This is a genomic window from Pseudomonas sp. AC532 (genome assembly GCF_979258965.1).
The window spans coordinates 3,092,040-3,149,284 of the sequence record NZ_OZ409888.1 but is presented as its reverse complement, the minus strand read 5'-3'; the positions used below and the strand labels follow the sequence as shown (position 1 = coordinate 3,149,284).

Sequence of the window (57,245 nt, the reverse complement as noted above, 5' to 3'; positions counted from 1 at the left end):
CCTCCTGGGAGATGACCGTCTTGCCGCCGCTCTTGCGGTAGTAATCGGAGTGGCTCTCGTCCGCTGCCGAGGAAATGGTCATGTCGCCGCCAGCATCGAGGTCGATGTTTCCACCAGCCTTGGCGGTGCTGCCGACGACCAGCAGGTCGCGACCGGCAACCGCTTGCAGATCACGGCCAACCTGCACATCGCTGCCGTACTGGGTGATGCTGTTCTGGTAGGAGTGACCTTTGCGGTCCCAGCTGTTCTGGCGGTTTTCGGCTTCGGCCGAGCCGAGGATCAGATCATTACCGGCTTCGAGCGCCGCATCGCCGCCCGCGCTGATGGCACCTCCAATGTTGCGAATGTCCTTGCCAGCCCTGATCAGCAGATCATTATCCGCCTCGATGCGCGCGGCGCTGTCGACGAAACTCTGCTGACGATCTGTGTTGCCTGTTGCACTTTGGTGCTCGGTGACAGAGCGCTCGTTTTCGATATCACCTGTCAGCGCAACCAGGCTGACGTCCTGGCCTTTAAGAATGCCGCCACGGGCATTACGGATACTGTCCTTGGCCAATAGCTGCAGACGCCCATTCGTCTGCATCAGCCCGGTGTTGCCGATATTCTCACCGCTAGCCTGCAAGTTCTCTGTCGCGCGCAAAGTGCCTGCGTTATTGAGCGCTCCGCCACTGATCAGCGAGAGTTCCCGCCCCTGTATCAGCGCCCCATTCGGCGCCAGGCGGCCTTCAGCCTGGGCCAGATAGACCACGGGTGCCAGCACCTTCTGGCCACTCACCTCACGCTCTTCCATCCACACGATGTCGTGTGTCAGGGCCGCGACCTGCTCGGCCGACAGGCCAACGCCCACGGACAGCTGCAGCGCATCCTTGCTGGCGATGGCGTTATCCATGAGGTAGCGGAACTGCGCTTCGTCACTGGTCAGGCCCGCAAGGAAACGCTGCCCGGTGCGCGCCACGATGGCATCGCGGATCAGGCGTTGTTCATAGAGGCCATCGCCGAGCAGTTTCTGCGCGTGATCCGGGTTGTAGTCGAGCTGGTCGAGTAGATAGCTGGAATTGAGGAAGTTGCCCAGGTCGGCGAACGCCGAGTTGGTCTCGATCAGGTAAGGATGAGCGGGATTGGTGCTCAGGCTGAACAGGCCGTTTTGTCCACTCGGCAGATTGAAGGTAGGCAACGCCAGCGGGTCGACAGCCTGCTGGGCCAAATCAGCCGGCAGTTGAGGATTGAGGGTTACATAGGTGGCAATACCATTGCCGACCCCGGTTTCCCCTACTCGGTTGCCGCCGGAGGTGTAGGCGAAGCCGGGGCGGATCACATCGCTGTTAAGTTCTTTGTTCGCTCGAATATCTACATTGCCGGCGGCCTGAAGAATGCCGGAATAATCGACCCGGTTGCTGTAGATCGGCTCACCATTGACCTTGATCTTGTATGCATGGCGAGCCAGAAAGCTATTGACCTCAGCCGTGATGTCGCCGGGGTTGTAGCTGGGGCTTTCAATCCAGTTACGGGCGGTGAAGGCGTTTGCTTCGGCTCGACGCGCACGCACGTACTTCATTCGAATCCGATGGGCATGCACCTCTCGGCTGGTCAGTACGTCTGCACCCTGGGCGCCGAGATTGGACAGGCTATCGGTATCGATCAGCAAATTACCGGCAGTGGCGATCAGGCTGTAGCGGTTATCCAGCGTATCGCTGTACAGGCTCATGTCCTTGCCGGCCAGTAATTGGCCCTGCGGGTTGTTATTGGAACCGCGGGTGCGGTCTATTTCTTCCAATGTGAAGTTGGATGACTCTTTGGTGCCACCGCAATCACCGCAACTCAGGTAGATCAGGCGAGCAGACACCTTCTCTCTGACGATATCGAAATCTTCGCGCAGGTTTTCCAGCAGGCCAGCGGCAATGGTCAGCGTGCCCGCGCTTTCGACGGTACCGGATGCGTTACTGAAACGCGCTGCCTTGTCGCCCGCCTCGTTTTGGGAGAAGGACAGATTGCCCAGGCTGTAGATATCCCCCTGGCGGTTGGTCAGTTCGTCGCCAAGCAAGGTCATGTCCGTGCCGCTGAAAATCAAACCACCGTCGTTATGCACTTTCGGGGTCTGCACCAGCAGCTCGCCCGCTGCACCAAGCGCGCCACGGTTGTTGAGCTCACCCGCGGCCAGCTTGAGCCAGGTGCCAGCCGTCAGCTGGCCCGCGTTGGCAAGCTCGCCCAATACGCTGACGGTGACTGAACCCGCGCCGCGAACACGGGCGCTTTCGCCCAGCTCAACACGCTTGGCATCGAGTAGCAGATTGCCTTGGCTGAGCAGGCTGCCGTTGCCACGGTAATCACCGCTCAGGCGCAGGTCGAGGCTGCCATTGGTTTCGATGCGCCCATCGTTGATCCAGCTTTCGCCCGTGGTGCTGAGGCTGTTGACCGCCAGCAGGCCGCCGCCAGCGGTCTGGGTCAGGCGGTCGATGTCCAGGATGATGGAGGCGGCCTGCAGCAGACTGTTGTTGACCCATTCCCCGGCACTCAGGCTCACCGCGCTGTTGGTGATGAACTCACCACCGGCCTGGCCGAGTAGATCCATGCCGAGATTCAGCCCGGCGCTGCCAAGGTGACGCACCACACCGTCCCGGTTGCTCAGGGCCGGGGTGTCGAAAGTCAATGCCGCGCTGGCCACCTCCAGCACGCCGCTGTCGTTATTCAACGCGCTGCCGATGGTAAAGCGGCTTTCACCGCCGCTGCCCAGGGCACGCAGGCGGCCACCGGCATTGCTCAGGCTGTCGGCCTCTACATCGAGATGACCGCCGGCCTCCACCAGGCCGCCGTCGTTGTTCAGTGCGTTGCTGACCTTCGCGGTGATGGTGCCACCGGCGGCCAGGGTGCCGGCTTGGTTATCCACAGCCTCGGCCTTGATGGCCAAAGCCTGGCCCGCCAGGGCGCTGCCTTGGCGATTGTCCAGCGTATCGGTGTCGAGGGTCAGGTTGCCCTGGGCGACAACCTGGCCCTTCTGGTTGTCGAGTTCCTTGGCCTTGAGCGTGGCGCTACCTGCCGCGGCGACCTTGCCGCCGGCATTGTCGAGTGTCTGCAGGTCGGTGTTCAGGGAACCATGGCTGGTAAGCTGGCCAGCGTTGCGCACGCTGCCGCCGCTCAGTTGCAGGTGACCGGCGCTGTTGGTGCTACCGTCGGCGCGCACGCCGGCTTCGATGGTGCCGGCGTTGTTCAGGCGCTCGGCCTGCACCCTGACCTGTTCACCGGCGGCGAGGCTCTCGCGCACGTCCACCTGCTTGGCCTCGACACGGGCGGTGCCGCCCGCATAGGTATCGCCCTTGAGGTCGACGCTCTCGGCCACCAGGGTGGTATTGCCGCTGGCTGCGCTGCGGTTCATGGTCAGCTGGCCGCCGGCATCGATCTGGATATCACCGGCAGTGGCCGCCATGTCGCCGGCCAGCTTCACGCCCACGCCCGCTTCGGTGCCAACCAGGCGGATCGCCCCGGCATACATGCCGCCCAGGGCCGAGCTGTCGATGGCCACCTGGGGCTTTTCACTGCCGTCGTCGGCCTTGGCGGTGGCTTGCAGGGTGGCAACGTCCACTTCGTTGCGGCCGGCGATGACGTTCAGGCGCTTGGCGTGGATCTCGGCATTGATCTGCGCGCTGCGGGTGATCAGGTCGAACTGGTCGACGTTGCTGGCATTGAGGCCGGCGCCCTCGATGGCGATGTCGCCGCCGTCGACGTCGAAGCCCTTGAGGCGGCCATCCTGAATCTGCGGTGCACCGGTGCTCAGGGTCGCGCGCGGGGTGTTGATGAAACCGCAGCCATCGCAGGTGATGCCATGGGGGTTGGCGACGATGACATGGGCGCCCTGCCCGGCCACCTCGGTATAGCCCTTGAGCTGGCTACGGTTGCTACCAGTCACCTCGTTGAGGATGACGCCTGCGGCACCGCCCTTGAGATTCGGGTTGCCGTTGATGTAGCCGCCCAACTGGCTCGGTACGAAAGCCTGGGCGCCATTGTTGAGGATCAGCCCCTGCTGGCCGACGTTGTAGTCGGTGAACTTGTTGTGCGACAGGCCACTGCCATTGGGCGTGGCGATATTCACCACCGGCACCCCATTGCCGGCCTGGCCGATGCTGGTGTTGCCACCGGCAGCGGCGTCGACTGCCAGCTCGGCAGCGACGGCGCGCACCGGGTCGAACAGCATGACGCCGATGAGGATACGGGCGATGGCACGGTTCAGGGGGCTGCGAACGTCCATGTGGATAACTCCGTTACGCGTTGAAATCAAAAGAACACATCGAGGCGGAAGTACACCGGCCGCTCACCCTCGGTGAAGGCGGCGGGGCGTTCCAGGGAATGGGCGAAGGTCACGCTGGCAGCCAGGTGTTCGCCACGGGCGCTGAGCTCCAGGGCATGACCGCTCAGGCGGCCGCTGGCGCCGCTGTTGTGGCTGTCATGGCTGATCACGCCAAGGTCATAGGCCAGGGCGGCCCCGTACTGCTGCACGAAGGGTTGCAGCGGCGCCCAGGTCACCGGCCGCGTCCAGCGCAGTTGGTTGCGCCAGTAGCCGCCGCTATTGCCGGACAGCGACTGGTCCTTGTAGGCGCGCACCGAATTCAAACCACCAACGCTGATGCGCGCCGGGCTGAACAGCTGGTCTTCGCTCTTCTGGCCGGTAGCCAAACTCTCGAAACTGAAGCGCTCGCTGCCCAGGTTGAAGGGCTGCAGGTAGCTGAGGGTCAGGGTGTACTTGTTGTAACGGGCGACCGGATTTTGGCCACGGGGATGGCCATTGCCCTGAGCGTCGAAGGCACCGATACCGCGCTGCCAGCCGATATCGGCGTTGACGAAGGCGCTACCCACGCGACGGCCATGATTGAAGCCCAGTTGCCACTCGCTAAGGCGGTTGCTGGAGATACCTATGTGGTTGTCTTCGATGAAGTTATTGGTGCGAACGTGGCTCAGGCCGGTGCTGAAGGCGGTCTTGCTGACGCTGTCGCGGTGCAGCACGCGCTCTGCCAACAGGTTATGGCTCTGGTAGTCGCCATCGGTCTCTGCCAGGAAGCCGTTGAAATCTGTCTTGGTGCGGTAGTAGGACTGGCCGTAGTTGTAGCTGAAGGTCCACCACCCGTAGGGCAGGCTGTAGTAGAGGCTCTGGCTGTGCGAATGACGGTAGCTGTCGCTGACCGCATCACGGCTGGCGCGCAGGCTCAGCTGGTCGGCCAGGCCCAGCGGGCTGTCCCAGTCCAGGCCGACGCCCCATTGCTGCTCGCCGGTGCTGAGCTGGCCATCGTTGTGACGCGACAGGCTGGCGCGCCACGGCTTGCTGCGCTCGCCCTGCAATTGCACGCGGCTGCCACCCACCTGCTCGCCGGGCACCAGCTCCAGCTTGGCGAAGCGCGATGGCAGGCGATTGAGGTTTTCGACCAGTTGCTCCAGTTCGCGCAGGTCGAGCACCCCGCCGGTCTTGCCGGGAAAGCTCATCGCCAGTTCGCGGTCGCTGGCCAGGGCGGAACTGTCGAGGCCTTCGAGGCGGCCTTCGACCACGGTTATCTTCAGGGTGCGGGCAGACAGATCCTGCTGCGGCAGGTAGGCGCGGGTGGTGACATAGCCGCGGTCGATGTAGTGATTGGTGATGGCCTTGAGCAGCGCGTTGAGCTGGCTGACGCCCAGGCAATCGTCAGCAAATGGCGCGAGGATGGCGGCGCGGTCGGCCTCGGACAGCAGGCTGGCACCGCTGATCTCGATGTCGTCGATGGCGAAGCAGCGTTCGTCATCCGCTGCAGGCGCGGCAGGCTGCTGTGCCTCGCGCCCCGGGAGCCGTTGCAGCTCCTGCAAACGCTGCTGCTGCTCCTGCAGGATACGCTCCTGGCGATCACGCTGCAGCTCACGCTCACCGGGTGTCTGGGCGTTCACCCACACAGGAAAAACAGCCAGACACAACCCTACAACTGCAGCTCCATTGCGCACCGCCATGCATCCCGCCTGTCGTAAAAACTGATTCGTCGCTACGACGGCTTGATACCGGTCGAGTTCAAAAATGTTCCTAAAAGCTGCTGAACGGTCGATTCTTATGGCACTTTTATGGCAAAAAGCTGGCACTTTGCTTGCTCCAGCAACGGCTACAAGAAATGTTCAGCGCCCACCGACGAATCACTTCACAACAGCTTGGAACGCCCGACCGAAGCCCAGGCGCACAAGTTAAACCCGTAACCTCCCTAACCGGCCGACAGCTGGGTCACGTCGCCGTCAGCAGCGTTTGCCCAACCTGCGCCAGCCACCTAGAATGCCGCGATGCAAAATGACCTCGATCAGCGACTCACTTCCCTTAATCCAGCCCAGCACCATGCGGTCACCACGCCGCCTGGTCACCAGTTGGTGCTGGCCGGTGCCGGCTCCGGCAAGACCCGCGTGCTGGTGCACCGCATCGCCTTTCTGATCCAGCGCCTGGACGTCTCGCCGCACAGCATTCTGTCGGTGACCTTCACCAACAAGGCGGCGGCCGAGATGCGTCATCGCATCGAAGACGTACTCGGGCAGAGCCCGGCTGGCATGTGGGTGGGCACCTTTCACGGCCTGGCGCACCGCCTGCTGCGCGCGCACTGGCGCGAGGCCAATCTGGCCGAGAACTTCCAGATTCTCGACTCCGACGACCAGCAGCGGCTGGTCAAGCGGGTGATTCGCGAGCTGGGCCTGGATGAGCAGCGCTGGCCGGCCAAACAGGCGCAGTGGTTCATCAACGGGCAGAAGGACGAAGGCGTGCGCCCGGCCGGCATCCAGGCCAGCGGCGATCTGTTCCTGGCGACCATGCGCAGCATCTACGAAGCCTACGAGGCCGCCTGTGCGCGTGCCGGGGTCATCGATTTCGCCGAGCTGCTGCTGCGCGCCCTCGACCTGTGGCGCAACAATGCCGGCCTGCTGGAGCACTATCAGCGCCGCTTCCGGCACATTCTGGTGGACGAATTCCAGGACACCAACGCCGTGCAGTACGCCTGGCTGCGCTTTCTTGCCAAGGGCGGCGAAAGCCTCATGGTGGTGGGCGACGACGACCAGTCGATCTACGGCTGGCGTGGCGCGAAGATCGAGAACATCCAGCAGTTCGACAGCGACTTCGCCGATGCGGAGATCATTCGTCTGGAGCAGAACTACCGCTCCACGGCGAACATCCTCAATGCCGCCAACGCGCTGATCGCCAACAACCAGGGGCGCCTGGGCAAGGAACTGCGCACCGATGTCGGCGATGGTGAGCTGATCAGCCTGTACGCCGCCTTCAACGAGCACGACGAAGCGCGCTACGTGGTGGAAACCATCGAGGATGCGCTGCGCAAGGACGGCCTCAAGCGCAGCGAAATCGCCATTCTGTATCGCTCCAACGCCCAGTCGCGGGTGCTGGAAGAAGCGCTGCTGCGCGAGAAGATTCCCTACCGCATCTACGGCGGCCAGCGCTTCTTCGAGCGTGCCGAGATCAAGAACGCCATGGCCTACCTGCGCCTGATCCACCAGCGCGGCAACGACGCGGCGCTGGAGCGGGTGATCAACGTGCCGGCACGCGGCATTGGCGAGAAGACGGTGGAAACCCTGCGCCAGTTCGCCCGGGCCAACGAGCTGTCGATGTGGGCGGCGCTGCACGAAGCGGTCGGCACCAAGGTCGTCAGTGGGCGTGCCGCCAGCGCTCTGAATGCCTTCGTCGAGCTGGTCGACACGCTGGCCCTGAAGGTCGAAGGCATGCAGTTGCACAACATGGCGCAGCTGGTCATCGAGCAGTCCGGCCTGCTGGCCTATCACCGCGACGAAAAGGGCGAGAAGGCCCAGGCTCGGGTGGAAAACCTCGAGGAACTGGTGTCCGCCGCACGCGCCTTCGACTCCTACGAAGGCGAAGACGGTGACGAAGAGCAGACGCCGCTGGCGGCGTTTCTCGGCCACGCCTCGCTGGAGGCCGGCGACACCCAGGCCGCCGAGAACGAAGACAGCATCCAGCTGATGACCCTGCACAGCGCCAAGGGCCTCGAATTTCCGCGGGTGTTCCTGGTGGGCATGGAAGAAGGCCTGTTCCCCCACAAGATGAGCCTGGAAGAGCCCGGCCGCCTGGAAGAGGAACGCCGCCTGGCTTATGTCGGTATCACCCGCGCCATGCACAACCTGGTGATCAGCTACGCGGAAACTCGCCGCCTGTATGGCAACGAGACCTACAACAAGGTGTCGCGTTTCGTACGCGAGGTGCCGCCGCATCTGCTGCAGGAAGTGCGCCTGTCGAACAGCGTCAGCCGGCCCTACGGCAGTGGCAATCGCAGCATGAGTGGCAGCAGCCTGTTCGCCGGCAGCGCCGTACCGGACACCCCCTTCAACCTCGGCCAGCGCGTGCAACACTCGCTGTTCGGCGAAGGCACCATCCTCAATTTCGAAGGCTCGGGCCCACAGGCACGGGTGCAGGTGAATTTCGAGAGTGAGGGCAGCAAGTGGCTGATGCTGGCCTACGCCAAGCTCGAGGCTATCTAAGGAGTCAGCGCAAAGACAGCTGCGCGTCGGCCCTGCTGCGTTGAAATCAGGCTCGGAAAGCCGCTTGCGGCTAACGCACTTTAGTGCGGCCCGAACGGGCGAGCGAAGCGAGTAATGCTCATGTACAACAGTACACTCCGCTTCCTCGCCTGATTTCGCCTTGCATGGCTCTAGCTCGCAAGCCTTTGAGAAGACTCACTGAAATTCGTGGCGCAAATCTTTTAATAAAAACGGGCACGCTGCTCGACACCTCAAGGGAGAACACCATGAACCGCCGCAATCTGTTCGGCGCCGCTGTGGCGCTGCTCGCCGCCATCGGCCTGGCCGGCTGCAAGGAAGAAACACCTGCAGCCCAACAAAGCGCCCCGGCTGCAAAAGCCGAAACCTTCCACTGGAAGATGGTCACGTCCTGGCCGAAGAACTACCCGGGCCTGGGCACCGCTGCCGAACGCCTGGCGGAACGCATCAACGCCATGAGCGCCGGGCGCCTGACCGTCAAGGTCTACGCCGCCGGCGAGCTGGTTCCGGCGCTGGAAGTGTTCGATGCCGTGTCCCGTGGTACTGCCGAAATGGGCCATGGCACGCCGTATTACTGGAAGGGCAAGGTGCCGGCTGCTCAGTTCTTCTCCTCGGTACCGTTCGGCCTGTCGACCCTGGAAATGAACGCCTGGCTGAGCAAGGGTGGCGGTCAGGCCCTGTGGGACGAAACCTACGCTCCGTATGGCGTGAAGCCGCTGTCGGCGGGTAACACCACCATGCAGATGGGGGGTTGGTACAACAAGGAGATCAACTCGCTGGAGGACATCAAGGGCCTGAAGATCCGCATGCCCGGCCTGGGGGGTGAAGTCTGGACCAAACTCGGCGCGATCACCGTAAACCTGCCCGGCGGTGAGATCTTCACTTCCCTGCAAACCCGCGTGATCGATGCCACCGACTGGGTCAGTCCCTACAATGACCTGGCCTTCGGCCTGCACAAGGCAGCCAAGTACTACTACTTCCCGGGCTGGCAGGAGCCCCAGGCGGTCGTCGAGTCGATGGTCAACCAGAAGGCGTTCGACAGCCTGCCGGCCGACCTGCAGGCCATCGTGGTGGAAGCGGCCCGCGCCGCGACCCTGGACATGATGGACGACTACGTTTTCCACAACGCCCAGTCGCTGGCCCAGCTGAAGGAACAGGGCGTGCCGATCAAGCGCTTCCCTGACGATGTGCTCAACGCCATGAAGCGCGAATCGCAGGTGGTGCTCGAAGAACTCGCGGGCCAGAACGACCTGAACGGCCGCATCTGGAAGTCGATGAAGACCTTCCAGGATCAGGTCACGCCGATGAGCGCGGTGACCGAGCAGCAGTTGTACAACTGGCGCTGAGCTGCCAGAGCAGCGGCCCGGCGACCTGAACAGGGCGCTGGGCCGCCACCACTCGGACGTGTCATGCGCTGATGCCGCCATTGCGATGGAACCTGTGGGTTGCCTTTCGCGTCCACCCTTATGATTGCCCGACGCGCTGCCAAGCGCTGCGCTGGGCAAAAGCTCGAAACATTCTGTTGCTGGTCATGTCGGCCAGCCACGGGCAAGATGCCGTCAGTGTTTCAACAACCAAGAGAAAACCGATAATGCAGCGTTTCCTCAGCATCGCCCTGGTAATTTGCCTGGGCCTGTCCTTCAGTTTGACTGCCGACGCCAAGCGTATGGGCGGCGGCAAATCTTTTGGCTCCGCGCCGAGTCACCAGACTCGCCAGGCCACGCCACCTTCGCAACCTAACGCCAATGCTGCTGCGCCAGGCCGTACCCCGGCTGCTGCCAGCGGTGCGTCGCGCTGGCTCGGCCCGCTCGCCGGCCTGGCCGCTGGTGGCCTGCTGGCTTCGATGTTCATGGGTGACGGCTTCGAAGGCCTGCAAATCATGGACATGCTGATCTTCGGCCTGATCGCCTTCCTGCTGTTCCGCTTCCTGGCCGCTCGTCGCCAGAAGCAGCAGCCGAATGTTGCTGCTGCCGGTGGTGCTCCGTTCCAGCGTGAGGCCCACGGCCAGCCGCAGCCGGCTCAGCCGTCGATCTTCGGTGGCAGCAGTGCCGCGGCGATCAAGCCGGTGATCAACGCTCCGGCCTGGTTCAACGAGCAGAGCTTCATCAACGCGGGTCGTGAGCACTTCCTGAGCCTGCAACAGCACTGGGACGCGAACGAGATGGACAAGATCGCCGAGTTCGTGACCCCGCAGCTGCTTGAGTTCCTCAAGCGCGAGCGCGCCGATCTGGGTGACGGCTTCCAGTCCACCTATATCGACAACCTCGATGTGCAGCTGGACGGCGTCGACGATCATGCAGACAAGACCATCGCCACCCTGACCTTCAGCGGCGTGTCGAAGACCTCGCGCTTCGACCAGGGTGAAGTCTTCAGCGAAAGCTGGCGCCTGGAGCGTGCGGTTGGTGACAACCAGCCTTGGCTGGTCGCCGGTATCCGCCAGAACGGCTGATCCCACGCGTGACGAAAAAACCCGGGCTTGCCCGGGTTTTTGTTTTTCCGGCCGGCGCCGGGTCCGGCATTCGGCGCCACACCGGTCGAGCACGCCCATCGGACGGATATGGCATTTGGCCTTTTTCCGACTTGTGAGTATTTTCCATTCAGCGTAAAACGCTGCGTTATTACAGGAATAATCCAAACAGACGACGGCTGACCGAGCGCTCGTCTGTCTTGTGCATCCTGATCACCGGAATCACCGACCGCTGCTGGAGCCGCCTGTGGAAGAAGTCATCGAACAACTGCGTGAACTGAACGAGCCCGTGCCGGTACCACTCGAGCTGCCGGATGAAGAGCTGCTGGTGGAGATCGAGGAACAGATCCTCATCAACCTGCCGTTCGAGCTGCGCGAATTCCTGCTCAAGGTCAGCGACGTGGTCTACGGCCGCCTGGAGCCGGTGACCGTTACCGACCCGCAATCGCATACCTACCTGCCGGAAGTGGCTTCGGTGGCCTGGTCGCTGGGCGTGCCGCGCGAGCTGGTGCCGATCTGCGAAGACCAGGGCAACTACTACTGCGTCGAGCAGGACGGCACCGTGTTGCTGTGGGATGGTGAAGAGGAAGACCTGACCGACGACAGCTGGGATTCGGTGTGGCACTGGGTTCGCGAAGTCTGGCTGGAGGAGTAATCCCGGACGCTTGTCGGCCGCGGCATCGCTCCGTTCACCATCAGGCTACAGCCACTAATGACAAGGGCGCCTCTCGGCGCCCTTGTCATTTCAGTGATGCCCCGGTGTATCGGGCTTGTCGAGCGTTTCGAACAGGGCGATCTGCAGGCGCGTGTGCACACGGATGAACCAGCGCCACAGCACGGCCACCACCCCGGCAGCCACTACGCCAACCAGCATCAGCATGTCGTTGGACGGCAGGATGCTCGACGACAGCGCCGTCAGCAGCAGCATGATGCCGACCAGCGACAGCAGCGGAATCACCTCGGAAATCACCTTGCGTACCCGCGCCGTATGCCGGCCGGCCTTTTCCTGGCGCACGCCCATCTCGGCGAGCAGCATGGAGAGTGCCTTTATCTTGCGATACGCGGCGATCAGGCACGGCAGCGACAGGATCAGGGCCGCGCCCCAGACCACCGCCTTGCGCAGGTTTTCCTGGGCCAGCCACTCGGACAGCCAGGTACCGATCTGCGTGGCGAAGAAGGCGATGCCCAGGAAGATCGCCACCACGAAGGCCAGGTTGACCAGCACCTGCAGGACGATCTTGCGGATCATCCCGGCCAGTATGGCGCCCTGGCCTTGGGGCTGGATGCTGCGCAGCCACTCGCCGTACAGCGAAAACACCCGTGAAATACGCTGCGGCATGGCGTTGCCCAGGCTCACTGCCAGAGGGTCCGCGGCGCGGATCAGGTACGGTGTGGTCAGGGTGGTGATCACCGACACGGCCACCGCAACCGGGTAGAGGAAATCGCTGGTCACCTGCAGGGTCATGCCCAGGGTAGCGATGATGAAGGAGAACTCGCCAATCTGTGACAGGCCCATGCCGACGCGCAGCGAGGTGCGCCCGTCGTTGCCGGCGATGAACGAGCCGATGCTGCAGGAGAACACCTTGCCGACGATCACCGCCACGGTGATCACGGCGATCGGCCAGGCGTATTCGACCAGCACGTGGGGGTCGAGCAACAGGCCGATGGCGACGAAGAAAATCGCGCTGAACATGTCCCGCACCGGCTCGACCAGGCGTTCGATCTGCGCCAGCTGGCGCGATTCGGCCATGATCGCACCGATCAGGAAGGCGCCGAGCACCATGCTGTACTCCAGCTTGACCACCAGCAGGCAGAAGCCGAAGCACATGCCCAGCACCGCGACCAGGAGCATCTCGTTGCTTTCGAACCTGGCCACGTAGGCGAGGATGCGTGGCACCAGAATGATGCCGATGACCAGGGCGACGATCATGAACAGCGACAGCTTGCCAACGGTGGCGAACACCTCGCCGGTTTCCACGCTGCCGCTCAGGGCGATGCCGGAAAGCAGCGCGATGATGCCGATGCCAAGGATGTCCTCGACGATCAGCACGCCAAAGATCAGCTGCGCGAAGCGCTCGTTCTTCATCTTCAGGTCGCCGAGCGCCTTGATGATGATGGTGGTCGAGGAAATCGCCAGGATCGCGCCGAGGAACAGCGAATCCATGGTGCTCCAGCCGAAGTAGCGGCCGATCTCGAAACCGATCCAGATCATCAGGATGATTTCCAGAAACGCCGCGATAAAGGCCGTCGCCCCGACGTTGAACAGCTTGCGCAGGCTGAATTCCAGGCCCAGGCAGAACATCAGGAAGATCACCCCCAGCTCGGCCAGGGTACGGATGGTTTCTTCATCGTGGATCAGGCCGAACGGCGGGGTGTGCGGGCCAATCAGGAAACCGGCGAGGATGTAACCGAGCACCACCGGCTGCTTGAAGCGGTGGAACAGCACGGTGACCATACCGGCCACCAGCATGATCACCGCAAGATCCTGGATGAAGCTGATGGCATGCATGGTCAGATTGCTCCTTTTTTAAGCAGACAGGCACGCACTCGGGCGGCTGCTCGATGGCTCACGGGAGCCGGACGAAAGAGGGGAATTGGCCAACTGCCGGGCCACATTGGCCGCAGGTTAACACCCACCAACAAGTGCCGCGATATGGCAATATTCAGAAACATTCAACCGCATACGCCTCGTACGGCGTCTGCAAAGGACTCGCCGAAAGACGCCCCGGGCCGTTTCCAGGTCACTCGTTTCCGTCCGCCTTCACATGACGGCCGGGGCCTCGATCACCGCCCACACCTGTAGAGGATCCGTCCATGACTGCCAGCGGCATTTCCGATTCCGCCATAGCCGTGTTCAACCAGCGCGAACGGCAGCGATTCAGCGAGCGCAATCCGCAGTCACTGGCGTTGGCCGAGCGCGCCCGGCATTCCTTGTACGGCGGCGTGCCGATGCACTGGATGAGCGACTGGTCGACGCCCTCTCCGCTGTTCGTCAGCCACGCCAAGGGCTCGCGCTTCCACGATGTCGACGGCCATGAATATGTCGACTTCTGCCTGGGCGACACCGGCAGCATGTTCGGGCACTCTCCCGAGCCCATTGCCCGCGCCATCGTCGAGCAGGCGAACAATGGACTGACCACCATGTTGCCGGGCGAGGATGCCGTGGTGGCTGGCGAACTGCTCGCCGAGCGATTCGGCCTGCCCTTCTGGCAGGTGGCGACCACCGCAACCGATGCCAACCGCTTCGTGATTCGCTGGGCGCGGGCGATCACTGGGCGCAAAGTGCTGCTGGTATTCGACGGCTGCTACCACGGCACCGTCGACGATGTGATGGTGCGCTACCAGGACGGCCGAACCGTACACCGCGGCGGGCTGCTCGGCCAGGCGCGCAACCTCGCCAAGACCAGCCGTGCCGTGCCCTTCAACGACCTTGCTGCCCTGGAGGCGGCACTGGCGCAGAACGACGTGGCCGCCGTGCTGTGCGAACCGGCGATGACCAATATCGGCATGGTCCTGCCGGCCCCCGGCTACATGGAGCGCCTGCGCGAGCTGACGCGCCGATACGGCAGCCTGTTGATCATCGACGAAACCCATACCATCTCCACCGGGCCCGGCGGTTGTACCCGGGCCTGGGACCTGCAGCCGGATTTCATCACCCTGGGTAAACCCATCGCCGGCGGAGTGCCCTGTTCGGTGTACGGTTGCAGCCACGAGATGGCCCAGGCCATGCGCCTGGCCCAGCAGCGTGCCAGCGAGACCAGCAGCGGCCACGGGCACAGTGGCATGGGTACCACGCTGTCAGCCAATGCCCTGGCCATGCACTGCATGCGCGCCAACCTGGAGCAGGTGATGACCCCGGCGGCCTACGCCCACATGCTGCCCCTGGCGCAACGACTGGCGGCCGGCTTGCGGCGCATCATCAGCGAGCGCGGCCTGGCCTGGTCGGTCACCGAGCTCGGCGCGCGCAGCGAATTCCAGTTCTGCGCCACGCCGCCATCGAACGGCGCAGAGGCCGAGGCAGCCTTCCACGACCGCTTGCAGATGGCCCTGCACCTGTACCTGATCAACCGTGGCATCCTGATCACGCCGTTCCACAACATGACCCTCTGCTGCCCGGACACCAGCGCCGAGGATGTCGATCGCCTGATCGGTACGCTGGCCCAGGGGCTGGACGAGCTGCTCGCCATACCGGGCGCGCGACTCGCCTAGCAGAGCGCCGGGCTCTAGCTGGCCGGCGTGAAAATACGCTCTAATCGAGGTATCCCCACAGAGCGATCGACCATGCAATTCGCCGACATCCAGGAAGCCGAAACCTTTCTCGCCGCCAACCCGCAGGTGCGCAGCATCGAGCTGTTCCTCATCGATGCCAACGGCGTGCCGCGCGGCAAGCTGCTGCACCGCGAGGAGCTGCTGGCCATGTACCGCAACGGCCGGCCGCTGCCGAGCACCATCCTCGGCCTGACCATCAACGGCGACGATGTGGAGGACACCGGCCTGGTCTGGGAGGTGGGCGATGCCGATTGCTGGACCTACCCGCTGCCAGGCAGCCTCACCCTGCAACCCTGGCGTAGCCACCCCACGGGCCAGGTGCAGGTAAGCATGCATCCGGTACAGGGCCTGCCGGCGGCGCCAGCCGATCCGCGCCACGTGCTGATTCGCTGCATCGATGCGCTCAAGGCCGACGGCCTGCATCCGGTGATGGCGGTAGAGCTGGAGTTCTACCTGCTCGATCGCGAACGCGGCGAGCATGGCCGGCCACTGCCGGCGCGCCAGATGAATGGCCAACGCCCGCAGGCGACTCAGGTCTATGGCGTCTACGAACTCGAACAGTTGCAGCCGTTTCTCGATGACCTCTACGCCGCTTGCGAAGCCCAGGGACTACCGGCGCGCACGGCGATTTCCGAGTACGCGCCAGGGCAGGTCGAGATCACCCTTGAGCACCGTTTCGATGCGTTGCAGGCGATCGACGAAGGTGTGCGCTACAAGCGCCTGGTCAAGGGCGTCGCCAACCGTCATGGGCTGCAGGCCTGCTTCATGGCCAAGCCGTTCGGCGACCTGGCCGGGTGCGGCATGCACCTGCACGTCAGCCTGGCCGACGCCGAGGGCAACAACCTGATGGCTTCGCAGGACCCCCAGGGCACACCTCTGCTGCGCCACGCCATCGGCGGCATGATGGCCACCCTGCTCGACTCGCTGGCGCTGTTCTGCCCCAACGCCAACTCGTTTCGTCGTTTCCAGGCCAACAGTTACGCACCGTTGGCCAAGAGTTGGGGGGTGAACAACCGTACCGTGTCGTTTCGTGTCCCGGGCGGCCCGCCAGCCAGCCGGCATATCGAGCACCGCATCTGCGGCGCCGACGCCAATCCGTACGTGGCTGCAGCGGCAATCCTGGCCGCTATCCACCACGGGATCCGTCAGCAGCTCGACCCGGGAACGCCCATCGTCGGCAACGGCTATGCCCAGGCCACCGACGTGCTGCCCACCGATTGGCTTGGCGCCCTGCGCGCGCTGGAGCAATCGGTATGGGCGCACGAGGCCCTGGGCGCGGATTTCCTCAAGGTCTTCCTGGCGATCAAGCACACCGAATATCGCCAGTTCATGGCCGAGGTTGGCGAACAGGACTGGCGCTGGTTCCTCAATCAGGCCTGACCCCACACGGCAGTGCCAACTCGCCGCACAGCGCCAGCCAGCGCTGCGCGGCGTTGGTGCATCAACGCGCCTGCTGTTGGGGCGCCGTGCTGACCTTCAGGTAGCTGCCGGCCACGCTGATGCCGGCGCCGCCGTATTGCTGGCACTGCGGGTCGAAGACCTCCAGCACGCGAATATCCAGGCCCTCACGGAACAACTCGACCGCGCAGCCTTTGGGCAGGTCGGCGGCGGTCAGCTGGAAGTAGGCGTTCTTGCCCGCCAACAACCCCTGCAGCTCGCCAATGGCGGCCGGGCCGTAATCCTCGACCTTGGCACCGGCACGCAGCGGCGAGAACTGCGCGCGGTAACTGCCGTCCGGCTGGCGGCTGATGTCCAGGCTGCTCCACACCGCCGCCCCCGAATAACGCAGGTAGCGACCCTCGAGGCTGGCGCCCAGGGCCTGATAATTCACCGCTGCGGACACCGAGCGCAGGTTGTGCCGCGTGGCAGTGCCCTGCATGCCGGCGGCCAGCGCCAGGTTCAACCAGGCACGTGCCTGGCCCGGCTGCTCGAGGCGCAGGCTGGTGACCACCAGGTTGTTGAGCGCCAGCTCACGGGCGGCGCTGTCGCCGTCCTGTTGCTCGGCGCGCCGCAACTGGCGCTCGAAGGCCTCTGCAGCCTCTTGGTAACGTCCCGCCTGGTAGGCTGCGGTACCGGCCGCATTGCACAGGCTGACACTGTCGCAGGGCTGCGGCGCAGCCTGGGCAATACCGATCACGGCCGGCAACAGGGCGCAGGCCAGGGCGGTGCGTTTCATGGGGCTTCCTTGAGATCCGTGAATGACAGGGCTTTGGAGTGAAATGCCAGTGCATACATTGCAGCAATCGCGTACATAGACACAATCGACAGCCACTGCCGCGCAGACGGCAGACAATCCAGGCCGTGTGAAAACGTAGCGAGCGAAGGTCAGGCAAGGCAAAACCGGCGAAAAGCGCAGTTTACGGGTTGTAAATGAGCATTTTGACTGGGCTGGCATTCCAGCCTGTTTTTAACGCCGCATGACCGAGTGCAGTAGTTTTCACACAGCTGAATCGCGCCCCCTCAACCTGATGAGCGAAACACATGGAACCCGGAAACGCCCAACTGACGATGACCGTACTGATGACCCCGGACATGGCCAACTTCTCCGGCAATGTCCACGGTGGCACCCTGCTCAAGTATCTCGACGAAGTGGCCTATGCCTGCGCCAGCCGTTATGCCGGGCGCTACGTGGTGACCTTGTCGGTGGATCAGGTGACCTTTCGCGAGCCCGTCCATGTCGGCGAACTGGTGACTTTCCTGGCCTCGGTCAACTACACCGGTCGCACATCCATGGAAGTGGGCATCAAGGTGATCACCGAAAACATTCGCGAGCGCTCGGTGCGCCATACCAACAGCTGCTTCTTCACCATGGTCGCGGTCGATGAAAACGGCAAATCCACCGAAGTGCCGCCTCGTCAACCAGAGAGTCCAGAGGAGCAAAGACGTTTCGAGCAAGGGCGGCAGCGCCGCGAGATTCGCCAGGAGCTGGAAACCCGCTACCTTGCCCTGAAGGCTGCGCATGACGCGGCCCACGGCGCGCCATGAGGATTCCGACACATCCTGCACAAATACCATTTAGTTATAAGTAATATTTTGATATAAAATATCGGTCTTTGAAGCCGGCCAATCCGGCCTGACCGCTACGCTGTTCTGCGCTGTATCGCTGCAGTGCAGGCATGCCTGGCCCTCTGTTCATAGGGATACCGCATGCCTCACCACACCCCCTTGATTGCGACCATCGCCGCCGGTTTCGTGCTGGCCTACCTGTTCGGCAGCCTGGCCAACCGCCTGCGCCTGTCGCCACTGGTGGGCTACCTGCTCGCCGGGGTGATCGTCGGGCCGTTCACGCCCGGTTTCGTTGCCGACAAGGAACTTTCCCACGAAATTTCCGAGATCGGCGTGATCCTGCTGATGTTCGGCGTGGGGCTGCACTTCTCCCTCAAGGACCTGATGTCGGTCAAGCACATCGCCATTCCCGGCGCCGTGGTGCAGATCGCCGTGGCCACCCTGATGGGCATGGGCCTGGCCTGGGCCATGGGTTGGGGCTGGGGGGCCGGCCTGGTGTTCGGCCTGGCGCTGTCGGTGGCCAGTACCGTGGTGCTGCTGCGCGCCCTCGAAGAACGCCAGCTGATCGACAGCCGCCGCGGCAAGATCGCCGTCGGCTGGCTGATCGTCGAGGACCTGGTAATGGTCCTGGCCCTGGTGTTGTTGCCAGCGCTGTCCGGTGTGCTGGGGGGCATCCCCCAGGGCGACGGCTCCAGCAGCATCGGCATGCAGCTGCTGATTACCTTCGGCAAGGTTGCCGCCTTCATCGTACTGATGATCGTGGTCGGTCGCCGGGCCATCCCCTGGCTGCTGGAACGCAGCGCCGGCACTGGTTCCCGTGAGCTGTTCACTCTCGCCGTACTGGCCATCGCCATGGGCATCGCCTACGGCTCGGCGCAGCTGTTCGGCGTCTCCTTCGCCCTGGGCGCGTTCTTCGCCGGGATGATCCTCAACGAGTCGGAATACAGCCACAAGGCCGCCGAGGACTCGCTGCCGCTGCGCGACGCCTTCGCGGTGCTGTTCTTCGTGTCGGTGGGCATGCTGTTCAACCCGGCGATCCTGCTCGAGCAGCCGCTGCTCGTACTGGGCACCTTCCTGGTCATCGTGTTCGGCAAATCCGTGGCAGCGATGCTGATCGTGCTGGCGTTCCGCAAGCCGCTGAGCACCGCCCTGACCATCTCGGTGAGCCTGGCGCAGATCGGCGAGTTCTCGTTCATCCTCATCGGCCTGGGCATTGGCCTGAACCTGGTGCCGGAAGCCGGCCGCGACCTGGTGCTGGCCGGCGCGATCCTGTCGATCCTCTGCAACCCGCTGCTGTTTCTGCTCATCGACCGCCTGCAGCCCTGGCTGGATCGCCGCGAGCACACCACACCGGCCGGTCAGGTCAGCGTGGAAGACAGCGAAGACAACGACCTGCACCCGATCAGCGAAGTCGGCCACGCCATCCTCATCGGCCACGGCCGTGTCGGCAGCCGGATCAGCAAGCGCCTGCGCGGCGAAGGCGTGCCGCTGGTGATCATCGACGACAATCGCACTCGGGCCCAGGAGCTGCGCGAGGAAGGCTTCAGCGTGGTACTCGGCAACGCCGCCAGCACCCACGTGCTGGAGCTGGCCAATGTCGCCCAGGCCCGCTGGCTGATGATCGCCATCCCCAATAGCCTGGAAGCCGGGCAGATCGCCCTGCATGGGCGGCAGGCCAATGCCGGGCTGGACATCATCGCCCGCGCGCATTTCGACGATGAAGTCGACTACCTGCGCGAGCACAACGCCGACCTGGTGGTGATGGGCGAGCGGGAAATCGCCCGGGTGATGTTCGAGCGCCTGGGGCTGCAGGCACCGGCGCCGGTCGCCCAGTAAGGCGCACACGGCCATGGCCGGCCCGCAAGCGTTACGGCGCCCGCCTTGGCCCCGGGGAGCCCATCGAGGTTCGGCGACCCGGGGCGGCAACTGTCACCGTGGATCGGGTAAGCTGAGCGTCCTTCATCGCGAGTTTGTCTGCCATGCTGACCCTCGGCAACCTGCTGATCCTCATGTTGCTGGCCGCTGCCGCCACCTGGCTGTGGCACGGCCACGGCATCCGCGAACACGCCCTGAAACGGGTCAAGCAGCACTGCGCCAAGCTGGATATCGAACTGCTCGACGGCAACGTGGCGTTCCAGCGTTTCGGCCTCGTGCGTGACGGTCGCGGCAACCGCCGCTTCGCGCGGGTCTACGGCTTCGAATTCACCGTGACCGGCGAGCAACGTCACGCCGGGCGGATCGTGATGTTCGGGGCGCATCTCGGCACTATCGAGCTCGATCCCTACCCGTTCCGTGAGCCGGCCGCTGCCCTGCCACCAACGCCCGCACCTGGGCCGGCACCTGCCCAGCGGCCGTCCGGGCAAGTGATCGAGCTGCAACAATGGCGTCGCGACCACCCGCCTTCCGGGGACTGATGGGCCGGACCGGCGCTGTGCTATCGTCGCCTGCTCACCCGTCTGGCTGATCGGCATTCATGTCATCCCGCTCCCTGCGCATCGTCCTGCTGACCGCCCTGTTGCTCGCAGGCCTGTGCCTGGCGGTCTACCTGGCCGAACGCCAGGCCGAGCACCAGCGCCTCGCGCAGGCCGGGCAGCAGGCGCAGGAACAGCTGGCAGCCTACGCCGGTACGCTGCAGACGCTGATCGACCGCTACCGCGCGCTGCCCGCCGTGCTGGCGCTCGACCCGGAACTCGAGCAAGCCCTGCAGCAACCCCTCACGCCGATACTGCAACACCGCCTGAACCTCAAGCTGGAGGCGATCAACACGGCGGCCCATTCCTCGACGCTGCAGGTGATGAATGCCGATGGGCTAAGCATCGCGGCCAGCAACTGGCGCCTGCCGACCAGCTACGTGGGTCACGACTACAGTTTTCGCCCGTACTTCATCGAGGCGCGCAACCAGAACACCGGGCGTTTCTATGCGGTGGGCGTGACCAGCGGCATTCCCGGCTACTTCCTGTCCCACGCGGTTCGCGATGGCAGTGGGCGGTTTCTCGGCGCCGTGGTGGTCAAGCTGGAATTTCCCAGCATCGAGCAGGCATGGAGCCAGAGCCCGCACGTGCTGCTGGTCAGCGACCGGGAAGGCATCATCTTCATCGCCAACCGCCCGGCCTGGCGATACCGCGAGCTGCTGCCGCTTTCCGCTGCGTTGCGCGACACGCTCGCCGCCACGCGACAGTACGACAGGAAGCCCCTGGCGCCGCTGAGCTACCGCGAGCTGCGGGCCATCGATGACGCAGGCCGCCTGGTGCGCATCGACAGCCCCGGCCTTGCCGGTAACTACCTGTGGGAAAGCCGTGCCCTGGCAAGCGAGGGCTGGACCCTGCACCTGCTGCACGACACCCGCAGCGTCGCCAACACCACCCATGCCGCCAGCCTGGCTGCGGCCGGTGCCTGGCTGGCGCTGTTTCTGCTCGCTCTGGTGCTGCACCAGCGCTGGCGCATCGCCCGCCTGCGCCAGCGCACCAGCGAGGAGCTGCAGGCGCTGGTCGAGCAGCGCACCGCAGCCCTGCGTACCGCCCAGGACGGGCTGGTGCAGGCCGCCAAGCTGGCCGCCCTCGGACAGATGTCCGCGGCCCTGGCCCACGAGATCAACCAGCCACTGACCGCCCTGCAGGTGCACCTCGGAACCCTGCGCATGATCCTCGCCGACGGTGAACTGGAAGAGGCTCGCCAGTCCCTGGTGCGCCACGAGGAACTGCTGCAGCGCATGGCCGCCCTCGCCGGCCACTTGAAAACCTACGCCCGCAAGAGCCCCGGTGGCCTGCGCGAAACACTCGAACTGGGCGCCGTGCTCGACAAGGCGCTGCAACTGCTCGAGCCCCGTCTGCGTGATGTCCAGGTACAGATCCGCCGCATCCCGGAGCAACCGGCCTGGGTCGCCGGTGATGCGATTCGCCTGGAGCAGGTGCTGGTCAACCTGATTCGCAACGCCCTCGATGCGATGCAGGGCCATGCCGCGCCGCGCCTGGCGTTCAGCCTGCTGCTCATCGACAACCACTGGTTGCTGCATCTCGATGACAGCGGCCCGGGCATCAGTGCCGAGGCGCTGCCGCACCTGTTCGACCCGTTCTTCACCACCAAACCGGTGGGCGATGGCCTGGGCCTCGGCCTGGCGGTTTCCTATGCCATCGTCCGGGAGCTGGACGGCGACCTGCAGGCCGCCAACCGCCCCGAGGGTGGCGCACGCTTTACCCTGCGCCTGCCCGCTGCCTTCGCCCCACAGGAGTTCGCATGAAACCCCGCGTGATTTTCGTCGACGACGAGGCGCCGATCCGCGACGCCGTACGCCAATGGCTGGAGCGCTCCGGCTTCGAGGTGCACCTGTGCGCCAGCGCCCGGGAATGCCTGGACCTGCTACCCGATGATTTTCCCGGCGTGGTGATCAGTGACCTGCGCATGCCGGGCATGGACGGCATGGCGTTGCTGGAGCAGGTACAGGCGCGCGACGCCGAGCTGCCATTCCTGCTGGTGTCGGCCCACGGCGATGTGCCCCAGGCCGTGGAAGCCATGCGCCTGGGCGCCTATGACTTCATCGAGAAACCTTTCACCCCGGAGCGTCTGCTCGGCAGCCTGCGGCGCGCCCTGGAAAAGCGCCGGCTGACCCGGGAAAACCGCCAGCTGCGCCAGCAGGTCGAGCACAAGGATGAGCTGGCCGGCCGGCTGCTCGGCTTCTCCACTGCGATGGTTCAGCTGCGCCGCCAGGTGCTCGAGTTGGCGCATACGCCGGCCAATGTGCTGATGCGTGGCGAAACCGGCAGCGGCAAGGAACTGGTCGCCCGTTGCCTGCACGACTTTGGCCCCCGTGCCAACGGGCCCTTCGTGGCCCTCAACTGTGCGGCGATTCCGGAAAACCTCTTCGAGAGCGAACTGTTCGGCCACGAGAGCGGCGCCTTCACTGGCGCCCAGGGCAAGCGTATTGGCAAGATCGAACATGCCAATGGCGGCACCCTGTTTCTCGACGAGATCGAGAGCATGCCGCTGGGCCAGCAGGTCAAGCTGCTGCGCGTATTGCAGGAGCGCCAGCTGGAGCGGCTCGGCTCCAATCAGGTGATCACCCTCGATCTGCGCGTGGTGACGGCCACCAAGCCAGACCTGCATCAACGCGTGCGCGAGGGCACGTTCCGCCAGGACCTGCTGTACCGCCTCAACGTCGCCGAGCTGCAGTTGCCGGCGTTGCGCGAGCGCCGCGAGGACGTGCCATTGCTCTTCGAGCACCATGCCCGGCAGATCGCCGCACGCTTCGAGCGCCCGCTGCCGCCGGTCACCCCGGCGCTGCTTGCCCACTTGCTGGCCCATGACTGGCCAGGCAACGTGCGTGAGTTGGTGAATGCCGCCGAGCGCCACGTGCTGGCATTGTCCGGCTCCGCCAGCCAAACGGCCGCCGTGGACAATTCCCTCGCCGCGCGCATGGAAGCCTTCGAAGCACAGTGCCTGCGCGAAGCGCTGGCCAGCTGCCACGGCGACATGAAGCTGGTTACCGAACTGCTGCAACTGCCGCGCCGCACGTTGAACGAAAAGATGCAGCGCCACGGCCTGCTGCGCACCGACTTCCTCGACAGCGACGGCCCGGGCCCCGGCTGAACCGCCTGGCAAGATTCCGCTAGCCTGCGTACCACGCTGGCGGCTTTTTGCTAGGAACCCTCTCTCACATTTCGTCACAACGCCCACGGGGCGGGCCTTCCGGCTGCTGGCACAGCTCCTGCAATGGTCCAGCCAGCGCCCGCAACGGCGTACAAGAATAATGACGAAATAGAGGTTCCCCCTGATGGAAAGCACCAGCACGCTGTCTGCCTCCGCGCCAACGCGCACCACTCCCCAACGCATCAAATCGATTTTCAGCGGTTCGATCGGCAACCTGGTCGAATGGTACGACTGGTATGTCTATGCGGCCTTCTCGCTGTATTTCGCCAAGGCCTTCTTCCCCCAGGGCGACCTGACCGCCCAGTTGCTCAACACCGCTGCGATCTTCGCCGTGGGCTTTTTGATGCGCCCGATCGGCGGCTGGCTGATGGGCATCTATGCCGACCGCAAGGGCCGCAAGGCGGCGTTGATGGCCTCGGTACTGCTGATGTGCTTCGGCTCGCTGATCATCGCCCTGACCCCCAGTTACCAAACCATCGGCGTCGCCGCACCCGTGCTGCTGGTGGTCGCGCGCCTGCTGCAGGGCCTGTCGGTCGGTGGCGAATACGGCACATCGGCTACTTACCTGTCGGAGATGGCGACCAAGGAACGCCGCGGCTTCTTCTCCAGCTTCCAGTACGTGACACTGATCTCCGGCCAGCTCATCGCCCTGGCGGTGCTGATCGTGCTGCAGCAGACGCTGACCGTCGAACAGCTGGAAACCTGGGGCTGGCGCGTGCCGTTCGTGATCGGTGCGCTGTGCGCCGTGGTAGCCATGTACCTGCGCCGTGGCATGGAAGAAACCGACTCGTTCAAGAAGACCGAGGCGCCGAAGGAAAACATCATGCGCACGCTGATGCGCCATCCCAAGGAACTGCTCACCGTGGTTGGCCTGACCATGGGCGGTACCCTGGCCTTCTACACCTACACCACCTACATGCAGAAGTACCTGGTCAACACCGTGGGCATGAGCAAGAACGACTCGACCATGATCTCGGCGGCCACGCTGTTCCTGTTCATGCTGCTGCAGCCACTGGTCGGCGCATTGTCCGACAAGATCGGTCGGCGGCCGATCCTGATCGCTTTCGGGGTCCTGGGCACGCTGTTCACCTACCCGATCCTGACCACCCTGCACACCGTGCAGAGCTGGTGGGGCGCGTTTTTCCTGATCATGGCGGCGCTGATCATCGTCAGCGGCTACACCTCGATCAACGCGGTGGTGAAAGCCGAGCTGTTCCCCACCGAGATCCGCGCCCTGGGCGTGGGCCTGCCGTACGCGCTGACCGTGTCGATCTTCGGCGGCACCGCCGAGTACGTCGCACTGTGGTTCAAAAGCGTGGGCATGGAGAGCGGCTTCTACTGGTACGTGACCGGCTGCATCGCCTGTTCGCTGCTGGTGTACATCACCATGAAGGACACCCGCACCCACTCGCGCATCACCAGCGACTGACCCTGCCAGGCCGGGCGCCCTAAGCGGCGCCCCTCTTGGAGCCTGTTCACGATCTTTCGGCTCGACTTCAGCGCTTTGACTGTGAAGTGGCGAGAGCGGACTTTCGGTGATTCATTGTGGGAACGGGCCATGCCCGTGATTATTCGCGGGCATGGCCCGCTCCCACGGTCGCAGGGTGGACGACGCCTCACCTACGCGGCCCGACCTGTCCACCGCTCTGTGATCGCAATGGTGGATGAAAAGAGCGTCATCCACCCTACGTCTGCTTTTGCGCCAACAGGTTCTTACAGCCTGCAGGCCGCCATGCCGGCCTGCAGCGCCGCCTCGTCCTGGGCGCCGGCGAAGATCAATTCCAGTCGCGAATCCTTGCGCCACTCGCTGTTCTGCCAGTCGCAGGGTGGACGACGCCTCACCTACGCGGCCCGACCTGTCCACCGCTCTGTGATCGCAATGGTGGATGAAAAGAGCGTCATCCACCCTACGTCTGCTTTTGCGCCAACAGGTTCTTACAGCCTGCAGGCCGCCATGCCGGCCTGCAGCGCCGCCTCGTCCTGAGCACCGGCGAAGATCAATTCCAGTCGCGAATCCTTGCGCCACTCGCTGTTCTGCCAGTGCAGCGGCTGGCCATCCAGGGCATTGGCCGACAGCCAGCCGGCGCTGGTCTGCACCACCAGCTTGGCACGCCGCCAGGGCAGCATCGCCAGCCACTGCTGGATGGCCAGCAGGTCGAAACGCTGGCTGGGGTGCCAGCGCCAGCCGATGCTCCAGCCCTCGGGCTGATCCTGAACCAGACAGATCGGCTGTTCAGCGCTGCGCCAGACCATCGCTGCGGCCGCCGGCCCTTCTGGCAGCGCGCCGCGGCGCGTCGCTCCCGGCGTGCCGGTGGCCTGCGGCAAGCGGTCGAAGGGCAGCACACCCTGGCTGGTCCAGCACACCTCGGCGGGCAGGCTGCCGGCGATGCGCATGCGGGTGGCATCGTCGACATCCTCGCTCTTGTTCAGAACCAGCAGCCGCGCGTGGGTCAGCGCATCACGCTGACTGTCGGCGAGCGGCAAGCCACCGGCCAGTGCGGCGGCGTCGAGCACCATCAACAGCGGTTGCACCGCCAGCACGCCGTCCCAGGGCGCCGCGCCGAGCTGCTCCAGCAGGCTCAGCGGATGCCCGAGCCCGGAAGGTTCGATGAACAACCGGTCCGGCCGGGCCTTGCGCAGCAACCGACCCAGGCCGACCTGAAAGGGCACGCCATTGACGCAACACAGGCACCCACCCGCGACCTCGCTGAAACTCAGGCCCTCTTCGTCACGGGCCAGCAAGGCGGCGTCCAGACCGATCTGGCCGAATTCGTTGATCAGCACCGCCCAGCGCTCGTCCGCAGGCCGTTGCGTCAGCAACTGGCGGATCAGGCTGGTCTTGCCGGCGCCCAGGGGGCCGGCGATCAGGTGGGTGGGTATCTGTTTCAACATGGCGCTATGGTGCAGGTTTGGCGGCGGAGGGAAAAGCTCGGCTTGCGAGAACCTCGCCACAGCCCCTACAGTTCCGCATCATTTTCTGGAGTTGGATCGATGCGCCGTTTGCTGCCTCTCGCGTTGTGTAGTCTGTCCGGCCTGGCCTGGGGTGAAGCCTGTGTGGTGCACAGCCAGGCCGAGCGGCTGGACGTGAAGGTCTGCCAGCAGAACCGCAGCATTCCACCAAACCTGTTTCGCACCGGCTTCTGCCAGCCGCAGCTCAAGGGCCAGAAGGTCGACGTCAGCTTTGTCGAGCAATGCCCGGTCGGCGCCTTCGGTGTGTGCCGCAATGCCCGAGTCGGTGGCACGCCCTACCAGCAGGACATTCACTATTACGGCATGGCGCAGGATGCCACCTACCTGAAGCCGTTCTGTGAAAGCCAGAGCAAGGGCGTGTGGATGGCCTACTGAGAGCCTGTTCATAATCTTTCAGCCCAGGTTCGTCGAGTTTGGCAGCTAAGTGGCGCAAGCGGTCATTCCCCCTATCCTGTGGGAACGGGCCATGCCCGTGATTTTTCGCGGGCATGGCCCGCTCCCACAATGGACCAGCGACGGCTGCTAGCTGCCGCTTCTGCACATGCAGATCGTGAACAGGTTCTAAACCGTCACTCAATCGTCATCTCTTTCGGCGTTAATACACTCTCTCTTGGCTGCCGGACAGGCCCGGTGGCGATGTTGCTGCGCTCAGGCGCAGCATTTTTTTTGCCCGCCGTTCAGACCAGCCAGTCCAGCGTCAGTAGCAGGCGACGCTCACCGGCAGGCAAGGCGGGCGAGCGATGGATCAGGCCACGCCCCTCATTACCCACCCAGCGCTCGCCCTTGACCAGCGCTACGTGGCCACAACCGATCTGCTCGACCACCGCCCCCTCTCTGGGCAACGCCTGCTCTGCGCCCAACAGCTGGCGCGACAGCGCCCCTTCGCGCAGCCACTGGCTACCGGCGCCGGCATAGCTGGTGATCAGCCGCAGCGGCACGTGATCGACGTGAAAACGCGGGCACATGGCGCCATCCAGCGCGCGCAGGCGCAAGCCGATGCGCCGGGCATCGAGCAGGCAGGCGTAGGCGCGCACCAGCCAGGCCACGTCGGCGAGGAATGCTGCCTGGCCGGGCAGGTCGCTGTAGCCGCTCAGCAAACCGTGCAGCGCCGGCTCCGCATCCGTGTCGGCCACCTCGATGCTCAGCGACTCGGCCAGCGGCTCGCCCTGCGCCAGCAGGGTGCTGGCGAAGCCTGCGAGGTGCGCGGGCAGGCTGCGCTGCCAGACCGCCAGGTTGACATCATCACGCAAGGCCTCGCCGAGTATCTCGATGCGCTCGCCGCTGACCTGTAACGGTTGCGGCTGTGTTTTGCGTGCCAGCATCAGGCGGCCTCCTGCCAGGGTCCGAAGGGGTCGGGTAACCGTTGCCAGGCGTCGATGCCTGCGGCCATTTCGGCATCGCTGAGCAGACAGGCGTCCAACTCGGCATGCAGCCGGGCAAAGTCGATATGCTGGCCGATGAACACCAGCTCCTGGCGACAGTCGCCGCTGGTCTCATCCCATTGCCGCAGAATGCCCTTGAGGTCGTCGTCATCCTGGGGCCACTGGCTCTTGGGTACGAAGCGCCACCAGCGCCCGGCCAGGCCATGGCGCATCAGGCCGCCGGCCTGGGACCAGCTGCCGGCTTCCTGGTGCTTGCTGGCCAGCCAGAAAAACCCCTTGGAACGCAGCAGCCGGCCATTGACCCACTCGCGGTTGAGAAAATCGAAGAAGCGCTGCGGATGAAACGGCCGCCGCGCCCGATAGGCACTGGAGGCAATGCCGTACTCCTCGGTTTCCGGGGCGTGCTCGCCGCGCATTTCCTTCAGCCAGCCCGGCGACTCGGCCGCACGCTCGAAGTCGAACCGGCCGGTGTCGAGAATCGCCTGCAGCGGCACCGCGCCCATGCTCATTGGCAGAATCTCGGCGCGGGTATTGAGGCGTCGCAGGATGGCCGTCAGTTCGTCGCGCTCGGCCTGGCTGATCAGGTCGATCTTGCTGATCAACAGCACATCGGCAAATTCGATCTGCTCAATCAACAGGTCGCTGATCGAGCGCTCGTCTTCCTCGCCCAGGGTTTCGCCGCGGCTGGCCAGGCTCTCGGCGGCCTGAAAATCAGGCAGAAAATTCACCCCGTCGACCACCGTCACCAGGGTATCCAGGCGCGCCAGGTCGGCCAGGCTCTGGCCCTGCTCATCACGAAAGGTGAAGGTCTCGGCGATCGGCAGTGGTTCGGAAATACCGGTGGACTCGATCAGCAGGTAATCGAAACGACCCTCGCGAGCCAGCTTGCTGACTTCCTCGAGCAGGTCCTCGCGCAGGGTGCAGCAAATACAGCCGTTGCTCATCTCGACCAGTTTTTCGTCGGCGCGGTTGAGGCTGACGTCACGCTGCACCTCGCTGCCGTCGATATTGATTTCGCTCATGTCGTTGACGATCACCGCCACGCGCAGGCCGTCGCGGTTCTTCAACACATGGTTGAGCAGGGTGCTCTTGCCGGCGCCGAGAAAGCCGGACAACACGGTTACGGGGAGACGATTGGGCATCACGGTTTCCTCATCAGGGCTCAGGCATTGCCGGAGCGTTGGTGGCGTTCGCGCTGTTCTTCGCGCTCTTTCGCCTCGATACACAGGGTGGCGGTGGGCCGCAGCAGCAGGCGCCGCAGGCCGATCGGCTCAGCGGTTTCGCGGCACCAGCCATATTCGCCATGGGCCAGGCGCTCGAGGGCCTCATCAATCTTGTCGAGCAGCTTCTTTTCCCGTTCGAGCAGGCGCAGCTGCCACTGGCGCTGCTCTTCACGGCTGGCCATGTCGGCCTCGTCGGCGGGGCGATCCTGTTCGCGCAGCGCGCCGAACTCGTCGTCGATACGCTGCTGCAACTCGCCGCGCTGGCGCAGCAACAGGTCACGGAAGAAGCCCTGCTGGGCTTCGTTCATGTAGGCCGGGGGCGGCAGGGCAAGCAGTTCATCGGCGGTCATGGCGGGCTCACTGGGCTAACTATAATTGTTATAACATAACATTTAAAGCCACACAGCAAGACTGCTTACAGGCAGAACCCGATGTTCTGCGAGAACGCTGCATGCTCACGACGCCATGGCCAGCGCCAGCCAGGGTTGGCGCTGAGGTACTCGGCGAGCGGACCAGAGGTTATGCGGGCACGCCCAGGCGAGGCGTTGCAGGTGCGGGTGAGATAACCGCTGCCGGCACCCAGCGCGGGTTCCGGCCGCGTGGGATGAGCCAGGCTTCCACCCTTGCGCCTGTCACTTAAAACAATTGATTTTGCCCTGCCGGCGTCGCTTTCGATTGCCGCCCAGGCAGCGTCGCGCCTGCGTTTCGGAGAAGCTTGCATAATGCGTATTCTGGTATACCATAATACTCAACACCATCCAGCCAAAGGAGCTGCCATGAGTTTCGAGATTCGCAAGATCGTCAGCTATATAGAAGAGACCCTGATCGAGGGCGGCAAGGCGACCGACAAGCCAGTCACCATGGTCGGTCTGGCCGTCGTGATCAAGAACCCGTGGGTTGGCAACGGCTTCGTCGAAGACCTCAAGCCGGTGATCAAGGCCAACTGTTCGGCACTTGGCGAGCTGATGGTCGCGCGCCTGACCGCTGCCATCGGCGGCGCCGACAAGATCGAAGCCTATGGCAAGGCCGCGGTGGTAGGCGCCGATGGTGAAATCGAGCACGCTTCCGCGGTTATCCACACCCTGCGTTTCGGCAACCACTACCGTGAGGCGGTGCAGGCCAAGAGCTACCTGAGCTTCACCAACAAGCGCGGCGGCCCGGGCACCTCGATTCAGATCCCGATGATGCACAAGGATGACGAAGGCCTGCGTTCGCATTACATCACCCTGGAAATGCAGATCGAAGACGCGCCGCGTGCCGACGAAATCGTCGTGGTACTGGGTGCTGCCAATGGCGGCCGCCTGCATCCGCGTATCGGTAACCGTTACATCGATCTGGAAGAACTGGCCGCCGAGAAGGCGCAGTGATCGGGAGCAGGCCATGATTCGGCACCTCGCTGAACGTACCCCTGCCGGCACCAGTTACCGGGTGACCGGCCAGGGCCAACCCGTGGTATTGATCCACGGCGTGGGCCTGACCAAGGACATGTGGGGCGGCCAGGTGGTGGGCCTGGCACAGCACTTCCAGGTCATCGTCTACGACATGCTCGGCCACGGCGACAGCCCGCGGCCGGCAGCGGACACCGACCTCGCCGGTTACGCCGACCAGTTGCGCGAGCTCCTCGACCACCTCGGCCTGGCGCAGGCCATGGTGATCGGCTTCTCCATGGGCGGCCTGGTAGCGCGCGCCTTCGCACTGCACCATGCGCAGCGCATCGCCGCCCTGGTGGTGCTCAACAGCGTGTTCAACCGCAGCCCCGAGCAGCGCGCCGGTGTCATCGAGCGCACCGCGCAGGCCGCCGAACATGGCCCGGACGCCAACGCGGAGGCGGCGCTGTCGCGCTGGTTCAGCCGGGAATACCAGGCCGCCAACCCGGCGCAGATCGCCGCCATCCGCCAGACCCTGGCCGGCAACGACGCCCAGGGTTACCTGACCACCTACACGCTGTTCGCCACCCAGGACATGTACCGCGTCGACGACCTGGCCGACATCCGCGTACCGACGCTGATCGCCACCGGCGAGCTCGACCCCGGTTCGACACCGCAGATGGCCGAGCAGTTGGCGCAGTGCATTCCGGGCGCCAGGGCCGTGGTGCTGGCCGAGCAACGGCATATGATGCCGGTAGAATCGCCGCGCCTGGTCAACCAGATGCTGCTGGCGTTTCTCGACGAAGCCAGCCAGTTGCAGCACACCGTAAAGGGGATCGTCGCATGACACTCGTACGCTATCAGATGTGCATTGACGGCCAGTGGGTCGATGCCCAGTCCGGCAACACCTTCGAGAGCCTCGATCCGGCTCGCGCCCAGGCCTGGGCGGTGCTGCCCGATGCCGCCAGCGAAGACGTCGAACGCGCCGTGCAGGCCGCCCAGGCAGCGTTCGAGAACCCGGCGTGGCGTGGCCTCAGCGCCACCGCGCGAGGCAAGCTGCTGCGCCGCCTCGGTGACCTGATCGCCGAGAACAGGGAAACCCTGGCCCAGCTCGAAAGTCGGGACAACGGCAAGCTGATCCGCGAAACCCGCGGCCAGGTTGGCTACCTGCCGGAGTTCTTCCACTACACCGCAGGCCTGGCCGACAAGCTCGAAGGCGGCACCCTGCCCCTCGACAAGCCGGACATGTTCGCCTACACCACCCACGAGCCGATTGGCGTGGTGGCCGGGATCATCCCGTGGAACAGCCCGCTGTACCTGACCGCGATCAAGCTCGCCCCGGCCCTGGCCGCCGGCAACACCATCGTGCTCAAGCCTTCGGAGCATGCCTCGGCGACCATTCTCGAGCTGGCCCGCCTGGCTCTCGAAGCGGGCTTCCCGCCTGGCGTGGTCAACGTGGTCACCGGCTACGGGCCGACCACCGGCGCGGCGCTGACCAGCCACCCGCTGGTGCGCAAGATCGCCTTCACCGGCGGCGCCGCCACCGCGCGCCATGTGGTGCGCGCCAGCGCCGAGAACTTCGCCAAGCTGTCGCTGGAGCTGGGCGGCAAGTCGCCGAACATCATCTTCGCTGATGCCGACCTCGACAGCGCCGTGAACGGCGTGGTCGCCGGCATCTACGCCGCCTCCGGGCAGAGCTGCGTGGCCGGCTCGCGCCTGCTGGTGCAGGACAGCATTTACGACACCTTCGTCGAGCGCCTGGTCGAACGCGCCAGGCGCATTCGCATCGGCAACCCCCAGGACGAGGCCAGCGAGATGGGCCCGATGGCCACCGCTCAGCAACTCGCGGTGGTCGAAGGCCTGGTTGCCACGGCCGTGGCAGAAGGTGCGAAACTGCGCCTGGGTGGTAAACGCCCGCAGGTCGATGGCGAAGGCTGGTACTACGAGCCGACTCTGTTCGAGTGCGACGACCACGCGATGACCATCATGCAGGAAGAGGTCTTCGGGCCGGTGGCTTCGGTGATCCGCTTCAAGGACGAGGCCGACGCACTGGCCATGGCCAACGACTCGCAGTTCGGCCTCGCCGCCGGCATCTGGACCCGTGACCTGGGCCGCGCCCACCGTATGGCCAAGGGCGTGCGCTCGGGCATCATCTGGGTCAACACCTACCGTGCCGTATCGGCCATAGCGCCGATCGGTGGCTTCAAGAACAGCGGCTACGGCCGCGAAAGCGGCATCGACTCGGTACTCGCCTACACCGAACTGAAAACGGTGTGGATCAACCTGTCGCAAGCGCCGATGCCCGACCCGTTCGTGATGCGCTGAGCGCATCGAGGAATACACAAATGATCGAACCCGGACTGTACAAATCCGTCATGGCCGCCTTCCCCTCGGGGGTCACCATCGTCACCACCCTGGGCCCCGATGGCGGCATCGTCGGCATCACCGCCAGCGCGTTTAGCGCGCTGTCGATCGATCCGGCGCTGGTGCTGTTCTGCCCCAACTACGGCTCCGACTCCTACCCGGTGCTGCGCGACAGCAAGCGCTTCGCGATCCACCTGCTATCCGCCGAGCAACAGGCGGAGGCCTATGCCTTTGCCGGCAAGGGCAAGGACAAGGCGGCAGGCATCGAGTGGACGCTGAGCGAGCAGGGCAACCCGCTGCTCAACAACGCCGCCGCCATCATCGAATGCGAGCTGTGGCGCGAATACGAGGGCGGTGACCACGCCATCATGGTCGGTGCGGTGACCAACCTGATCCTCCCCGAGGTAGCCCCGGTGCCGATGATCTACCACCGCGGCAAGCTCGGCGCACTGCCGGCCCTGGCCTGATCGACGTGACGTCGGCGAGAACCTAAACCACCTTTGTAGGGTGGACCGGGGCGCGTAGACGACGCCTCACCTACGCGGCCCGACCCGTCCACCGCTCTGCGGTCGCAATGGTGGACAAAAAAAGCGTTGTCCACCCTACGATCCTGAACAGGCTCTAGGTTCCTCGTCGGTAGCGGTAATAATTCCTCTTTTTACGGTCGCGTTCACTCACCTTCGAGCGCGGCCGGTTTTATTCCGGAGTCGCCATGACACCCGCAGCTTCGCAACTGCTACGCCAGCAGGCCTACCTCGACGGCACATGGCTGGCTGCCGATGACGGCAGCACCCAGCGCATCAGCAACCCGGCCACCGGCGAGCAGATCGGCGAGGTGCCCAACATGGGCAGCGCCGAAGCCCGGCGCGCCATCGCTGCCGCCAATGCGGCCTGGCCAGCCTGGCGTGGGCGCACCGCCAAGGACCGCAGCACGGTGCTCAAGCGCTGGCATGCGCTGATCCTGGAACACGCCGACGCGCTGGCCGAGATCCTCACCCTCGAACAGGGCAAGCCGCTGGCCGAAGCCCGTGGCGAAGTCCTCTATGCCGCCAGTTTCATCGAGTGGTTCGCCGAGGAAGCCAAGCGTATCTACGGCGACACCATTCCCAGCCACAAGCCCGATGCACGCATCATCGTGACCAAGGAGCCGATTGGCGTGGTCGCGGCCATCACGCCGTGGAATTTCCCGGCGGCGATGATCACCCGCAAGGTCGGCCCGGCATTGGCTGCAGGTTGCCCGTGCATCGTCAAACCGGCACCGGAAACTCCGTTCTCGGCGCTGGCGCTGGCGGTGCTCGCCGAGGAAGCGGGCATCCCGCCAGGCATCTTCAACGTGATCACCGGCGACGCCGTGGCCATCGGCGATGCGCTGTGCGCCAGCGCCACGGTGCGCAAGCTGTCGTTCACCGGTTCCACGCCGATCGGCAAACTGCTCATGCAACAGTGCGCCGGTACGCTGAAGAAGGTTTCCCTGGAGCTGGGCGGCAACGCGCCGTTCATCGTCTTCGACGACGCCGACCTGGAGCGTGCCGTCGAGGGCGCCATGGTCGCCAAATACCGCAATGCCGGGCAGACCTGCGTGTGCGTGAACCGCTTTCTGGTCCAGGACGGTATCCACGATGCCTTCGTCGCCCGCCTGGCAGAGCGCGTGGCGACGCTGAAAGTCGCCGATGGCTTTACCGACGGCGCACAACAGGGCCCGCTGATCAACGCCCGCGCGGTGGACAAGGTCGCCGACCATGTCGCCGATGCCCTCGGCCAGGGCGCCACGCTGGTCTGCGGCGGCGAGCGCCATGCCCTGGGCCACGGCTTCTTCCAGCCCACCGTGCTGAGCGGGGTGACCACCGCCATGAAGGTCGCCCGCGAGGAAACCTTCGGCCCGCTGGCGGCGGTGTTCCGCTTTCGCGACGAAGCCGACGCGGTGCAGATGGCCAACGACACCGAATTCGGCCTGGCCGCCTACTGCTACACCCGCGACCTGGGCCGCGCCTGGCGCATGAGCGAAGCGCTGGAATACGGCATGGTCGGCATCAACGAAGGGCTTATTTCCACCGAAGTGGCGCCGTTCGGCGGTATCAAGGCCTCAGGCCTGGGCCGGGAAGGCTCGCACTACGGCATCGACGATTATCTGGAGATCAAATACACCCTGATGGGTGGACTTTGAGGTCAGGCAACCATGTGGCGAAAGCGGACTTTCGGTGATTCATTGTGGGAACGGGCGATGCCCGTGATTATTCGCGGGCACGGCCCGCTCCCACAGTCGTAGGGTGGACGACGCTTCACCTACGCGGCCCGACCCGTCCACCGATCGCAATGGTGGATGAAAAGAGCGTCATCCACCCTACGGCTGCTCTCGCCTTACCGCGGCCTCACTGCACATCGAACCGGGAGAACGACCATGAAAAACGACAAATACGAGAAAGGCCTGCAGATTCGCACCCAGGTGCTCGGCGAGGCGTACGTGAAGCGTTCGCTGGAGAATGCCGATGACTTCAACCGCCCGCTGCAGGAGCTGGTCACCGAATACTGCTGGGGGCACGTGTGGGGACGTGAAGGCTTATCGATGCAGCAACGCAGCATGATAAACTTGGCCATGATTTCCGCGCTCAACCGCCCGCACGAGCTGAAGTTGCACATTCGCGGCGCCCTGCGTAACGGCCTCAGCCGCGAGCAGATCCGCGAGATCCTGCTTCAGGTCGGCATCTACTGCGGCGTGCCTGCAGCCGTCGACAGCTTTCGCATTGCCCGCGAGGCGTTTGCCGAAGCAGATGCCGAGGCGTAGGTCTTGAGTGCTCCCATACCTATAAATCGAGCCCTAACCATGAAACGCCAGCCGATCGACGACAGCTTCAAGGTCAACCGCAACCCCGTGACCCTGCGGGAAATCGTCCTGGAGAAGCTGCGCAGCGCCATCATGAATTTCCAGTTGCTGCCTGGCGACCGGCTGGTGGAGCGCGACCTCTGCGATCGGCTGGGGGTCAGCCGCACTTCGGTGCGCGAGGCACTGCGCCATCTGGAGTCCGAAGGGCTGGTGGAGTTCGCCGATGCCAAGGGCCCGCGCGTGGCGATCATCACCCTGGAAGATGCCTGCGATCTCTACGAACTGCGCTGTGCACTCGAAGGCATGATCGTCCAGCTGTTCACCCTGCGCGCCCGTGCCAAGGATATCCGCGCCCTGGAACGCGCCCTGGAGAACAACCGACAGACCCTGGAGCAAGGCGAACTGCCGGAGGTGCTGGAGTCGGTGCAGGAGTTCTATAACGTGTTGCTCGAAGGCTGCGGCAACGAAGCGGCGGCCACCCAACTGCGCCAGCTGCAGGCGCGCATCAGCTACCTGCGCGCCACCTCGGTGTCGCAGAGCAACCGACGCAGCACCAGCAATCAGGAAATGGAGCGTATGGTCGAGGCGATCAAGAGCGGCGACCCGCTGGCCGCCCACCAGGCCTCGGTGGATCACGTGCGCGCTGCGGCCAAGGTCGCCCTCGAGTACCTGGAAGCCAAGCAGGAAGGTGCCAAGGCCCGCGATATCGTGGCCCCCATCGGTCTGCAAGACCCGCGTATCGGGCGCTGACCGCCATGCCCAGCCCGCGCTTCTGTCAGCAATGCGGCGGCGCGACGCTGGAACGGCGTCGCCCGTCCGGCGACGACCATGCGCGGCTGGTCTGCGCCGGCTGCGGGCACATCCACTACGAAAACCCGAAGATCATCACTGGCTGCATCATCGAGCAGGACGGCCGCTACCTGCTCTGCCAACGCGCCATCGCCCCGCGCGTCGGCACCTGGACACTGCCCGCGGGCTTCATGGAAAACGGCGAAACCACCGAAGAAGCGGCGCTGCGTGAAGTGCGCGAGGAAGCCGGCGTGGTGGCGGAAATCCTCTGCCCCTACTCGGTGTTCAGCGTGCCCTCGATCAGCGAGGTGTACCTGATCTTTCGCGCCAGGCTGCTGCACGACACCGGCCACTTCGGCAGCGAGACCCTTGCCCGACGCTTCTTCGCTCCCGAAGACATCCCCTGGGAACAGATCTACTACCCCGCCATCCGGCAGATCCTCGAGCGCTATATCACCGAGCGCGAAGCGGGCGTATACGGCATCTACATGGGCAGCGACGACAACGGCAAGATCCATTTCATCCGCTGATCGGCAGTCACAAGACGCAGCAGACAGGCCGGGCATTGTGCCGATTTCGTCATCGCTCCCATGCAAATCCTTCAAGCCGGGCGCGTCCGCCAGCGGCACCCTGTAGCCATCCAGACCGGCATACAGGCGCAGCCCCATGAAACGCATCCAGGTTATCGACTCCCACACCGGCGGCGAGCCCACTCGCCTGGTCATCGGCGGCTTTCCCGAGCTGGGCAGCGGCAGCATGGCCGAGCGCCGGCAGCGCCTGGCAGATGATCACGATGACTGGCGCAGCGCCTGCATCCTCGAACCGCGCGGCAGCGACGTGCTGGTCGGCGCGCTGCTCTGCGAGCCGGTCGACCCCGCCGCCTGTGCCGGGGTGATCTTCTTCAACAACACCGGCTACCTCGGCATGTGCGGGCACGGCACCATCGGCCTGGTGGTATCGCTGGCGCACATGGGCCGCATCGGCACCGGCGTGCACCGGATCGAAACACCGGTGGGCACGGTAGAAGCGACCCTGCATGAGGACCGTTCGGTCAGCGTGCGCAACGTGCCGTCCTACCGCTACCGCCAGGCCGTCGAACTGCAGGTGCCGGGCTACGGCGCGGTGCAGGGCGACATTGCGTGGGGCGGCAACTGGTTCTTCCTGATCGCCGATCACGGCCAGCGCATCGCCGGCGACAACGTCGAAGCCCTCACCGCCTACACCTTCGCCGTACAGAAGGCGCTGGAAGATCAAGGCATTCGTGGCGACGACGGTGGCCTGATCGATCATATCGAGCTGTTTGCCGAACATGAACAGCCGGGAGGCTCGCAGCCAAGCGTCGCGAGCGAAGAGGAGGCAAGGCGGGAGCTGGCGAAAAAGCGCAGTTCACTGGCTGTAAATGAGCATTTTTCGCCAGCTCCCGACGCAGCAGCATCGAGCGCAGTAGCGTCGCTGCGAGCCGACAGCCGGAATTTCGTGCTCTGCCCGGGCAAGGCCTACGACCGCTCGCCTTGCGGCACCGGCACCAGCGCCAAGCTGGCCTGCCTGGCTGCCGATGGCAAACTGCAGCCCGGCGAGATCTGGCGCCAGGCCAGCGTGATCGGCAGCGTTTTCGAAGGCTCGTTCCAATGGCAGGGCGACAAGGTGATTCCGACCATCCGCGGGCGCGCCAACATCAGCGCCGAGGCCACTCTGCTGTTGGAGCAGGACGACCCGTTCGCCTGGGGCATCCGCCCGTGAACCCGACGCGGGTCGCCGATGTGATCGTCATCGGCGCCGGCATCATCGGCGCAGCCTGCGCCCGCGAGCTGGCCCGCCGTGGCCAGCAGGTGCTGGTGATAGATGCCGGCCTGCATGGCGCGACCGCTGCCGGCATGGGCCACCTGCTGGTGCTCGACGACAACCAGGCCGAGCTGGACATCAGCCGCTACTCGGTACGCCGCTGGCGCGAACTGGGGCCGGAACTGCCGGACGACTGCGCCTACCGCAACAACGGCACGTTGTGGCTGGCTGCCAACGAGCAGGAGCTGGCGGCGGCAGAAGCCAAGAGCGTCAACCTGCGTGCCGAGGGCATTCGCTGCGAGATGGTGCCCGGCCATGCCCTGCAGGGCATGGAGCCGATCCTGCGCGACGGCCTCCACGGTGCCCTGCGCCTGCCCGACGACGGCATCCTCTATGCGCCGAACACCGCTCGCTGGATGCTCGATGTACCCGGCATCACGCAACGCCGCGCCAGGGTCGAGGAGCTGGACGGCAACCGCGTGCGCCTCGACGATGGCAGGTGGCTGAACGCCGACGCCGTGATCCTCGCCAATGGCATTCAGGCGGTAGACCTGTGCCCCGAGCTGCCTATCGCACCGAAGAAAGGTCATCTGTTGATCACCGACCGTTACCCGCACCCTGTCACCCACACCATCACCGAGCTGAGCTACCTGACCAGCGTGCACAACACCAGTGGCGCTTCGGTGGCCTGCAATATCCAGCCGCGGCCGACCGGCCAGCTGTTCATCGGCACCTCGCGGCAGTTCGACAATCTGGATCCCGAGGTCGACGGCTGGCTGCTGGCGCGCATGCTCAGGCATGCCGCGAGCTACGCGCCGGGCCTGGGGCAACTCAACGGCATTCGCGCCTGGGCCGGTTTTCGCGCCGCCACACCGGACGGCATGCCGCTGATTGGCGAACATCCCGCGCAACCCGGCCTGTGGCTGGCGGTCGGTCATGAAGGCCTGGGGGTTACCGCTGCACCGGGCACGGCCGACCTGTTGGCCGCGCTGCTGTTCAACGAGGCCGAGCCGATTCCCGCCACGGCCTATTCGCCACGACGTTACCTCGGCCACGGGGGAGAGACCGCTCATGCCTGACCTGCATCTCGACGGCCGTGCGCTCAGCGTGGCGCCCGGCACCACGGTCGCCGCCGCGCTGGCGCTGGGCAGCGATGGCAACGCGCGCACGTCGGTAAGTGGCCAGCGCCGTGCGCCACTGTGCGGCATGGGCATCTGCCAGGAATGTCGGGTGACCATCGACGGCCTGCGCCGCCTGGCCTGCCAGACCCTGTGCCGCGACGGCATGCAGGTGGAGACGCGGCCATGAGCGCACCGGCTGATGTACTGATCATCGGCGCCGGCCCGGCCGGCCTTTCGGCCGCACTGGCCGCCGCCAACGATGGCGCGCAGGTGGTGCTGCTCGACGACAACCCGCTGCCCGGCGGGCAGATCTGGCGTGACGGCGTCCAGGCCAGCATTCCCGCCCAAGCCCGTCGGCTGCGCGACGCCGTAGACGACCATCCCGCGATCCAGCGCCATGCCGCGACGCGCGTGGTAGCGCGATCCGGCCCGAACCAGTTGCTGGTGGAGGATGCCGAGCACGGTTGGGTAATCGCCTACCGCAAACTGATCCTGTGCACCGGTGCGCGCGAACTTTTACTGCCGTTTCCCGGCTGGACGCTGCCCGGTGTTACCGGCGCCGGTGGCCTGCAGGCGCTGATCAAGGGCGGCTTGCCGGTGGAAGGTGAGCGCATCGTGATCGCCGGCAGTGGCCCGCTGCTGCTGGCCAGCGCGGGCACCGCGAAGCACAACGGCGCGCGGGTAGTGCGAATCGCCGAGCAGGCCGCGCTCGGCGCTGTCGCATCGTTCGCGCTGCAATTGCCGCGCTGGCCGCACAAGCTGCTGCAGTCGTTCAGCCTGTTCGACCCGCGTTATCGCAGCGGTACGCGGATCATCGCCGCACTCGGCACCGATCGCCTGGAAGGCGTTCGTCTGCAGCGCGGCGATCAGATCGAGGAACTGCCGTGCGAGCGGCTGGCCTGCGGGTTCGGCCTGATCGCCAACGTGCAGCTGGCGCAGGCGCTCGGCTGTACGCTGGGTAACAATGCCATCCAGGTGGATACCTGGCAGGCCACCGATGTGGCCGGTATCCATGCCGCTGGCGAATGCACCGGTTTCGGCGGCAGCGAGCTGGCGCTGGTGGAAGGCCGTATCGCCGGGCATGCCGCCGCCGGCAACCGCCAGGCGGCGCAGCGCCTGTGGCCGGAGCGCAGGCGCTGGCAGCGCTTCGCCGACGCGCTGCACCGGCATTTTGCCCTGGACCCCGCGCTCAAGTGCCTGGCCGCGCCGGACACCCTGCTGTGCCGCTGCGAGGACGTCCCCTACGCCGCCGTCGCCGGGCATTCCAGCTGGCGTGAAGCCAAGCTGGCGACCCGCTGCGGCATGGGCGCCTGCCAGGGGCGGATATGCGGCGCGGCCACCCAGTACCTATTCGACTGGCAGCCCCCGGCGCCACGCCCGCCCTTTGGCCCTGCGCGCATCGACACACTCATGCAGCTCGAAGGTGATCGGCAGAGCGGCGAGGACCGGGGCAAAAATGCCGAGAATGTGTTTCAGGCCTTAGGCAAGCGGTAACAAACCGTGTAACGCGGTAACGCTTTCGGCCATCAGATCCATCTTCAGAAAGTCGCTAATTTTTTAACTTATTGAAATATATGGATATTCTAAAATTGGCACAGGATATGCTCTAGGTTCCGCACAACAAAAATAACAAGACATACCTCATAACAAGAACAAGACAACGGCTCTAGCATAAGAAAGACAAAATCGCAGAGACGCAGCTAACTGATTTCTTTGGAGAGGACCGCCCTCGGGCTTGTACCGCAACCGGGTCGAGAACAATAAAACTGCTTTACAAGGCAGCGACAGACGGGTTGGATCTCAGGATCACGGCAACATCAGCGTCCAAACAAATCCGTTCGCTCTTGGCCCCCTTTGGAGGCCGCGGCCAAAACAAGAACAAGAGGCCGGTAGCACTAACAAGAACGATGATTCAAACAAGATTTGGGGGAGCTTCGGCTCCCCCTTCTGCTTTCTGGCGTACAGCCCTGCTCGCCTACCCCTGCCGTTCACCCTCTTCGCCCGCCGAGTGGCAACCCCACGATGACCCTGCCTGCGCCTTGTTCTCCCGCCACCTGCCCCGCTACGCTCTGCGTTTCCTGACCATGCCGCGCTCGCCCATGCACAGTCTCTTCAGCGCAACGCCGCACACCGACCTGTCGACCCTGATCGCCAGCCTCAGGCAGATCGAGCCGCTGCTCGATGCCATGCCGGACGTGGTGTTTTTCATCAAGGACAACCAGACCCGCTATGCCCTGGTCAACCAGACGCTCGCCCAGCGGCTGGGCTGCAAGAGCAAGAGCCAACTGCTGGGTATGACGGCCGAGCAGGTGTTTCCGGCCAGCCTGGGGCCGACCTATACGGCGCAGGACCGGCGCGTGCTCAAGGACGGCAGCGCCCTTGCCGAGCAGTTGGAACTGCACCTCTATTACGGCGACCAGCCCGTCTGGTGCCTGACCCACAAGCTGGCGCTGCGCGACCCGATGGGCGAGGTCATCGGCCTGGCCGGCATCTCCCGCGATGTGCAACTGCCGCAGGCCAGCCACCCGGCCTATCCCAAACTGGCAGCGGTGGATGCGCACATTCGCGAGCACTTCGCTCGGCCGATCAGCCTGGCCGAGCTCACCGCCATTGCCGGCCTGTCAGTGGCGCAACTGGAACGCCACTGCAAGCGTATCTTCCAGCTCACCCCACGGCAGATGATTCACCGGGCGCGCCTCGGCGAGGCCAGCCGCCTGCTGCTGCAGGACCTGCCGATCACCGAGATCGCCCTGCGCTGCGGATACACCGATCACAGCGCCTTCAGCCGCCAGTTCCGCGCGCTCACGGGGCTCACGCCCAGCCAGTTCCGCGATTCACATACAGGCTGACGCTGCGGTGTTCCGAAACGGGGCGCCTGAAATGTCGCGACGCTCCCTTATGTAACACCCCCTGCCAGGGTAATGGCTGGCAGGCACCTGGCGATCCACTTCAAACCCGCGCCGCAAAGGGCTGCAAGCAGCCAAGGGTGGATCGGGCACAGCCGTTGCATATGAAATATCGTATACGAAATTTCCTATAACGACTGTCTGCACACTTTCGAGGCCCCTATGAAAAACCCCGCTTTTGCCGTAGCCCTCAGCGCAGTACTCAGCACCACCCTGATCGGCACCGCACACGCCGACAAGCTCGACTCGATCATCGAATCCGGCAAGCTGCGCTGCGCCGTGACCCTGGATTTCCCGCCCATGGGCTCGCGTGACGACAAGAACCAACCGGTCGGCTTCGACGTCGACTACTGCAACGACCTGGCGAAAATCCTCGGCGTCGAGGCAGAAGTGGTGGAAACGCCCTTCCCGGATCGTATCCCTGCACTGGTTTCCGGCCGTGCCGACGTGATCGTCGCTTCCACGTCCGACACCCTGGAGCGCGCCAAGACCGTGGGCCTGACCGTGCCCTACTTCGCCTTCCAGATGGTCGTGTTGACCCGCGACGATACCGGCATCAACAGCTACGAAGACCTCAAGGGCAAAGCCGTGGGTAACACCAGTGGCACCTACGAGGCCATCGCCCTGGAGAAGGACGTGAAAGCCTGGGGCGGCGGCAGCTTCCGCGCCTACCAATCGCAGAACGACACCATCCTCGCCGTCGCCCAGGGCCACATCGCCGCTACCGTGGTGACCAATACCGTAGCCGCCGCCACCCTCAAGTCCGGCAAGTACAAGGGCCTGAAAGTGGTCGGTGACGCGCCCTACGTCGTCGATTACGTGTCCTTGGCCGCCAAGCGCGACGAGTACGGCCTGATCAACTACCTCAACCTGTTCGTCAACCAGCAGGTCCGCAGCGGCCGTTACGAAGAGCTGTGGAAGAAGTGGGTCGGCGACGAAATCAAGCCGGCCAACCTCACCGTGCCGGGCGTGTATTACTGATCCATGCGCCACTGCGCCGCCCAATGGCGGCGCATTTCACCCCCCCTTTCGCTCGCGCGCCCCGTGGCGCCGAGCTTTGTACCCACGGCGGAGCCCTTGATGACAGCAGTCGCGGATCACACCTCGCCCGCCCCTGAAGCGTGCGCGCTCCAGGGCCGTAGCCTGGTTGCCGGGCGTGCCGAGGGCGAGTTGCTGTTCGCCGACATGGGCCTGAGTTTCTGGGGCGGCGTCGACCCGTTCACGGGTGAGGTGATCGACCGGCATCACCCGCTCAGTGGGCAGAAACTGGCGGGCCGCGTGCTGGCGATCCCCAGCGGCCGCGGCTCCTGCACCGGCAGCAGCGTGATGATGGAACTGCTCAGCGGTGAACACGCGCCCAGCGCCCTGGTGCTGGCCGAGGCCGACGAGATCCTCACCCTTGGCGTGCTGGTGGCCGAGCTGCTGTTTCAACGTTCCATCGCCGTGCTGTGCATCGGCCATGACGCCTTCGCCAGCCTCCGCGGCCAGGCCTATGCGCGACTCGATGGAGAGCGCCTGCAGCTTTATCCACAGCGCCCCACTGATGCTCACCCGACCGGCGTGGCAACGCTGCATGAGTTACCCGCCTTCGCCAGCAGCCTGACGTTGCACGCGGGCGACCGGGCACTGCTCGATGGCCACCATGGCAAGGCTGCGCAAGTGGCCATGCAGCTGGTGCTGCGCATGGCCGAGCTGCAGGGCGCCAGCGAGCTGCTGGACGTTACCCAGGCGCACATTGACGGCTGCATCTACACCGGCCCGGCCAGCCTGCGCTTCGCCGAACAGTTGGTGGCCTGGGGCGCCCAGGTGCGCGTGCCGACCACACTCAATTCGATATCCGTGGACCAGCGCCGCTGGCGCGCGCTGGGCATCGATGCCGCCTTTGGCGAGCCGGCCAGCGCACTCGGCGATGCCTACATGGCCATGGGCGCGCAGCTCAGTTTCACCTGTGCGCCCTACCTGCTCGATAGCGCGCCTGCTGAAGGCGAGCATATCGTCTGGGCCGAATCCAATGCGGTGGTCTACGCCAACAGCGTGCTCGGGGCACGCACCCTGAAATACGCGGATTATCTGGATATCTGCATCGCCCTCACCGGCCGTGCGCCCAACGTCGGCTGCCACCAGGACGAGCACCGCCTGGCCAGCCTGCAGATCGAGTTGCCACCACTCGGTGAGCTGGACGATGCCTTCTATCCGCTGCTCGGCTACCACGTTGGCCTGTTGTGCGGCAGTCGCATTCCGCTGGTATGCGGGCTGGAGAAGGCGCAGCCGAATCTGGACGATCTCAAGGCCTTTGGCGCGGCCTTCGCCACCAGCTCGGCCGCGCCGCTGTTTCATATCGCCGGGGTCACTCCGCAAGCCCTGCAGGCGGAAAATGTTATCCACAGCGGCCAGCCAGTGCCTACGGAGCGGGTCACCCTCGCCGACCTGCGCCGCAGCTGGGACGAACTCAACAGCGCTGAGGAAGCCGAGGTGGGTCTGATCGCTCTCGGCAATCCGCATTTCTCGCTCAGTGAATTTGCCTGCCTCGCCACGCTGTGCCGCGGGCTGAGCAAGCACCCCGAGGTCAGCCTGGTGATCACCTGCGGCCGGGCGATTCTCGAACAGGCCCGCGCGGCCGGCCATGTCGCCATGCTGGACGCTTTCGGCGCCACCCTGGTGACCGATACCTGCTGGTGCATGCTCGGCGAGCCGGTAGTGCCGACGGGTTGCCGCACCCTGATGACCAATTCGGGCAAGTACGCCCACTACGCGCCAGGGCTGGTCGGCCGTTCGGTGCACTTCGCCAGTCTGGCCGAGTGCGTCGACGCCGCCTGCTCCGGCCAGGCCAGCGGCCGCCTGCCGCGCTGGCTGCAACCCGCTTCCCCGGTGGAGAACCCCACGCATGTTTGACTACACCTTCCACTGGCGCCAGGCATTCAAGGCATTGCCCGACATGCTCGCAGGCGCCTGGGTGACCTTCGAGACGGCGGCCCTCTCGATGATCTTCGGCGTACTCATCGCCCTTGCGCTGACGGTCATGCGCGAGCTGAAGAACCCCGTGGCCCGCGGCTTCGCCAACGGCTGGGTATCGATCGCGCGCAACACGCCGTCGCTGTTCCAGATCTACATCCTCTACTTCGGCCTGGGCTCGATGGGCTGGCACGTCAGCTCCTGGATCGCCCTGCTGGCCGGCATCACCTTCAACAACGCCGGCTACCTGGCGGAGAACTTTCGCGGTGGCCTCAAGGCGGTGCCCGACACCCAGGTACGCGCCGCGCGTTCGCTGGGCATGAGCGCCTTCCAGGCCTATCGCATGATCGTCGTGCCGCAATTGCTGCGCATCGTCTTCTACCCGCTGACCAACCAGATGGTCTGGGCCGTGCTGATGACCTCGCTGGGGGTGATCGTCGGCCTCAACAACGACCTCACCGGCGTCACCCAGGACTACAACGTCAAGACCTTCCGCACCTTCGAGTTCTTCGCCATCGCGGCGGTGCTGTATTACCTGATCGCCAAGGCGATCGTAGCCCTCGCCCGTCTGCTGGCCTGGCGCCTGTTCCGTTACTGAGGAAGCACAGACCATGTTCGATACCAGCTTCACCTGGAACGATTTCCTCTACCTGCTCGACGGCGCCTGGGTCACCTTGCAACTGACCTTCTGGGCCATCCTGCTAGGCTCCTTCGCCGGCCTGCTGTTCGGCCTGCTGCGGGCCTTGTTGCCGCGTGCCACGTTGCCGCTGGCCTGGGTACTCGACGTGTTTCGCAGCGTGCCACTGCTCATCCAGTTCGTGCTGTTCAACTCGTTCAAGAGCATCGCCGGCATCGACATCAGCGCCTTCGCGGTGGGCTGCATCGTGCTGGGCATCTACGCCGCCGCCTACTTCACCGAGATCGTGCGTTCGGGTGTGCTGTCGGTGCCCTTCACCCTGCGCCGCGCCAGCCGCTCCCTCGGCCTGAGCTACCTGCAGGACCTGCGCTACATCGTGCTGCCGATGGCCACGCGGGTGGCCTTTCCCGGCTGGCTGAACCTGGTACTCAGCGTCATGAAAGACACCGCGCTGGTGATGTGGATCGGCATCGTCGAGCTGCTGCGCGCCTCGCAAACCATCGTCACGCGCATTCAAGAGCCGCTGCTGGTGCTGTGCATCGCCGGCCTCATCTACTACGTCATGAGCCTGGTGGTCGCCCAACTGGGCGCACGGCTGGAAAAAAGGTGGCAGGAAAATGATTGAGATCGACAACGTACACAAATCCTTTGGCAGCCTCGATGTGATCAAGGGCGTCAGCCTGACCGTGAACAAGGGCGAAGTGGTGTCGATCATCGGCGGCTCGGGCTCCGGCAAATCGACCCTGCTGATGTGCATCAACGGCCTGGAGTCGATCAAGAGCGGCAGCATCCGCGTCGACGGCACCGAAGTGCACGCGCCGGGCACCGACATCAACAAACTGCGCCAGAAGATCGGCATCGTGTTCCAGCAGTGGAACGCCTTCCCGCACCTCACCGTGCTGGAAAACGTCATGCTGGCGCCGCGCAAAGTGCTCGGCCTGAGCAAGCAGGAAGCCGAGGCCATCGCCGTGCAACAGCTCACCCATGTGGGCCTGGCCGACAAGCTCAAGGTGTTCCCGGGCAAGCTCTCCGGCGGCCAGCAGCAGCGCATGGCAATCGCCCGCGCCCTGGCCATGAGCCCGGACTACATGCTGTTCGACGAAGCCACCAGCGCCCTCGACCCGCAACTGGTCGGCGAGGTACTCGACACCATGCGCATGCTCGCCGAAGACGGTATGACCATGGTGCTGGTGACCCATGAAATTCGCTTCGCCCGTGACGTCTCCGACCGCGTGGCGTTCTTTCGCAACGGACTGGTGCACGAGATCGGCGCGCCCGAGCAAGTGCTCGGCAATCCGCAGAAGCCGGAAACCGCCGACTTCCTCAAATCGGTTCACTGAAAGCAACTTCACTGCCGCACAACAGACGAGCCGTAGGATGGGTCGGGCCGCGCAGGTGAAACCCATCAATCGTCGATGGGTTCCACCCATCCTACGGCCCACACATCAGTTCATTAAGAGGGCTGCCCCGTGCGCTCCAGCAAAGTCATTCATGTGGTCAGCTGCCATGCCGAAGGCGAAGTCGGCGACGTCATCGTTGGCGGCGTCGCGCCACCGCCTGGCGAGACGCTGTGGCAGCAGTCGCGCTGGATCGAACAGGACGACTTCCTGCGTAACTTCGTGCTCAACGAGCCGCGCGGTGGCGTGTTCCGTCACGTCAACCTGCTGGTGCCGGCCAAGAACCCCAAGGCGCAGATGGGCTGGATCATCATGGAGCCGGCCGATGTGCCGCCAATGTCCGGCTCCAACTCGTTGTGCGTGGCCACCGTGCTGCTCGACAGCGGCATTCTGCCGATGACCGAACCGCAGACCTTCCTGACCCTGGAAGCACCCGGCGGCCTGGTGGAAGTGATCGCCGACTGCCGTGATGGCAAGGCCGAGCGGGTCGAGGTGAAGAACGTACCGTCGTTCGCCGACCAGCTCGACGCCTGGATCGAGGTCGAAGGTCTCGGTTCGCTGCAGGTCGATACCGCCTACGGCGGTGACAGCTTCGTGATCGCCGATGCGCGCCACCTGGGTTTCGCCATCCGGGCCGATGAAGCGGCAGATCTGGTCGCCGTGGGCCTGCGCATCACCAAGGCCGCCAATGAACAGCTGGGTTTCCAGCACCCGCTGAACCCGGACTGGAGCCATATCTCCTTCTGCCAGATCGCCGCTCCGGTGGTCCGCGAGAACGGCATCGCCACCGGCGCCAACGCGGTAGTCATCCGCCCCGGCAAGATCGACCGCTCGCCCTGCGGCACCGGCTGCTCGGCGCGCATGGCAGTACTGCATGCAAAGGGTCAGCTGGCGGTGGGCGAGCGCTTCATCGGCCGCTCCATCATCGGTTCCGAATTCCACTGCCGCATCGACTCACTGACCGATGTGGCAGGCCGCCCGGCAATCTATCCGTGCCTATCCGGAAGGGCGTGGATAACCGGCACTCATCAGCACCTGCTCGACCCGAGCGACCCCTGGCCAACGGGCTATCGCCTGTCGGATACCTGGCCGGTGGAGCTGAAGCTGTAAGGACCCGCTCATAAGAACCTGTTCATGATTTTTTCAGCCCAGGCTCGTCGATTTTGGCAGCTCAGTGGCGCAAGCGGCCGGTCGGTGATTCATTGTGGGAACGGGCCATGCCCGTGATTATTCGCGGGCACGGCCCGCTCCCACGGTCGTAGGGTGGACGCCTCACCTACGCGGCCCGACCCGTCCACCGATCGCAATGGTGGATGAAAAGAGCGTCATCCACCCTACGTCCGCTTCTGCCTTGTAGCTGTTGCTTCATGTACACAAAGATCGTGAACAGGCTCCAGATGTGTTGAAAACTTGAAACTGCCGGTTCGCCGGCGCAATGAACCGGGCGTTATGCCCAACAACCGAAAACAGACGGCCTGCTACGGCCTTTTGCTTTCGTATACGAAATACTTTTACTCTGCCCAGGAGGCAACACCATGAGCAGCACCATCTTCACCGGCACCATTCCCGCCCTGATGACCCCCTGCACCGCCGACCGCAAGCCGGACTTCGACGCCCTGGTACGCAAGGGCAAAGAGCTGATCCAGATCGGCATGAGCGCGGTGGTCTACTGCGGCTCCATGGGCGACTGGCCGCTGCTGACCGAAGCCGAGCGCCAGGAAGGCGTAGCGCGCCTGGTCGCTGCCGGCATTCCAACCGTGGTCGGCACCGGTGCGGTGAACAGCCGCGAAGCGGTGTCCCACGCGGCTCATGCCGCCAAGGTCGGCGCCCACGGCCTGATGGTCATCCCCCGCGTCTTGTCCCGCGGCGCGTCGCCGGCGGCTCAGGAGGCGCACTTCGCCGCCATCCTGGAAGCGGCGCCAGAGCTTCCGGCAGTGATCTACAACAGCCCGTACTACGGCTTCGCCACCCGCGCCGAGCTGTTCTTCAAGCTGCGTCGCAAGTACGCCAACCTGATCGGCTTCAAGGAGTTCGGTGGCGCTGCGGACATGCGCTACGCCGCCGAGCACATCACCTCACAAGATGAAAACGTGATCCTGATGGCCGGGGTCGACACCCAGGTGGTACACGGTTTCGTCAACTGCGGTGCCACCGGCGCCATTACCGGCATCGGCAACGCCCTGCCGCGCGAAGTGCTGCAACTGGTCGAACTGAGCAAGAAAGCCGCCACCGGTGACGCCACCGCCCGACGCCTTGCTCTGGAGCTGTCCGAGGCGTTGAACGTGCTGTCGTCCTTCGACGAAGGCACCGACCTGGTCCTCTACTACAAGCACCTGATGGTGCTGGGCGGCGACCAGGAATACGCCCTGCACTTCAACGAAACGGATGCCCTCAGCGACGCGCAGCGCAACTACGCCGAGATTCAGTACCGGCTGTTCCGCCAGTGGTACGCCAACTGGTCGGCGCAGCAGAGCGCCGTCTGATTGCGCCGCGGCGGCCAGGCAACTGGCCGCTTCCAGCCGTGACAGCTCGGTTGCGTGGCATGGCGTGGCGTTGGAGTGCCAACCGCCGCGTTGACCGCGGCCGTACTGCTGGGATGTTCGCCTGCGCCCACCGGCGATCACCATCCGCGCTCGGACCGGCATCATCGCTGCCGAGTCGCGGCGCAGAGGGAACGAGCGGTTCTGTCGCCTTGGCCATGACGCAGCGATTTGACACCTGAGGCAACGGGCGCCCAGCCCATCGAACCGGAAAGCACCGATGATCCGGTAAGCTGAGAGGTAGAGCAGACTTGCGCAACTTATCAGACATCGTACAATCAAAGCCTTTCCGTACGTGTTCAAACGTCACCAACAGGAGCTAACAATGCCCGCTACCATCGGCCACAACATCATCGGCGGCGCGTACAGCGCAGCCGGCTCCGTAGTCCACAAGAGTCACGACGCCACCACTGGCGAAGCCCTTTCCTACGACTTCATCCAGGCCACGCCGGAAGAAGTCGATGCCGCTGCCAAAGCCGCAGCCGCCGCTTATCCCGCTTACCGCAGCCTGCCAGCTGCCAAGCGCGCTGATTTCCTCGACGCCATCGCCGACGAGCTGGACGCCCTGGGTGACGAATTCGTCGCCACCGTTTGCCGCGAAACCGCTCTGCCGACCGCCCGCATCCAGGGTGAGCGCGGCCGTACCAGCGGCCAGATGCGCCTGTTCGCCAAAGTACTGCGCCGTGGCGATTTCTACGGTGCGCGTATCGACCGCGCCCTGCCGGACCGTCAGCCGCTGCCGCGCCCGGACCTGCGCCAGTACCGCATCGGCCTCGGCCCGGTTGCCGTGTTCGGCGCCAGCAACTTCCCGCTGGCCTTCTCCACCGCGGGTGGCGATACCGCTTCCGCGCTGGCTGCTGGCTGCCCGGTGGTCTTCAAGGCCCACAGCGGCCACATGGCTACCGCTGCGTTCGTCGGTGAAGCCCTGCTACGCGCGGCTGACAAGACCGGCATGCCGAAAGGCGTGTTCAACATGATCTACGGTTCGGGTGTTGGCGAGGCGCTGGTCAAGCACCCGGCCATCCTGGCGGTCGGCTTCACCGGTTCGCTGAAAGGTGGTCGCGCCCTCTGCGACATGGCCGCCGCCCGCCCGCAGCCGATCCCGGTATTCGCCGAGATGAGCAGCATCAACCCGGTCATCCTGCTGCCGGAAGCCATCAAGGCCCGCGGCGAGAAAATCGCCGGCGAGCTGGCGGGTTCGGTGGTCATGGGCTGTGGTCAGTTCTGCACCAACCCGGGCCTGGTGATCGGCGTTCGTTCGCCTGAGTTCAGCGCCTTCCTGGAAACCTTCACCGCCAAGATGGCCGAGCAGCAGCCGCAAACCATGCTCAACGCCGGCACCCTGAAGAGCTACGTGAAAGGCCTGGACGCACTCAACGCGCATTCCGGCATCACGCACCTGACCGGCGCCAAGCAAGAAGGCAATCAGGCTCGCCCGCAACTGTTCAAAGCCGACGTCAGCCTGCTGCTGAACGGTGACGAGCTGCTGCAGGAAGAAGTCTTCGGCCCGACCACCATCGTCGTCGAAGTGGCTGACAAGGCCGAGCTGCTGAAAGCCATCGGCGGCCTGCACGGCCAGCTGACTGCCACCCTGCTCACCGAGCCGGGCGACCTGGCTGGCAGCGAAGAGCTGTTCGCACTGCTCGAGCAGAAGGTGGGCCGCGTGCTGTTCAACGGCTACCCGACCGGCGTGGAAGTCTGCGACTCCATGGTCCACGGCGGCCCGTATCCGGCGACTTCCGACGCCCGTGGTACGTCGGTCGGCACCCTGGCCATCGACCGCTTCCTGCGCCCGGTGTGCTACCAGAACTGCCCGGACGCCCTGCTGCCCGACGCGCTGAAAAACGCCAACCCGCTGGGCATCGCTCGCCTGGTTGACGGTGCCAGCAGCCGCGACGCACTGTAAGAAACGGCTCGGCGCCACGGCGCCAGCCCGCTCTGTGCTGTAAAGAGAAGCCGACCTCAGGGTCGGCTTTTTTGTACCCGAATCGGTGCCGTTGTAGAGCAGCGCCTCTCCCGGGTATCGCTTCGCTCAACCCAGGCTACGGTTTGCGCTTCGGATGCAACCCGTAGGGTGGATAACGCGAAGCTTATCCATCAGTGATCGCGCCGCGAACGCAATGATTTGATCGCTTCAAGGCGCTTGCGCGCCCCCCTGTCGCTCACGACTACCCCCAGGTCGCACGCGAATCCCGCCACAGCCGGCAAGCCACGTAAGTTATCCACAATTGGACGCAAAGGCCCGGGCCAGGCACGTCCGCACGTTGGAGAAATGACGCGGAGACAGCCATGAGCGTGACTACTTATCCACAACAGGCTACGCATGTCGATCTGGGCATCTTGCGCAAGGTGATCGCCGCTTCGGCCATCGGCAACTTCGTCGAATGGTTCGACTTCGCCGTGTACGGCTTTCTCGCCGTGACCATCGCCGCGTTGTTCTTTCCCCAGGGCGATCCCGCACTGGCGCTGCTGCAAACCTTCGCGGTGTTCGCCGTATCCTTCGCGCTGCGCCCGCTGGGCGGCATCGTGTTCGGCATCCTCGGCGACCGCATCGGCCGCAAGCGTGTGCTGTCGATCACCGTGCTGCTGATGGCCGGCGCCACCACGCTGATCGGCCTGCTGCCCACCTACGCCAGCATCGGCCTGCTCGCGCCGTTGCTGCTGGCCCTGGCGCGCTGCCTGCAGGGGTTTTCCGCGGGCGGTGAATACGCCGGTGCCTGCGCGTTCGTCATGGAACACGCGCCGACCGAGCAGAAGGCCCGTTATGGCAGCTTCGTGCCCGTCTCCACTTTCGCGGCCTTCGCCTGCGCGGCTGGCCTGGTGTTCGGCCTGGGCATCTGGCTGGACGACACGCAGATGCAGGCCTGGGGCTGGCGCGTGCCGTTCCTGATCGCCGCGCCACTGGGCCTGGTCGGTTTGTACATGCGCCTGCGCCTGGATGAGTCGCCGGCCTTCCAGGCCCTGGCCGCGCAAGCACACCCGGATCACTCGCCACTGCGCGAAACCCTGCGCGAACACGGCGCCACCGTGCTGTGCCTGTCAGCCTTCATTTCTGCCACGGCGCTGTCGTTCTACATGTTCACCACCTACCTGACCACCTACATGCAGGTGGTCGGCGGGGCGGCAAGGCCAACGGCATTGCTTGCCAGCCTGATGGCACTGCTGTTCGCCGCGTTGCTGTGCCCGTTCGTGGGCCGCTATTCGGACCGAGTCGGCCGCCGGCGCACCATCCTCACCGCCGGGGTGGCGTTGATCGTCGCGGTGTACCCGGCCTTCACCCTGGCCGCCTCGGGCACCCTGTGGGCCTCGGCCATCGGCGCCATGCTGCTGGCGGTGGGTGCGGTGATCTGCGGTGTGGTGACCGCCGTGCTGCTCTCCGAACAATTCCCCACCCGCGTGCGTTACACCGCGTCGGCCTTCACCTACAACCTGGCCTACACGGTATTCGGCGGTACGGCGCCGCTGGTCGCCACCTGGCTGATCGAGGCGACCGGCAACCGCATGTCACCGGCCTTCTACCTGATCGCCATCGCCCTGATGGCCCTGGCCGGCGGCCTGGCGCTGCCGGAGTCGTCGAAGCGCTCGCTGGATTATCAGCCGGCCTGACGCGCTGCCACGCCCTGCAGCGTGCTGTCGATCTCGCTGAAAGCCGGGCGTTCAGGCACCCGCGGCTGCTGGCAGCGCGCCACGAGCGCGTGCAACACCGGGCGATGCGCTTCAGGCACCTCGCACCGCGCCAGCAACTCCTCAAGCAGGATGCCGAACGCCCGCACCTCGATGCGTTGCAGCAACCCCTGCTGGGACGGCGCAGCGGCATGCAGGAAGGACGCCGCGCCAAAGTCACCGAGCAGCGCAGTGCCGGCCTCGTCGATCAGGATGTTGTGTCCGTAGAGGTCGCCATGGGTCACACCCCGGGCGTGCAGGTGGCGTAGCGCCGCGGCGATACCGCTGGCAACGCGCAGCACCTGGGCGAACGACGCACGCCAGGCGTTCGGGTACAGATCGCGGCTGCAGCTCTCGAGGCTCGGCGGCCCGGCCAGAATGCTGAAGCGCGGCTCTACCAGGCTCAGCAGCAGGCCCTGCTCACCCTGCGGGTGCTCAACGAGCCGACCGATCGCGCCGATCAGGTTGGGATGCTGTCCCACCGTCAGGCACGCGGCCATCTCGCTATCCGGCGTGCCGTCGCTGGTCATTTGCCCTTTGAACAACTTGAGCGCCACGGCCTGGCAGCGGCCATCCGGTCGCTGCCAATCCGCACGGTGGATGACCCCCGACGCCCCCTGGCCAAGCACCTCGCCCACGTGCAGTTCACGCCATGGCACATCAGGCGCCTGAGGCGTTGGCGCAATGGCGTCAGCGAACGGATTGCCCGCATGGGCCAGCCACGCCAGGCTCGGCAGTTGCAACAGGGCATCCGGCAAGGCGGGCAGCTGGTTGGCGGCAATGCGCAGCAGCTCCAGCTTGTGCAGGCGCGCCAGGCTTGCCGGCAGCGCCCGCAGGCGATTGCCGGCGAGCATCAGCTTCTGTAGCTCGCTGCAGTCACCAAGGGTCTCGGGCAGTGTCTCCAGACGATTGTCGGTGAGGATCAGCCAGCGCAGGCGCGGCGGCAGCGCCCTGGCAGGCAGCTCGCGGATGCGGTTGGACTTGAAGCCGACCATGCGCAGCGACTCGCAGCGGCCCACCGACTCCGGCACCTGTTCAAAGTCATTGTTCGAGCAGAACAGCACCTGCAGGCGATGCAACCGGTGCAGGTCCTCGGGCAGGTCGCTCAGCCGGTTGCCACTCAGGTTGAGCACTTCCAGGCTGTCGGCCAGGGTGAAGATTTCCTCGGGGAACTGCGTGAGCGACGCGGACAGGTCGAGGCGGGTGATGCCCTTGAGTTGGCCGGAACGCAATTGGTCGACGGTGTGCATCGAGGCAAGGCCCAGTCGCTGAGTGAGCCCGCCAGTCTACGCCAACGTCTTGCCGGCGAGGAATCGCTCAGAACTGCGGCAGCGGGGGCAACGCCTCGATATGCCAATAGTCGGCGTCCAGCTCGGCGGCCAGCTGCATGGCCCGGCCCAGGCGGATCGGCGCGCATTCGATATCCACCAGTGTCGCCGGGCACGGACTGGGCGGCAGCGCCTGCCATTCACGCAGGCGCCCATCGGTCAGCACCAGCAGGCGCTGTGCCTCGCCCGGCCTGCGGCGCTGGCGCCGTTGCAGCCAGCCGTGAGCCTGCTGCAGGGCCGGAATCAGTGGGCTACCGCCACCCGCGCCAAGCGTGCTCAGCCACTGCTGCAGGGCGCCGGAGGCTTTCTGCCCCTGCCACTGCCAGTGGGGCTGGGTACCGTGCGCGTCGAGTACGGCAATACGCACGCGCTCGCGATAACCCCGTTCGAACAGCTCGGCCAGCAGCCCCTTGGCCTTGCCCAATGCGCCATGGCGGCGGGTCGAGGCCGAGGCATCGACGACGATCAACCACAGCGGTGTGGGTGCGTTGCTACGCGGCCGGCGCTGCAGATCCGCACGGCGCTTCGGCTTGCCCATCAGCAACGTAGCGAGCCAGTCGATGGCGCCGCTGCCGCCCGGTCGCTTGGCGCCACTGCGTCCGCCCGCCTGCTTGCCCGGAGTGGGTCTGGCATCCGTCCCCGCCCTGGCGCGCGGGGGGATGCCTAGAGCTTTTTGTCCAGCGGGGCGGTTCACGGCGCTCGCCGGTGCTTTGCGCTTGCGGCGGCAATTCGCCCCAGTTGCCCTCGCCCATTGCGGGCTGTTCGCTTGGCGCCTGGGTGGGCGGGCTGGCCGGTGGCTGAGACTGCTGCTGGGGCGGTGTATGCCGACGGCGATGGCGCAGCACGAAATCGGCCACGGCTTCGATGTCCTCTTCTCCGATGCCTTCCGCGCCACGCCAGGCCGCATGGGCGCGAGCGGCGCGCAGCCAGACCAGATCGGCGCGCAGGCCATCGACGCCGGCCTCGAAGCAGCGCCCGGTGATCGCCTCCAGCGCCTGGTCATCGAGGGGAATATTCGCCACGCGGGCTCGCGCCCTTTCACAGCGCTCGGCCAGCGCCGACTGCTGCTCCGCCCACCGGGCGATGAACGCCTGCGGGTCGGCATCGAAGGCCAGGCGCCGACGCACGATTTCGGCTCGCGCGCCCGGCTGCGGCTGGCCGTCCAGTGCCAGGTTGAGGCCAAAACGGTCGAGCAATTGCGGACGTAACTCGCCCTCTTCGGCGTTCATGGTGCCGATCAGGATGAAGCGCGCGTTATGGCGGTGGGAGATGCCATCGCGCTCGACATGGTTGACGCCGCTGGCCGCCGCATCGAGCAGCAGGTCGACCAGGTGATCGGGCAGCAGGTTGACCTCATCGACGTACAGCACGCCGCCGTCGGCCTTGCTCAGCAGGCCGGGCGAGAACTGCGCACGGCTCTCGCCCAGCGCGGCGTCCAGGTCGAGCGTGCCGACGATGCGCTCCTCGCTGGCGCCCAGCGGCAGGGTGACGAACACGCCGCTCTCCAGCAGCTCGGCCAGGCCGCGGGCGAGGGTCGATTTGGCCATGCCGCGCGGGCCTTCGATCAGCACCCCGCCGATTGCCGGATCGACCGCCACCAGGCACAGCGCCAACTTCAGCGAGTCGGCGCCGACCACGGCGGCAAGGGGGAAATGGGCGGTATCGGTCATGGAACGGTCCGGGCTGGGCAAAGCCGGCATTGTAGCAGCGGGTGGTCGAATCCCTTGCAGCTGATCTGCTAAGGTCGGCGGTTTCGCGATGCTGTCGCGTGCGATTTATCCAGGGAGACTCAGATGCGCCTGTGCATTTTCTGCGGTTCCAATGCGGGCACCAATCCCGTGTATAGCGAGGCGGCTACCCATCTTGGCCAAACCCTCGCCAAGGCCGGTATCGGCCTGGTGTACGGCGGCGCCTCCGTCGGCCTGATGGGCGCAGTGGCCAACGCGGCGCTCGAAGCCGGCGGCGAAGTGATCGGCGTGATCCCGCGCTCGCTGTGGGAAAAGGAAGTGGCCCACACCGGCCTCGACGACCTGCGCATCGTCGATTCGATGCACCAGCGCAAGGCGCTGATGGCCGACCTGTCCGACGGTTTCATCGCCCTGCCCGGCGGCGTCGGCACCCT

The 57,245-nt window shown here is 65.0% G+C and carries 47 protein-coding genes and 1 pseudogene (2 of these 48 cut by a window edge); 36 read left to right on the top strand and 12 right to left on the bottom strand.

What is annotated here, in order from left to right:
• Nucleotides 1-4,240 carry the 5' portion of a two-partner secretion domain-containing protein gene (locus ACZ0AV_RS14785; RefSeq protein WP_499151730.1) on the bottom strand. It extends 3,578 nt beyond the left edge of the window, so 4,240 of the gene's 7,818 nt are visible here — the first part of the coding sequence; its start codon is at nt 4,238-4,240; its stop codon lies off the left edge, out of view.
• A 26-nt stretch (nt 4,241-4,266) separates the two neighbouring features.
• Nucleotides 4,267-5,958: a ShlB/FhaC/HecB family hemolysin secretion/activation protein gene (locus tag ACZ0AV_RS14780; protein ID WP_499151729.1), complete on the bottom strand. Its 1,692-nt coding sequence runs from the start codon at nt 5,956-5,958 to the stop codon at nt 4,267-4,269.
• Nucleotides 5,959-6,276: 318 nt separating this feature from the next.
• On the opposite strand from ACZ0AV_RS14780, the gene uvrD reads away from it, so the two are divergent.
• The 4 genes from uvrD (at nt 6,277) to ACZ0AV_RS14760 (ending at nt 11,618) form a co-directional block, all read left to right on the top strand.
• Complete coding sequence (gene uvrD, locus ACZ0AV_RS14775; protein WP_499151728.1) at nt 6,277-8,478, top strand: DNA helicase II; 2,202 nt, start codon at nt 6,277-6,279, stop codon at nt 8,476-8,478.
• A gap of 266 nt (nt 8,479-8,744) precedes the next feature.
• Nucleotides 8,745-9,842, top strand: coding sequence for a TRAP transporter substrate-binding protein (locus ACZ0AV_RS14770; RefSeq protein WP_499151727.1), 1,098 nt, complete (start codon nt 8,745-8,747; stop codon nt 9,840-9,842).
• Between the two features lie 245 nt (nt 9,843-10,087).
• Nucleotides 10,088-10,945 (top strand): Tim44 domain-containing protein, encoded by an 858-nt coding sequence (locus ACZ0AV_RS14765; protein ID WP_499151726.1) that lies wholly within the window; start codon nt 10,088-10,090, stop codon nt 10,943-10,945.
• Between the two features lie 265 nt (nt 10,946-11,210).
• Nucleotides 11,211-11,618 carry an SMI1/KNR4 family protein gene (locus ACZ0AV_RS14760; RefSeq protein WP_070884769.1) on the top strand — a complete coding sequence of 136 codons (408 nt, stop codon included), beginning with the start codon at nt 11,211-11,213 and terminating at the stop codon, nt 11,616-11,618.
• A 90-nt stretch (nt 11,619-11,708) separates the two neighbouring features.
• Here the strand turns inward: ACZ0AV_RS14760 and ACZ0AV_RS14755 are convergent, their stop codons facing one another.
• On the bottom strand, nt 11,709-13,472 hold the full coding sequence (locus ACZ0AV_RS14755; protein WP_499151725.1) for a cation:proton antiporter: 1,764 nt from the start codon (nt 13,470-13,472) through the stop codon (nt 11,709-11,711).
• A 305-nt stretch (nt 13,473-13,777) separates the two neighbouring features.
• Between ACZ0AV_RS14755 and ACZ0AV_RS14750 the strand changes: the two genes are divergently transcribed.
• Together ACZ0AV_RS14750 and ACZ0AV_RS14745 are read left to right on the top strand one after the other, a co-directional pair.
• On the top strand, nt 13,778-15,172 hold the full coding sequence (locus ACZ0AV_RS14750) for an aspartate aminotransferase family protein (RefSeq protein ID WP_499151724.1): 1,395 nt from the start codon (nt 13,778-13,780) through the stop codon (nt 15,170-15,172).
• 72 nt (nt 15,173-15,244) lie between these two features.
• Nucleotides 15,245-16,612 (top strand): glutamine synthetase family protein, encoded by a 1,368-nt coding sequence (locus ACZ0AV_RS14745; protein WP_499151723.1) that lies wholly within the window; start codon nt 15,245-15,247, stop codon nt 16,610-16,612.
• 61 nt (nt 16,613-16,673) lie between these two features.
• Here the strand turns inward: ACZ0AV_RS14745 and ACZ0AV_RS14740 are convergent, their stop codons facing one another.
• Nucleotides 16,674-17,408: a tetratricopeptide repeat protein gene (locus tag ACZ0AV_RS14740; RefSeq protein ID WP_499151722.1), complete on the bottom strand. Its 735-nt coding sequence runs from the start codon at nt 17,406-17,408 to the stop codon at nt 16,674-16,676.
• A 305-nt stretch (nt 17,409-17,713) separates the two neighbouring features.
• On the opposite strand from ACZ0AV_RS14740, the gene ACZ0AV_RS14735 reads away from it, so the two are divergent.
• The 6 genes from ACZ0AV_RS14735 to ACZ0AV_RS14710 all read left to right on the top strand — a co-directional run bounded on the left by ACZ0AV_RS14735 (nt 17,714) and on the right by ACZ0AV_RS14710 (nt 25,310).
• Nucleotides 17,714-18,217, top strand: coding sequence for an acyl-CoA thioesterase (locus tag ACZ0AV_RS14735; RefSeq protein ID WP_499151721.1), 504 nt, complete (start codon nt 17,714-17,716; stop codon nt 18,215-18,217).
• A 162-nt stretch (nt 18,218-18,379) separates the two neighbouring features.
• Nucleotides 18,380-20,074 (top strand): YbaL family putative K(+) efflux transporter, encoded by a 1,695-nt coding sequence (gene ybaL / locus ACZ0AV_RS14730; RefSeq protein WP_499151720.1) that lies wholly within the window; start codon nt 18,380-18,382, stop codon nt 20,072-20,074.
• 143 nt (nt 20,075-20,217) lie between these two features.
• A complete protein-coding gene (locus ACZ0AV_RS14725) occupies nt 20,218-20,652 on the top strand; it encodes a DUF3301 domain-containing protein (protein ID WP_499151719.1) in 435 nt (144 codons plus the stop codon).
• Nucleotides 20,653-20,711: 59 nt separating this feature from the next.
• Nucleotides 20,712-22,475 (top strand): sensor histidine kinase, encoded by a 1,764-nt coding sequence (locus tag ACZ0AV_RS14720; RefSeq protein ID WP_499151718.1) that lies wholly within the window; start codon nt 20,712-20,714, stop codon nt 22,473-22,475.
• Complete coding sequence (locus ACZ0AV_RS14715) at nt 22,472-23,821, top strand: sigma-54-dependent transcriptional regulator (RefSeq protein WP_499151717.1); 1,350 nt, start codon at nt 22,472-22,474, stop codon at nt 23,819-23,821. The genes ACZ0AV_RS14720 and ACZ0AV_RS14715 overlap by 4 nt, the downstream gene beginning before the upstream one ends.
• A gap of 184 nt (nt 23,822-24,005) precedes the next feature.
• Nucleotides 24,006-25,310, top strand: a complete 1,305-nt coding sequence (locus ACZ0AV_RS14710; RefSeq protein ID WP_499151716.1) for an MFS transporter — start codon at nt 24,006-24,008, stop codon at nt 25,308-25,310.
• A 284-nt stretch (nt 25,311-25,594) separates the two neighbouring features.
• Here ACZ0AV_RS14710 and ACZ0AV_RS14705 read toward each other — a convergent pair whose 3' ends face one another.
• Complete coding sequence (locus tag ACZ0AV_RS14705) at nt 25,595-25,723, bottom strand: hypothetical protein (RefSeq protein WP_499151715.1); 129 nt, start codon at nt 25,721-25,723, stop codon at nt 25,595-25,597.
• A gap of 93 nt (nt 25,724-25,816) precedes the next feature.
• Nucleotides 25,817-26,773, bottom strand: coding sequence for a CobW family GTP-binding protein (locus ACZ0AV_RS14700; protein WP_499151714.1), 957 nt, complete (start codon nt 26,771-26,773; stop codon nt 25,817-25,819).
• A 99-nt stretch (nt 26,774-26,872) separates the two neighbouring features.
• Between ACZ0AV_RS14700 and ACZ0AV_RS14695 the strand changes: the two genes are divergently transcribed.
• Nucleotides 26,873-27,226: an NADH:ubiquinone oxidoreductase gene (locus tag ACZ0AV_RS14695; RefSeq protein WP_499151713.1), complete on the top strand. Its 354-nt coding sequence runs from the start codon at nt 26,873-26,875 to the stop codon at nt 27,224-27,226.
• Between the two features lie 302 nt (nt 27,227-27,528).
• Here the strand turns inward: ACZ0AV_RS14695 and ACZ0AV_RS14690 are convergent, their stop codons facing one another.
• The 3 genes from ACZ0AV_RS14690 to dksA are packed head-to-tail and all read right to left on the bottom strand — an operon-like array spanning nt 27,529 to nt 29,806.
• Nucleotides 27,529-28,173 carry a DUF1826 domain-containing protein gene (locus tag ACZ0AV_RS14690; RefSeq protein ID WP_499151712.1) on the bottom strand — a complete coding sequence of 215 codons (645 nt, stop codon included), beginning with the start codon at nt 28,171-28,173 and terminating at the stop codon, nt 27,529-27,531.
• A complete protein-coding gene (gene zigA, locus ACZ0AV_RS14685; protein ID WP_499151711.1) occupies nt 28,173-29,375 on the bottom strand; it encodes a zinc metallochaperone GTPase ZigA in 1,203 nt (400 codons plus the stop codon). Before zigA ends, ACZ0AV_RS14690 begins: the two co-directional genes overlap by 1 nt.
• A 20-nt stretch (nt 29,376-29,395) precedes the next feature.
• Entirely contained in the window at nt 29,396-29,806 is a 411-nt protein-coding gene (gene dksA, locus ACZ0AV_RS14680; RefSeq protein WP_499151710.1) for an RNA polymerase-binding protein DksA, read from the bottom strand.
• A 426-nt stretch (nt 29,807-30,232) separates the two neighbouring features.
• Between dksA and ACZ0AV_RS14675 the strand changes: the two genes are divergently transcribed.
• The 22 genes from ACZ0AV_RS14675 to ACZ0AV_RS14570 all read left to right on the top strand — a co-directional run bounded on the left by ACZ0AV_RS14675 (nt 30,233) and on the right by ACZ0AV_RS14570 (nt 53,738).
• Entirely contained in the window at nt 30,233-30,823 is a 591-nt protein-coding gene (locus tag ACZ0AV_RS14675) for an amino acid synthesis family protein (protein ID WP_499151709.1), read from the top strand.
• Nucleotides 30,824-30,836: 13 nt separating this feature from the next.
• Nucleotides 30,837-31,670 (top strand): alpha/beta fold hydrolase, encoded by an 834-nt coding sequence (locus ACZ0AV_RS14670; protein ID WP_499151708.1) that lies wholly within the window; start codon nt 30,837-30,839, stop codon nt 31,668-31,670.
• Nucleotides 31,667-33,148 (top strand): aldehyde dehydrogenase, encoded by a 1,482-nt coding sequence (locus tag ACZ0AV_RS14665; protein ID WP_499151707.1) that lies wholly within the window; start codon nt 31,667-31,669, stop codon nt 33,146-33,148. The genes ACZ0AV_RS14670 and ACZ0AV_RS14665 overlap by 4 nt, the downstream gene beginning before the upstream one ends.
• A gap of 20 nt (nt 33,149-33,168) precedes the next feature.
• Nucleotides 33,169-33,654: a flavin reductase family protein gene (locus ACZ0AV_RS14660; protein WP_499151706.1), complete on the top strand. Its 486-nt coding sequence runs from the start codon at nt 33,169-33,171 to the stop codon at nt 33,652-33,654.
• 245 nt (nt 33,655-33,899) lie between these two features.
• Nucleotides 33,900-35,351: an NAD-dependent succinate-semialdehyde dehydrogenase gene (locus tag ACZ0AV_RS14655; protein ID WP_499151705.1), complete on the top strand. Its 1,452-nt coding sequence runs from the start codon at nt 33,900-33,902 to the stop codon at nt 35,349-35,351.
• Nucleotides 35,352-35,585: 234 nt separating this feature from the next.
• Nucleotides 35,586-35,969 carry a carboxymuconolactone decarboxylase family protein gene (locus tag ACZ0AV_RS14650; protein WP_499151704.1) on the top strand — a complete coding sequence of 128 codons (384 nt, stop codon included), beginning with the start codon at nt 35,586-35,588 and terminating at the stop codon, nt 35,967-35,969.
• 39 nt (nt 35,970-36,008) lie between these two features.
• Nucleotides 36,009-36,758: a GntR family transcriptional regulator gene (locus tag ACZ0AV_RS14645; RefSeq protein WP_499151703.1), complete on the top strand. Its 750-nt coding sequence runs from the start codon at nt 36,009-36,011 to the stop codon at nt 36,756-36,758.
• 5 nt (nt 36,759-36,763) lie between these two features.
• The gene (locus ACZ0AV_RS14640; RefSeq protein ID WP_499151702.1) at nt 36,764-37,327 is read left to right on the top strand and encodes an NUDIX hydrolase; all 564 of its coding nucleotides are present in this window, start codon (nt 36,764-36,766) and stop codon (nt 37,325-37,327) included.
• Nucleotides 37,328-37,463: 136 nt separating this feature from the next.
• A complete protein-coding gene (locus ACZ0AV_RS14635; RefSeq protein WP_499151701.1) occupies nt 37,464-38,537 on the top strand; it encodes a proline racemase family protein in 1,074 nt (357 codons plus the stop codon).
• Complete coding sequence (locus ACZ0AV_RS14630) at nt 38,534-39,658, top strand: NAD(P)/FAD-dependent oxidoreductase (RefSeq protein WP_499151700.1); 1,125 nt, start codon at nt 38,534-38,536, stop codon at nt 39,656-39,658. The genes ACZ0AV_RS14635 and ACZ0AV_RS14630 overlap by 4 nt, the downstream gene beginning before the upstream one ends.
• Entirely contained in the window at nt 39,651-39,887 is a 237-nt protein-coding gene (locus tag ACZ0AV_RS14625) for a (2Fe-2S)-binding protein (protein ID WP_499151699.1), read from the top strand. The genes ACZ0AV_RS14630 and ACZ0AV_RS14625 overlap by 8 nt, the downstream gene beginning before the upstream one ends.
• Nucleotides 39,884-41,194 (top strand): FAD-dependent oxidoreductase, encoded by a 1,311-nt coding sequence (locus tag ACZ0AV_RS14620; RefSeq protein WP_499151698.1) that lies wholly within the window; start codon nt 39,884-39,886, stop codon nt 41,192-41,194. Before ACZ0AV_RS14625 ends, ACZ0AV_RS14620 begins: the two co-directional genes overlap by 4 nt.
• Before the next feature lie 605 nt (nt 41,195-41,799).
• On the top strand, nt 41,800-42,549 hold the full coding sequence (locus ACZ0AV_RS14615; RefSeq protein ID WP_499151697.1) for an AraC family transcriptional regulator: 750 nt from the start codon (nt 41,800-41,802) through the stop codon (nt 42,547-42,549).
• 219 nt (nt 42,550-42,768) lie between these two features.
• Nucleotides 42,769-43,587, top strand: coding sequence for an ABC transporter substrate-binding protein (locus ACZ0AV_RS14610; protein WP_499151696.1), 819 nt, complete (start codon nt 42,769-42,771; stop codon nt 43,585-43,587).
• Between the two features lie 99 nt (nt 43,588-43,686).
• Nucleotides 43,687-45,498, top strand: coding sequence for a cis-3-hydroxy-L-proline dehydratase (lhpI, locus tag ACZ0AV_RS14605; RefSeq protein ID WP_499151695.1), 1,812 nt, complete (start codon nt 43,687-43,689; stop codon nt 45,496-45,498).
• Entirely contained in the window at nt 45,491-46,156 is a 666-nt protein-coding gene (locus tag ACZ0AV_RS14600; protein WP_499151694.1) for an amino acid ABC transporter permease, read from the top strand. The genes lhpI and ACZ0AV_RS14600 overlap by 8 nt, the downstream gene beginning before the upstream one ends.
• 13 nt (nt 46,157-46,169) lie before the next feature.
• On the top strand, nt 46,170-46,820 hold the full coding sequence (locus ACZ0AV_RS14595; RefSeq protein ID WP_274125944.1) for an amino acid ABC transporter permease: 651 nt from the start codon (nt 46,170-46,172) through the stop codon (nt 46,818-46,820).
• Nucleotides 46,813-47,535 carry an amino acid ABC transporter ATP-binding protein gene (locus ACZ0AV_RS14590; RefSeq protein WP_092371754.1) on the top strand — a complete coding sequence of 241 codons (723 nt, stop codon included), beginning with the start codon at nt 46,813-46,815 and terminating at the stop codon, nt 47,533-47,535. The genes ACZ0AV_RS14595 and ACZ0AV_RS14590 overlap by 8 nt, the downstream gene beginning before the upstream one ends.
• 129 nt (nt 47,536-47,664) lie before the next feature.
• A complete protein-coding gene (locus tag ACZ0AV_RS14585; protein WP_499151693.1) occupies nt 47,665-48,702 on the top strand; it encodes a trans-3-hydroxy-L-proline dehydratase in 1,038 nt (345 codons plus the stop codon).
• A 425-nt stretch (nt 48,703-49,127) separates the two neighbouring features.
• Nucleotides 49,128-50,075, top strand: coding sequence for a dihydrodipicolinate synthase family protein (locus tag ACZ0AV_RS14580; protein ID WP_499151692.1), 948 nt, complete (start codon nt 49,128-49,130; stop codon nt 50,073-50,075).
• A 382-nt stretch (nt 50,076-50,457) separates the two neighbouring features.
• Entirely contained in the window at nt 50,458-52,038 is a 1,581-nt protein-coding gene (locus ACZ0AV_RS14575; RefSeq protein ID WP_499151691.1) for an aldehyde dehydrogenase (NADP(+)), read from the top strand.
• Between the two features lie 383 nt (nt 52,039-52,421).
• Entirely contained in the window at nt 52,422-53,738 is a 1,317-nt protein-coding gene (locus ACZ0AV_RS14570; protein ID WP_499151690.1) for an MFS transporter, read from the top strand.
• On the opposite strand, the gene ACZ0AV_RS14565 is transcribed toward ACZ0AV_RS14570, so the two are convergent.
• From ACZ0AV_RS14565 to ACZ0AV_RS14555, 3 genes and pseudogenes are all read right to left on the bottom strand, one after another.
• Complete coding sequence (locus tag ACZ0AV_RS14565) at nt 53,726-55,045, bottom strand: leucine-rich repeat-containing protein kinase family protein (RefSeq protein ID WP_499151689.1); 1,320 nt, start codon at nt 55,043-55,045, stop codon at nt 53,726-53,728. The two genes, ACZ0AV_RS14570 and ACZ0AV_RS14565, sit on opposite strands and share 13 nt — an antisense overlap.
• Before the next feature lie 67 nt (nt 55,046-55,112).
• On the bottom strand, nt 55,113-55,784 hold the full coding sequence (locus ACZ0AV_RS14560) for a vWA domain-containing protein (RefSeq protein WP_499153369.1): 672 nt from the start codon (nt 55,782-55,784) through the stop codon (nt 55,113-55,115).
• A 10-nt stretch (nt 55,785-55,794) separates the two neighbouring features.
• A pseudogene (locus tag ACZ0AV_RS14555) lies at nt 55,795-56,793 on the bottom strand (magnesium chelatase ATPase subunit I); the annotation flags it as partial.
• Nucleotides 56,794-56,916: 123 nt separating this feature from the next.
• Between ACZ0AV_RS14555 and ACZ0AV_RS14550 the strand changes: the two are divergent.
• Nucleotides 56,917-57,245 carry the 5' portion of an LOG family protein gene (locus ACZ0AV_RS14550; protein ID WP_499151688.1) on the top strand. The gene runs 250 nt beyond the window's last position, so 329 of the gene's 579 nt are visible here — the first part of the coding sequence; the start codon lies at nt 56,917-56,919; its stop codon lies off the right edge, out of view.

What these genes read in the sequence shown, in the direction of transcription:
- ACZ0AV_RS14715 (WP_499151717.1), top strand. Translation starts at nt 22,472, where the DNA reads ATGAAACCCCGCGTGATTTTCGTCGACGACGAGGCGCCGATCCGCGAC.
- ACZ0AV_RS14740 (WP_499151722.1), bottom strand. Translation starts at nt 17,408, where the DNA reads ATGAAACGCACCGCCCTGGCCTGCGCCCTGTTGCCGGCCGTGATCGGT.
- ACZ0AV_RS14725 (WP_499151719.1), top strand. Translation starts at nt 20,218, where the DNA reads ATGCTGACCCTCGGCAACCTGCTGATCCTCATGTTGCTGGCCGCTGCC.
- ACZ0AV_RS14735 (WP_499151721.1), top strand. Translation starts at nt 17,714, where the DNA reads ATGGAACCCGGAAACGCCCAACTGACGATGACCGTACTGATGACCCCG.
- ACZ0AV_RS14565 (WP_499151689.1), bottom strand. Translation starts at nt 55,045, where the DNA reads ATGCACACCGTCGACCAATTGCGTTCCGGCCAACTCAAGGGCATCACC.
- ACZ0AV_RS14655 (WP_499151705.1), top strand. Translation starts at nt 33,900, where the DNA reads ATGACACCCGCAGCTTCGCAACTGCTACGCCAGCAGGCCTACCTCGAC.
- ACZ0AV_RS14670 (WP_499151708.1), top strand. Translation starts at nt 30,837, where the DNA reads ATGATTCGGCACCTCGCTGAACGTACCCCTGCCGGCACCAGTTACCGG.
- ACZ0AV_RS14660 (WP_499151706.1), top strand. Translation starts at nt 33,169, where the DNA reads ATGATCGAACCCGGACTGTACAAATCCGTCATGGCCGCCTTCCCCTCG.
- ACZ0AV_RS14675 (WP_499151709.1), top strand. Translation starts at nt 30,233, where the DNA reads ATGAGTTTCGAGATTCGCAAGATCGTCAGCTATATAGAAGAGACCCTG.
- ACZ0AV_RS14750 (WP_499151724.1), top strand. Translation starts at nt 13,778, where the DNA reads ATGACTGCCAGCGGCATTTCCGATTCCGCCATAGCCGTGTTCAACCAG.
- ACZ0AV_RS14770 (WP_499151727.1), top strand. Translation starts at nt 8,745, where the DNA reads ATGAACCGCCGCAATCTGTTCGGCGCCGCTGTGGCGCTGCTCGCCGCC.
- ACZ0AV_RS14710 (WP_499151716.1), top strand. Translation starts at nt 24,006, where the DNA reads ATGGAAAGCACCAGCACGCTGTCTGCCTCCGCGCCAACGCGCACCACT.
- ACZ0AV_RS14720 (WP_499151718.1), top strand. Translation starts at nt 20,712, where the DNA reads ATGTCATCCCGCTCCCTGCGCATCGTCCTGCTGACCGCCCTGTTGCTC.
- ACZ0AV_RS14625 (WP_499151699.1), top strand. Translation starts at nt 39,651, where the DNA reads ATGCCTGACCTGCATCTCGACGGCCGTGCGCTCAGCGTGGCGCCCGGC.
- ACZ0AV_RS14690 (WP_499151712.1), bottom strand. Translation starts at nt 28,173, where the DNA reads ATGCTGGCACGCAAAACACAGCCGCAACCGTTACAGGTCAGCGGCGAG.
- ACZ0AV_RS14570 (WP_499151690.1), top strand. Translation starts at nt 52,422, where the DNA reads ATGAGCGTGACTACTTATCCACAACAGGCTACGCATGTCGATCTGGGC.
- uvrD (WP_499151728.1), top strand. Translation starts at nt 6,277, where the DNA reads ATGCAAAATGACCTCGATCAGCGACTCACTTCCCTTAATCCAGCCCAG.
- ACZ0AV_RS14620 (WP_499151698.1), top strand. Translation starts at nt 39,884, where the DNA reads ATGAGCGCACCGGCTGATGTACTGATCATCGGCGCCGGCCCGGCCGGC.
- ybaL (WP_499151720.1), top strand. Translation starts at nt 18,380, where the DNA reads ATGCCTCACCACACCCCCTTGATTGCGACCATCGCCGCCGGTTTCGTG.
- dksA (WP_499151710.1), bottom strand. Translation starts at nt 29,806, where the DNA reads ATGACCGCCGATGAACTGCTTGCCCTGCCGCCCCCGGCCTACATGAAC.
- ACZ0AV_RS14595 (WP_274125944.1), top strand. Translation starts at nt 46,170, where the DNA reads ATGTTCGATACCAGCTTCACCTGGAACGATTTCCTCTACCTGCTCGAC.
- ACZ0AV_RS14780 (WP_499151729.1), bottom strand. Translation starts at nt 5,958, where the DNA reads ATGGCGGTGCGCAATGGAGCTGCAGTTGTAGGGTTGTGTCTGGCTGTT.
- lhpI (WP_499151695.1), top strand. Translation starts at nt 43,687, where the DNA reads ATGACAGCAGTCGCGGATCACACCTCGCCCGCCCCTGAAGCGTGCGCG.
- ACZ0AV_RS14590 (WP_092371754.1), top strand. Translation starts at nt 46,813, where the DNA reads ATGATTGAGATCGACAACGTACACAAATCCTTTGGCAGCCTCGATGTG.
- zigA (WP_499151711.1), bottom strand. Translation starts at nt 29,375, where the DNA reads ATGCCCAATCGTCTCCCCGTAACCGTGTTGTCCGGCTTTCTCGGCGCC.
- ACZ0AV_RS14700 (WP_499151714.1), bottom strand. Translation starts at nt 26,773, where the DNA reads ATGTTGAAACAGATACCCACCCACCTGATCGCCGGCCCCCTGGGCGCC.
- ACZ0AV_RS14645 (WP_499151703.1), top strand. Translation starts at nt 36,009, where the DNA reads ATGAAACGCCAGCCGATCGACGACAGCTTCAAGGTCAACCGCAACCCC.
- ACZ0AV_RS14580 (WP_499151692.1), top strand. Translation starts at nt 49,128, where the DNA reads ATGAGCAGCACCATCTTCACCGGCACCATTCCCGCCCTGATGACCCCC.
- ACZ0AV_RS14745 (WP_499151723.1), top strand. Translation starts at nt 15,245, where the DNA reads ATGCAATTCGCCGACATCCAGGAAGCCGAAACCTTTCTCGCCGCCAAC.
- ACZ0AV_RS14635 (WP_499151701.1), top strand. Translation starts at nt 37,464, where the DNA reads ATGAAACGCATCCAGGTTATCGACTCCCACACCGGCGGCGAGCCCACT.
- ACZ0AV_RS14650 (WP_499151704.1), top strand. Translation starts at nt 35,586, where the DNA reads ATGAAAAACGACAAATACGAGAAAGGCCTGCAGATTCGCACCCAGGTG.
- ACZ0AV_RS14640 (WP_499151702.1), top strand. Translation starts at nt 36,764, where the DNA reads ATGCCCAGCCCGCGCTTCTGTCAGCAATGCGGCGGCGCGACGCTGGAA.
- ACZ0AV_RS14755 (WP_499151725.1), bottom strand. Translation starts at nt 13,472, where the DNA reads ATGCATGCCATCAGCTTCATCCAGGATCTTGCGGTGATCATGCTGGTG.
- ACZ0AV_RS14600 (WP_499151694.1), top strand. Translation starts at nt 45,491, where the DNA reads ATGTTTGACTACACCTTCCACTGGCGCCAGGCATTCAAGGCATTGCCC.
- ACZ0AV_RS14610 (WP_499151696.1), top strand. Translation starts at nt 42,769, where the DNA reads ATGAAAAACCCCGCTTTTGCCGTAGCCCTCAGCGCAGTACTCAGCACC.
- ACZ0AV_RS14695 (WP_499151713.1), top strand. Translation starts at nt 26,873, where the DNA reads ATGCGCCGTTTGCTGCCTCTCGCGTTGTGTAGTCTGTCCGGCCTGGCC.
- ACZ0AV_RS14665 (WP_499151707.1), top strand. Translation starts at nt 31,667, where the DNA reads ATGACACTCGTACGCTATCAGATGTGCATTGACGGCCAGTGGGTCGAT.
- ACZ0AV_RS14575 (WP_499151691.1), top strand. Translation starts at nt 50,458, where the DNA reads ATGCCCGCTACCATCGGCCACAACATCATCGGCGGCGCGTACAGCGCA.
- ACZ0AV_RS14765 (WP_499151726.1), top strand. Translation starts at nt 10,088, where the DNA reads ATGCAGCGTTTCCTCAGCATCGCCCTGGTAATTTGCCTGGGCCTGTCC.
- ACZ0AV_RS14615 (WP_499151697.1), top strand. Translation starts at nt 41,800, where the DNA reads ATGCACAGTCTCTTCAGCGCAACGCCGCACACCGACCTGTCGACCCTG.